This is a genomic window from Flavihumibacter solisilvae (genome assembly GCF_000814475.1).
GTDB lineage: Bacteria > Bacteroidota > Bacteroidia > Chitinophagales > Chitinophagaceae > Flavihumibacter > Flavihumibacter solisilvae.
This window is the reverse complement of record NZ_JSVC01000005.1, coordinates 1-57,671: the sequence shown is the minus strand read 5'-3', so window position 1 is coordinate 57,671 and position 57,671 is coordinate 1. Positions and strand designations below refer to the sequence as shown.

Annotated in this window: 35 protein-coding genes (1 of these 35 running past the window's edge); 13 read left to right on the top strand and 22 right to left on the bottom strand. The window is 46.6% G+C overall.

Features of this window, described 5'->3' with window-relative positions; translation table 11 throughout:
• From OI18_RS04550 to OI18_RS04540, 3 genes are all read left to right on the top strand, one after another.
• Positions 1-4,088: the 3' portion of a T9SS C-terminal target domain-containing protein gene (locus tag OI18_RS04550; RefSeq protein WP_039137585.1), read on the top strand. The gene continues 277 nt to the left of window position 1, outside the view; 4,088 of the gene's 4,365 nt are visible here — the last part of the coding sequence; the start codon falls outside the window, past its left edge; the stop codon is at positions 4,086-4,088.
• A gap of 2 nt (positions 4,089-4,090) precedes the next feature.
• A complete protein-coding gene (locus tag OI18_RS04545) occupies positions 4,091-5,128 on the top strand; it encodes a PorP/SprF family type IX secretion system membrane protein (RefSeq protein ID WP_039137582.1) in 1,038 nt (345 codons plus the stop codon).
• Between the two features lie 192 nt (positions 5,129-5,320).
• Positions 5,321-5,650 (top strand): T9SS type A sorting domain-containing protein, encoded by a 330-nt coding sequence (locus OI18_RS04540; RefSeq protein WP_160290193.1) that lies wholly within the window; start codon positions 5,321-5,323, stop codon positions 5,648-5,650.
• A 5-nt stretch (positions 5,651-5,655) separates the two neighbouring features.
• Here the strand turns inward: OI18_RS04540 and OI18_RS04535 are convergent, their stop codons facing one another.
• A complete protein-coding gene (locus OI18_RS04535; RefSeq protein ID WP_039137575.1) occupies positions 5,656-6,828 on the bottom strand; it encodes a class I SAM-dependent rRNA methyltransferase in 1,173 nt (390 codons plus the stop codon).
• A 181-nt stretch (positions 6,829-7,009) separates the two neighbouring features.
• Here OI18_RS04535 and OI18_RS04530 point away from each other — a divergent pair, with 181 nt between their 5' ends.
• The 7 genes from OI18_RS04530 to OI18_RS04500 all read left to right on the top strand — a co-directional run bounded on the left by OI18_RS04530 (position 7,010) and on the right by OI18_RS04500 (position 20,941).
• A complete protein-coding gene (locus tag OI18_RS04530) occupies positions 7,010-7,558 on the top strand; it encodes a nucleotide exchange factor GrpE (RefSeq protein ID WP_039137573.1) in 549 nt (182 codons plus the stop codon).
• Between the two features lie 24 nt (positions 7,559-7,582).
• Positions 7,583-8,746 carry a molecular chaperone DnaJ gene (dnaJ, locus tag OI18_RS04525; RefSeq protein ID WP_039137571.1) on the top strand — a complete coding sequence of 388 codons (1,164 nt, stop codon included), beginning with the start codon at positions 7,583-7,585 and terminating at the stop codon, positions 8,744-8,746.
• A 67-nt stretch (positions 8,747-8,813) separates the two neighbouring features.
• A complete protein-coding gene (locus tag OI18_RS04520; RefSeq protein WP_039137569.1) occupies positions 8,814-9,401 on the top strand; it encodes an HD domain-containing protein in 588 nt (195 codons plus the stop codon).
• Between the two features lie 24 nt (positions 9,402-9,425).
• A complete protein-coding gene (locus OI18_RS04515) occupies positions 9,426-12,176 on the top strand; it encodes an MFS transporter (protein WP_152616731.1) in 2,751 nt (916 codons plus the stop codon).
• Between the two features lie 9 nt (positions 12,177-12,185).
• Positions 12,186-12,644 carry a Crp/Fnr family transcriptional regulator gene (locus tag OI18_RS04510; RefSeq protein ID WP_152616730.1) on the top strand — a complete coding sequence of 153 codons (459 nt, stop codon included), beginning with the start codon at positions 12,186-12,188 and terminating at the stop codon, positions 12,642-12,644.
• Between the two features lie 142 nt (positions 12,645-12,786).
• Positions 12,787-18,954, top strand: a complete 6,168-nt coding sequence (locus tag OI18_RS23620; protein ID WP_082037854.1) for an MBG domain-containing protein — start codon at positions 12,787-12,789, stop codon at positions 18,952-18,954.
• 13 nt (positions 18,955-18,967) lie between these two features.
• Positions 18,968-20,941: an adenylate/guanylate cyclase domain-containing protein gene (locus OI18_RS04500; RefSeq protein WP_052272869.1), complete on the top strand. Its 1,974-nt coding sequence runs from the start codon at positions 18,968-18,970 to the stop codon at positions 20,939-20,941.
• Here OI18_RS04500 and OI18_RS04495 read toward each other — a convergent pair.
• From OI18_RS04495 to OI18_RS04470, 6 genes are all read right to left on the bottom strand, one after another.
• A complete protein-coding gene (locus tag OI18_RS04495; protein ID WP_152616729.1) occupies positions 20,918-22,696 on the bottom strand; it encodes a vWA domain-containing protein in 1,779 nt (592 codons plus the stop codon). The genes OI18_RS04500 and OI18_RS04495 overlap by 24 nt on opposite strands.
• Before the next feature lie 54 nt (positions 22,697-22,750).
• A complete protein-coding gene (gene hpt / locus OI18_RS04490) occupies positions 22,751-23,290 on the bottom strand; it encodes a hypoxanthine phosphoribosyltransferase (protein ID WP_039137565.1) in 540 nt (179 codons plus the stop codon).
• 1 nt (position 23,291) lies between these two features.
• Positions 23,292-24,458 (bottom strand): glucosaminidase domain-containing protein, encoded by a 1,167-nt coding sequence (locus OI18_RS23615; protein ID WP_152616728.1) that lies wholly within the window; start codon positions 24,456-24,458, stop codon positions 23,292-23,294.
• A 5-nt stretch (positions 24,459-24,463) separates the two neighbouring features.
• On the bottom strand, positions 24,464-25,102 hold the full coding sequence (locus OI18_RS04480; protein WP_039137563.1) for an O-methyltransferase: 639 nt from the start codon (positions 25,100-25,102) through the stop codon (positions 24,464-24,466).
• A gap of 61 nt (positions 25,103-25,163) precedes the next feature.
• The gene (locus OI18_RS04475) at positions 25,164-25,778 is read right to left on the bottom strand and encodes an LOG family protein (protein WP_205409981.1); all 615 of its coding nucleotides are present in this window, start codon (positions 25,776-25,778) and stop codon (positions 25,164-25,166) included.
• A gap of 186 nt (positions 25,779-25,964) precedes the next feature.
• Positions 25,965-27,419 carry a sodium:solute symporter gene (locus OI18_RS04470; protein WP_039137559.1) on the bottom strand — a complete coding sequence of 485 codons (1,455 nt, stop codon included), beginning with the start codon at positions 27,417-27,419 and terminating at the stop codon, positions 25,965-25,967.
• Between the two features lie 68 nt (positions 27,420-27,487).
• Between OI18_RS04470 and OI18_RS04465 the strand changes: the two genes are divergently transcribed.
• Entirely contained in the window at positions 27,488-28,027 is a 540-nt protein-coding gene (locus OI18_RS04465; RefSeq protein WP_039137557.1) for an LOG family protein, read from the top strand.
• 131 nt (positions 28,028-28,158) lie between these two features.
• Here the strand turns inward: OI18_RS04465 and OI18_RS04460 are convergent, their stop codons facing one another.
• From OI18_RS04460 to OI18_RS04420, 9 genes are all read right to left on the bottom strand, one after another.
• Positions 28,159-28,758 carry a hypothetical protein gene (locus OI18_RS04460; RefSeq protein WP_152616727.1) on the bottom strand — a complete coding sequence of 200 codons (600 nt, stop codon included), beginning with the start codon at positions 28,756-28,758 and terminating at the stop codon, positions 28,159-28,161.
• Between the two features lie 10 nt (positions 28,759-28,768).
• Entirely contained in the window at positions 28,769-30,187 is a 1,419-nt protein-coding gene (locus OI18_RS04455) for an FAD-binding oxidoreductase (protein ID WP_240312720.1), read from the bottom strand.
• Between the two features lie 1,067 nt (positions 30,188-31,254).
• Positions 31,255-32,976: a sodium:solute symporter family protein gene (locus OI18_RS04450; protein ID WP_039137556.1), complete on the bottom strand. Its 1,722-nt coding sequence runs from the start codon at positions 32,974-32,976 to the stop codon at positions 31,255-31,257.
• Between the two features lie 35 nt (positions 32,977-33,011).
• Positions 33,012-35,294, bottom strand: coding sequence for an FAD-dependent oxidoreductase (locus OI18_RS04445; RefSeq protein ID WP_039137555.1), 2,283 nt, complete (start codon positions 35,292-35,294; stop codon positions 33,012-33,014).
• Complete coding sequence (locus OI18_RS04440) at positions 35,291-36,109, bottom strand: sialate O-acetylesterase (RefSeq protein WP_152616726.1); 819 nt, start codon at positions 36,107-36,109, stop codon at positions 35,291-35,293. Before OI18_RS04440 ends, OI18_RS04445 begins: the two co-directional genes overlap by 4 nt.
• A gap of 4 nt (positions 36,110-36,113) precedes the next feature.
• Positions 36,114-38,108 (bottom strand): glycoside hydrolase family 2 protein, encoded by a 1,995-nt coding sequence (locus tag OI18_RS04435; protein ID WP_160290192.1) that lies wholly within the window; start codon positions 38,106-38,108, stop codon positions 36,114-36,116.
• 27 nt (positions 38,109-38,135) lie between these two features.
• Complete coding sequence (locus tag OI18_RS04430; protein WP_039137551.1) at positions 38,136-40,709, bottom strand: glycerophosphoryl diester phosphodiesterase; 2,574 nt, start codon at positions 40,707-40,709, stop codon at positions 38,136-38,138.
• Between the two features lie 11 nt (positions 40,710-40,720).
• Positions 40,721-42,199 carry a RagB/SusD family nutrient uptake outer membrane protein gene (locus OI18_RS04425; protein WP_039137550.1) on the bottom strand — a complete coding sequence of 493 codons (1,479 nt, stop codon included), beginning with the start codon at positions 42,197-42,199 and terminating at the stop codon, positions 40,721-40,723.
• A gap of 61 nt (positions 42,200-42,260) precedes the next feature.
• Positions 42,261-45,320, bottom strand: coding sequence for a SusC/RagA family TonB-linked outer membrane protein (locus tag OI18_RS04420; RefSeq protein ID WP_052272864.1), 3,060 nt, complete (start codon positions 45,318-45,320; stop codon positions 42,261-42,263).
• 173 nt (positions 45,321-45,493) lie between these two features.
• On the opposite strand from OI18_RS04420, the gene OI18_RS04415 reads away from it, so the two are divergent.
• Together OI18_RS04415 and OI18_RS04410 are read left to right on the top strand one after the other, a co-directional pair.
• On the top strand, positions 45,494-46,657 hold the full coding sequence (locus OI18_RS04415) for a LacI family DNA-binding transcriptional regulator (protein WP_039137549.1): 1,164 nt from the start codon (positions 45,494-45,496) through the stop codon (positions 46,655-46,657).
• 65 nt (positions 46,658-46,722) lie between these two features.
• The gene (locus tag OI18_RS04410) at positions 46,723-47,607 is read left to right on the top strand and encodes a hypothetical protein (protein ID WP_039137548.1); all 885 of its coding nucleotides are present in this window, start codon (positions 46,723-46,725) and stop codon (positions 47,605-47,607) included.
• A 266-nt stretch (positions 47,608-47,873) separates the two neighbouring features.
• Here OI18_RS04410 and OI18_RS04405 read toward each other — a convergent pair whose 3' ends face one another.
• The 6 genes from OI18_RS04405 to OI18_RS04380 form a co-directional block, all read right to left on the bottom strand.
• Positions 47,874-48,917: a PorP/SprF family type IX secretion system membrane protein gene (locus OI18_RS04405; protein WP_240312718.1), complete on the bottom strand. Its 1,044-nt coding sequence runs from the start codon at positions 48,915-48,917 to the stop codon at positions 47,874-47,876.
• An 18-nt stretch (positions 48,918-48,935) separates the two neighbouring features.
• On the bottom strand, positions 48,936-52,580 hold the full coding sequence (locus OI18_RS04400; protein ID WP_152616725.1) for a DUF7948 domain-containing protein: 3,645 nt from the start codon (positions 52,578-52,580) through the stop codon (positions 48,936-48,938).
• 48 nt (positions 52,581-52,628) lie between these two features.
• Positions 52,629-54,758, bottom strand: coding sequence for an ATP-dependent DNA helicase RecG (gene recG, locus OI18_RS04395; RefSeq protein ID WP_240312717.1), 2,130 nt, complete (start codon positions 54,756-54,758; stop codon positions 52,629-52,631).
• Positions 54,759-54,774: 16 nt separating this feature from the next.
• Positions 54,775-55,980, bottom strand: coding sequence for a glycosyltransferase family 2 protein (locus tag OI18_RS04390; protein WP_052272863.1), 1,206 nt, complete (start codon positions 55,978-55,980; stop codon positions 54,775-54,777).
• 94 nt (positions 55,981-56,074) lie between these two features.
• On the bottom strand, positions 56,075-57,232 hold the full coding sequence (locus tag OI18_RS23610; protein WP_052272862.1) for a sugar transferase: 1,158 nt from the start codon (positions 57,230-57,232) through the stop codon (positions 56,075-56,077).
• Between the two features lie 32 nt (positions 57,233-57,264).
• A partial coding sequence (locus OI18_RS04380; protein ID WP_039137544.1) for a response regulator occupies positions 57,265-57,671 on the bottom strand: 407 nt, incomplete at its 5' end.

Genomic DNA, 57,671 nt, shown 5'->3' with positions numbered 1-57,671 from the left:
GGCGGGAAATTAAAAAGGATTATATCCATGTTTACCCCAACGCGTCTGTGAATTTCACAGCCAGCACTAATCTCGCCTGCCGGCCTGCAACTATAACTTTTACAGACCGGTCAACGATCGACGGTGCATCCATTACCTCATGGAACTGGGATTTCGGTGACGGAACTACATCTACTGAGCGCAACCCGACCAGGACCTTTGACAATATCGGGTATTATAATATAACCCTCACCGTAACTACTTCCAATGGTTGTACGGCAACTGCACCAAAAACCAGATTCATCAGGGTCATCGGCGGTGTAACTCCCAATTTCGATTTTTCAAAGACCGGCAATTGCGAAGCTCCGGTAAATATAAATTTCATCAACCAGACAAGTGGTCCGGGTGATATTAACTACCAGTGGACATTCGGCAACGGCAGTAGTTCGGCGGATAAGGATCCGACCACTACTTATAGTACATTCGGCACCTACAATGTTAAACTGGTGACCATAAGCTCATATGGCTGCCGGGACAGTATAACCAAAGCCATAACGGTAAACAGTAACAACACCGGCTTTACTCTGCCAACGGATAACCTGTGTCCGGGTAAGGAATGGACATTTACAAACACCGGCACCCCCATCCCGGTATCGTCACTATGGGATTTTGGCGACGGCACCACATCCACGGATATTAACCCGGTAAAATCCTACCTGGTGCCAGGGACCTATACGGTAACTGTCACAAATCAATTTGCCGACTGTTCATCAACGTTTTCGAAGGATATAACCGTATCCAACCCCGTTCCGCCTGACTTTACGGCAACAGACACAATAGGTTGTACAGGCGGACTCACTACAACTTTCCAGGACCTGACAGGCGATGCTACAGAATGGCAGTGGGATTTTGGCGATGGCACCAGTTCCACCGAACAAAACCCTGCACATACGTACGCTGCCGAGGGAGAATATAATGTAACACTTACGGTTTCAAGAGCAAATGGCTGTCCGGCGACCATTACCAAAAACGCATTTGTGCGCATACAGGCCCCAGGCGCTATTACCGTACGCGGACTACCGGCGAGGAATTGTGCTCCATTGACTATAAATCCTTCCATTACGCTCGAAGCCATTGATACGATTGCGTCCATTGAATGGGACCTCGGCGCAGGCGGGACAGCAACCGGCAATAATCCCAGTTTCACGTTTAACTCACCCGGTACTTATGACGCGCGGATCAGGATTACCACCACCAGCGGATGTGTCAAGGACACCCTGATCAGGGATGCGGTAAAAATTGGAACCAAACCGGCCGTTGACTTCTCTTTCACTACTGCCTCCACCTGTGCATCCGATACGGTATATTTTACTTCAACTGCAACACCTGCAGATGAATGGATCTGGGAATTTGGCGATGGAACGAGAGGCAATGGTGAAAATCCCGCTCACCATTACCAGGACACAGGCTGGATGTCGGTAACCCTGATTGCCATCAACAACGGCTGTCGCGACACCCTCCGCAAACCTGACCTGCTGTATAAAACAGCCCCGGTTGCACGTTTCGAACCAACTTATGACTGCGCGAATTCACTCCGGGTACAATTCGACAACCTGTCAATTACAGATAACGGTCCCGGCCACGGTATCACCACCTACTCCTGGGATTTTGGTGACGGTTCCCCCGCTTCAACCGCGTTTGAACCGGTACACATATATTCGACCCCGGGCACTTACGATGTTGTGCTGACAGCAGCTGACGATATGTGTACCTATAAGTTTACGAAACAGGTGACCGTTTTCAGGAATAATCCCGACCTCGTCATAGACAAGCCTGCCCATTGTAAGGGAGAACGATTCCTTGTTGAGCTTAAAGGCGTTGACCTGGCCACTATCGACGAAAACAGCTTTTTCTGGACGGTGGAATCCATACCCACGTTCCAGACAACTCACCTTATGGGAGCACGCCTGTACGACAATGGCTTTTATGATGTTACACTCGACTATGTCGACATTCATGGTTGTGCACACAGAATTGTAAAGAACGACCTCGTGCACATCACCGGGTCGAACCCGGACTTCACGGTAGTAAATAACGGAGGTTGCGTAAACGCACAGGTAACAATAACCGATGCCTCACAACCCGCAGGCTCAATTGTCCAATGGATATTTAATTATGGCGATGGAACAATCGACACATTAACCGCTCCGCCATTTACCCATAGCTACGCCAATACGGGAACCTATAACATCGAGCTGACAACCACCGATAATATCGGCTGTGTATTTTCAGTATCAAAAATGGCGGTTGCCAATATTACCCGGCCACAAGTTAATTTCGACTCTCGCGATACCCTGATGTGCCCGGATGTCAATATCAGGTTCAGGAATACATCCCTTGGCCAGGAACTTACCTACCTGTGGGATTTCGGTGATGGAAACACCTCAACAGATGCCGAACCGGTTCACATTTATACAGGCAATGACTCCGTCTATACGGTGAAGCTGGTTGCCACTGACAGGAACGGCTGCCAGGATTCGCTGATCCGCCAGAATTATATCAGGATTGTTGCACCGAAACCAATTTTCAGTGTTTCCGATTCAACAACCATTTGTCCGCCGCTTGAAACCAAATTCACCTCACAGTCATTGGATTACGAAACACTGCTGTGGACCTTCGGCGATGGAAACACCTCTACGCTGGGTAATACCTCAAATTTTTACGACACATTTGGAACTTACACTGCAACTCTTACCGTTTTCGGGTATGGTGGTTGTTCCAGATCTGCTTCGACGACTGTGAACGTGTATGATCCCAAATCAGTTGTACTGGAATATGGACCGCTGGAATCCTGTAACGAACTTGAGGTAACCTTTAATGTCACCCCGCCACCCAATACCTGGTTCCACCTGGTGTTCGGTGATGGCTCCATCGATTCCAGTGGCAACAGAACGGTTACCCACCTGTACAACAGGCCCAATATTTATGCACCCTCCGTAATCCTGTTCGACAGCCTGCAATGCCGAGCAGGAGTTTCTGGCGCCAACAGGATCACCATAAATGGTATTTTGCCAATCCTCGACATTTCAGCTGACAAGTTCTGTGATACAGGCAGGGTGGATCTGCAGGATTACAGCCTGGACGGCGCCGACAGTATCATCACCCGTCCCTGGAATTTTGGCGACGGAACCCCGCCGGTAACCATACCATCACCGGTCGAAACCATTTCATATTTTTATACGCAACCCGGCACTTATATCATAACCGAAATCCTGAATACAGCCAAGGGCTGTACCAATACCATAACCGATACGGTCAGGGTATACCGTACTCCGGTACCGGTAATACTGGGCCCGGATGAAATATGTGTAAACAGCGTCATTCGACTGAATGCCAGCACGGTTGTTCCCGACACGCTGACCACCTGGCAGTGGACATACGGGAACGGACAGACATCCGCATTACCAGCCATTACCGGAACATATAATTCGCCCGGCACAACGGTAATTCAATTAACTGCGACCAATGAACTGGGTTGTACTAATGATACTTCAATGACATTAACTGTGTGGCCGCTGCCAACTATTGAGAATGTGCCGGAAGTAGTGATCCCGGTAGGGGGCGGTGTAACCCTGCCGATCACTTACAGCAATAATGTATCGACCTGGACCTGGACTCCTACCGACAACCTGAGTTGTACAAATTGTGCCACCCCGTTTGCCAATCCACGGTTCAATACCAAATACAATATTGCGGTCGTAGACTCCAATGGATGCCGTGCTACCAGCAGCATTGTTGTGAGAGTGATCTGTGAAGGAAAGAACTATTTTGTACCCAACACCTTCAGCCCGAATAATGACGGCCAGAACGATGTGTTCTACCCCAGAGGCACTGGTCTCGACAGGATCCAGTCCATGCGCATCTTCAACCGCTGGGGTGAGATCGTATTCGAGAAGAAAAATTTCGCAGCCAACTCTCCGTCAGATGGCTGGAATGGTATGATCCGTGGCAAATCCGCCGCTTCAGATGCTTATGTCTATATTATCGAAGTAGTCTGTGATAATGGCCAGGTAGTGCCGATTAAAGGAAATGTAACTTTAATCCGTTAAACATGAAAAGACCAGTACAACCATATAAGTATATCGTTTTGGTCTGCCTGTTGATCTCAGGAATTACAGGTTATGGGCAGGACATACATTTTTCACAGTTCTATGAAGCACCATTGCTTCGTAACCCTTCGCTTGCGGGAATTTTTACTGGTGACATCCGGGTGCAGATGGTATATCGTGACCAATGGAACAGTGTAACGAATGCATTCAGGAGTGGCTCACTTAATGCGGAATATAAAATGCCTGTTGGCAGGGGTGATGATTTTATTACAGCCGGCCTGCAATTCCTGTTCGACCGCGCAGGAACGGTTTCACTGACTTCAACACACGTACTTCCCGCCATCAATTACCATAAAGCGTTAAGCAGTGAGAAGAATATGTACCTGTCGGTTGGTTTTATGGGTGGACTGGTGCAAAGAAGCATTGACAGGTCGAAAATCACTTCAGATAACCAGTTTGTTGGTGGCGCCTTTAATCCGGCAGTCGACAACGGCGAAACATTTGCGAGTCCCAATTACCACTATTTTGATGCGGCAGTTGGCAGCAGTTTTAATATGGGTTTTGGTCGTGAGCTGGAGAACAGTCTCTTCTTCGGTGTTGCGTATCATCATTTGAACCGTCCGACAAATTCGTTTTACCGGAATGCCAATGAAGCCTTACATCCAAAATGGGTTGTATCCGGCGGCACCAAATTTAACGTCAGTGACCAGGCATTCTTTAACCTGCAGGCAGACTACTCGAACCAGGGAAATGCAAATGAAGTGATCGGTGGAGCTATGTACGGATATAAGATCGGTGATCCGGAAATGCCCGACTACACCCTGCATATCGGCGCCTTCATGCGTTTCCGGGATGCGCTTATCCCGGCAATTAAAGTTGACTATGACCCATTTTCAATAGGGCTCAGTTATGATGTGAATGTTTCGCAGCTGAAAACTGCAAGCCAGGGCCGCGGGGGCTTTGAATTGTCGGTCACCTATATCGGCTTCCTTGACCGCGACAATTCATCCCGGTACAAAGTAATTTGTCCGAAATTCTAAGACAATCTGACAGATGTGCCTGATTCTAAGTTCATTCACGGCACCTTGGAAAGATTAAATTAAAACATAATGTTATAAATCGGAATTCCCGGTAAGCTGGTGGGCTTTACCTGCTTATAATCACCCTGGCCATTGTAACTTTGGAAAAAATGGAATATCTTGGGCTGGCGGTCATATAAAATGAATGTGCCGATGAGGATAATCTTTACCTGTTTTCTTTTACTGTTTCTATCCATCCGCGGGCTATCGCAGTCCAGCCTTCCGACCGTTTCCATACCTGCCATAAAGTTTTATCCCAACCCGGCCATAACCCAGATCACATTTGACTTTCCAAGGGACCTTGAGGAAAACTGCACATTCGAGATCTATAACTTCCTCGGCAAGAAAGTATACGAACTGAAGAATATAACACAAAAAGCCACGGTTGAACTGTCACAATTCTACCGCGGCATTTACATCTTTCAGCTTCGGGATAAAACAGGCCGCATTATCCAGTCGGGCCGGTTTCAGGTCGCCAAATAACTTTCTTACAGCACTTGTACAATCAGGAATTTCAGGTAATGGGTGTTATCCTGGCCCCAGATGATCGGGTGATCACTAGCCTGGGTCTGGTAAACCACCTGGCGCAACGTCCTGCGGGCATCTTTTGCAGCCATTTCAATAATTTCAAGGAACATTTCCGGCTGAACAAGGTTGGTACATGATGTAGTGACCAGGAAACCACCGGGTTTGATCAGTTTTATTCCCCTGAGGTTAATCTCCTTATAGCCGGTAATTGCTTTCTGAATATTTTCCCGGCTCTTGGTAAACGCGGGCGGATCGAGCATCACCACATCGTATTGGCGCCCATCCTTACCCCATTGTTTCAGCACATCAAAAGCGTTCACAGCCTCAAAGCGGCAGATATCGCCATAACCATTTAAGTCTGCATTCCGGTTTGCCTGTTCAACGGCTGAAGCGGAAATATCAAGTCCCAGGACCGATTTTGCACCATAATGGGCAGCGTGAATCTCGAAGGTGCCGGTATAGGTGAATGCGCCAAGCACATCTGCGCCCTGTACAATATTCCTGATTGCCCGCCTGTTGTCCTGCTGGTCAAGGAAATATCCCGTCTTCTGACCATTTTCAATATCAACCTTGAATTTCAGCCCATTTTCGTTGATAATGATCGAAGTATCAAAAGGAGCAGACAAAAAGCCTTTCAATTGTGGAAGTCCTTCAAGCTCCCGGACCGGAACATCGTTTCTTTCATAAATCCCTTTTGGAGAGAATATGGTTTCCAGCGCCTTAACGATTGCCGGTTTCCACCGGTCAATTCCGAGTGCAAGGGTTTGCAAAACAAAGTAATCATTGAATTTATCGATGATCAGGGCTGGAAGAAAATCTGCTTCCCCGAAGATCAGGCGGCAGTTTTCTGTGTAGCCCAGTTTTTGACGGTATTCCCAGGCAGCCCTGATCCTTTTCATAAAGAATTCATCGTCAATCTGTTCGGATTTATTTCGCGTCAGGAGGCGAACTATTATCTGAGATTTAGGGTTGGCGTATCCCCTGCCAACGAATTTCCCATCGTGGTTTAACAGGTCAACAATATCTCCCCCATCGAGCGGGCCTTCCACCTTTCCGACTTCATTGGCAAAAACCCAGGGATGGCCGCTTTCTATCCGCCTGCTGATCTTCTTTTTAAGGTAAACTTGTGTCATGGCCGCAAAGGTATGACCTGCAGGGCCGAGGCAACAAGACAAATTGTCCCGAATTCAATAGCTGGCAAAAAAATTGTCATTTAGTTACCGATTGTCAGGAAACAGGGAAGAACCGGCAACCGGCATGTAATCAGGCCAGAAATGGTAAAATGTGCTAGGTTTGCTGCCAATTTGTACTATTATGGAAGAAAAAGATATAAAAGTTACTGGTGAAATGGACATCAATTCGGATAGTGATGTACCTGGTACTACGCACCTAAAGGATCCCGTGGAAGGGAACACTGAAATCGAGAAGCTGGAAGCTGATGTAGCGGAAACCAGGGACAAGTACCTGAGGCTGGTTGCGGAATTTGACAACTTCCGCAAACGTACCTCGAAGGAAAAGCTTGAACTTATCCAGACAGCGGGCAAGGAAGTGATCAGCGCATTGCTGGAGGTGCTTGACGATGCAGACAGGGCGCAGAAGCAGTTGGAAACGGCAACCGACATATCGAACGCAAGGGAAGGCCTGAAGCTGGTGTTCAACAAGCTCAGGACAATTCTGCAGGCCAAGGGTCTGAAGCCCATGGAAAGCATCGGGTCTGACTTCGATCCGGACAAGCATGAAGCTATCACGGAAATCCCTGCCCCTTCCGAAAACCTGAAAGGAAAGGTTTTGGATGAAGTAGAGAAAGGTTATTACCTGAATGATAAAATAATTCGTTTTGCTAAAGTTGTGGTGGGAAAATAAACCCCTCCGGAATTCATAACACCCATGTCAACAAAAAGAGACTACTACGAAATACTTGGAATCTCCAAGAGCGCTTCCGGGGATGAGATCAAAAAGGCTTACCGCAAAGTGGCCATGCAATTCCACCCGGACAGGAACCCGGGGGATAAGTCAGCCGAGGAGAAATTTAAGGAAGCAGCCGAAGCCTATGAAATCTTAAGTGACGCTGACAAGCGCACGCAGTATGACCGTTACGGTCATGCAGGTGTGGGCAACGGCAACCGCGGATATGGTGGCGGGCACATGAATATGGATGATATTTTCAGCCAGTTCGGTGACATCTTCGGTGATGATATTTTTGGTTCGTTTTTCGGGGGCAGCGGCGGCCGTCGCGGTGGAGGCCAACGTTCACGCGGTGTGCGGGGCAGTAACCTCAGGGTAAAGCTGAAACTCAATTTTGAAGAGATCGCCAAAGGTGTAGCCAAGAGCATCAAGGTTAAGAAATACGTTTCCTGTACAACCTGCTCAGGCTCCGGTGCGAAAGACAAGAGCAGTATCCAGACCTGCCAGACCTGTGGTGGAAGCGGCCAGGTAAGAAAAGTGACCAGCACTTTCCTTGGTCAGATGCAGACCGTTACTACCTGCCCGTCCTGTAACGGAGAAGGGACAACGATCACCGCAAAATGCGGAACCTGTAAAGGCGAAGGCCGTGCTTACGGCGAGGAAACAGTTACCATTGATATACCTGCAGGTGTCCAGGAAGGAATGCAGCTGAATGTTGGCGGCAGGGGCAATGCCGGTGAGCGTGGCGGAATGCCTGGTGATCTAATTGTTCTTATAGAAGAAGAACAGCACAAGGAACTGCAGCGCGATGGACTGAATGTTGCTTATGACCTGCACATCTCGTTTCCGGATGCAGTTTTCGGAATCCAGGTGGAAGTACCGACAATTGATGGCAAGGCGAAGATCAAAATTCCCGCGGGTACACAAAGTGGTAAGATCTTCCGGCTGAAAGGGAAAGGCTTTCCGGCTGTGAACAGTTATGAAAAAGGTGACCAGCTGATCCATGTGAATGTATGGACGCCTCAAATCCTGAGCAATGAAGAGAAAGGAATTATCGAAAAGCTACAGGAAAGCAACAACTTCAAACCGAATCCTGACAAGAACGAAAGAAGCTTCTTTGACAAGGTGAAGGAAATATTTTCTTAAAAAGGGTTTTTCAACCCTTTTTCTTTTTTCAGATAACGCCTATATTTATTAGGTAATTGAAAGTGCCATGACTGAAGCGGGCTTTCAAGCCTTAAAGGCAGATATAATACAACGATTGTCTGGTCTGGACACGCGACTGACCTACCATAACCTGGCACACACGCTGGATGTTATGGAGCAGGCTGTCAGGATTTCTGTTGAAGAATCTATCCTGGATCCAAGGCAGTTGTTACTTGTAAAGATCGCGGCTTTATACCATGATACGGGGTTCCTGTTTACCTATCGTGGCCATGAAGAAAAATCCTGTGAGATTGCCAGGCAGGATCTTGCCGGTACGGACCTCACTGTTGATGAGGTTAATACCATAACAGGCATGATCATGGCCACCAAAATACCCCAGAGTCCGGCCAACCTTATGGAAGAGATCATTTGCGACGCAGACCTGGACTACCTGGGAAGAGACGATTATCCTCCCATCAGTGATAATCTCAAGGTTGAATTCCTGTCTTATGGCATAATAGGGGGAGATAAAGACTGGGATCCACTGCAGATCGATTTCTTTGAAAAACACCGTTATTTCACCCGTAGCTCACGAACACTCCGCGCCCCTAGAAAGCAACAATACCTGGCTATGCTGAAAGAAAAAGCCTGGTAAGAACCGTCAACTAATAACAACAACATGAGGTCCGGCCATTTATGGTTGAAAGTGCTTAACGTGCACGTCAATGAATGGCGGGTCGTAAAGAAACTGTTCTGGCTCCAGTTCTTCCAGGGCGCCGGAATCTCATTTTTCTTCACTGCTGAATTCGCACGGTTCCTGGAACGCATGCCCGTTTATGAACTCCCATGGGTAATGGTAATGGCAGCATTCCTATTGTGGTTAACCGGGTTACTATATACCATCCTGGAACACCGGATCCCCTTCAGGAAGTTCAATGGGGGCATTATTCTGCTTATGGCTGGCAGCATGTTGCTGGTGAGAGTGGGCAGCAACTTCTTCCCTGGCATCTGGTTCTACTATTTCAGCCTTGCCTGGTTTTATGTCCTCTACCTGCTTAATAATCTTGAATTCTGGGGAATTGCTGCGAGACTGTTTGATATGCGCCAGAGCAAGCGGCTCTTCGGTGTCATCAGCGCAGGTGACATTCCCGCGAAATTTATTGGTTATACACTCGCACTTGTCTTTGTTCCTTATACCGGCACCCTGAACCTGTTGCTGATCGGCTTTGTTTGCATGTTGCTGTCCCTTCCATTCTTTAATACCATCGCCCGCGAAGAAGAAAAAGCTTTCGCTTCCGGTCACCCCGCAAAAAATATTCACCACTCCGGAACGCCGATCAACAACCTGCTCGCTGATTTCCGGAACAGCAGGATCATCCGCAGTATCGCCCTGATCTCCCTACTTGCATCAGCATGCATGATCATCGTCAACTATGGACTCTATTCAAAAGTCAAAGAAGAATACAGCACAGATGTCGAACTGGCGAGATTTATTGCCATGTTCATGGCCGGACTAAGAATTGCGGCGCTTATCACCAAAACCATTCTGACAGGCAGGCTAACAACTGTGCTTGGCGTACGCCAGTCGCTCTTCATTACTCCTGCCGTAATGATCGTACTGATCAGTACACTGCTGTTTGTCAACTGGACAAACCCGGATCAGAAGATCCTGTTTTATTTTTTTGGAGCTACTTCTATCGCCGTTGATGTTTTACGCACTTCTATCAACTCCCCGGTACTGCTGACAGTAATGCAACCGCTGCCAACGCATGAACGGCTGAGGGCCCATAATATAGTAAAGGGAATCATGGATCCCTTTGCAACCCTGCTCTGCGGAATCCTGCTGCTGGTACTTTTCCGGATACAGCATGAAATCAACCTGATCACGATCTGTTATATCCTTGTAGGCCTTGCTGTATGCTGGATTGGTGGAATTGTAATGGTAAACAGGGATTACCTGAGCATGCTGATCAAGACGATCAGCAGCCGCTTTTTCAGCCAGGAAGAATTCACGCTCAACGATCCCGACATCATAGCCCAGATACGGCGTAAAATTGAAACAGGTTCTGCCAGCGAGGTATTAAGCGTACTGAATATGGTCGGGACAAAACAGAACCCTATATCAATCGAGTTATTGTCCTGCTTCCTTGATCATTCATCGGAGCAGGTGAAGCTGGAAGCTTTAAGACTGATAGCAGCCAAGAAGATCGTCTCATTGAAAGACAAACTGAGTACACTGGTACTCGAGAGCCGTGAAGAGAGTGTCAGGAACGAAGCCATAAAAACGATCTGCCAGCTTGCAGAGAATAACCATGAGCTGCAGGCATACCTGTCAAATCCTGACCCGGCCCTTCGTTTGTCGGCAATAAAGGGAATGTTGTGCAACCGCATGGATATTGCCAAATCCATGGCCGAAGATGCCCTGCGTGATATGATCGGCGCAGGCAGCACCTACGAACGATTCAGTGCAATGCATATACTGGATGAAGTGAAGGATGAATATGATCATCCGGAGCACAGGGTACTGATCGAACACAACGATGACCATACCGCAATCCGGGCTATTAATGCTATCGGGAATGCAGCTGCCCCTACCACCCTCTCCGCTGCCATGAACAAGCTTGTTCGGCACAGGCCAATCGTCATGAAAGCATTGCACCGTGCCGGAAGCCGTTCAATACCTTTTATCGCGACGGCGCTCGAAGAAAGCCATTACACCATTGACATCCGCAACCAGCTGATCGTCCTTTGCGGAAAGATCGGGGGAACGAAGTCGCATGATGTTTTAGTCAGGATGCTTAAAAATCACCCTTCCGGCTCCGCGGCAATCATCCAGGCATTATATCGCAGCCGATACCAGGCAAACAAGGAAAACAGGCATTACTTCGAATCACTTGCGCGCGCTTATATCCGGTTTGCAGTCGAGCTGTTACATATGCAGAAAGCACTGACCGGCATCGACCAGCCTTCTGCACTACTCTACAATGCTATCCAGATCGAATTCCAGGAAATACGTGAAATACTCCTGAGCCTGTTTGCGTGTATATATGACCGCGAAAAAGTCAGGAAGGCGCGCAACGGATTTTATACGCACAACCGTGACAGCATTGCCAACGCCATGGAGATCATTGAACTTACCGTTAAAAAAGATCTCGCCAGGTACTTCAATACGCTTTTCGAAAATACCAGCATAGAACACAGGTGTGAGGCGCTCCGGTTCCTGTACACGGAAACCGAATACCGTAAAACCAACCAGGTGCTTGGTCGTATTCTTTCTGAAAAGCCTATCCTGTACCACGACTGGACCAAAGCGTGCTCGATGTATGTTTCAAAGAAATACCTGGTTACGATAGATGTTACCCTGATGGATAAATATCTGAATGCTGAGAACCCATTGCTGAAAGAAACTGCACATTATGTGTGCACGTAAAAGAACAATATGATGATAACATCCAACGAGAGGCTATTACTGGTGGAAAAAGTGATCATCCTCAAGTCACTGACAATCTTCAGCGATACCCCTGAAAACATCCTCGCTGATCTTGCTCCCCTTATGCAGGAAGAAGATTTTGAAAAAGAAACCCTGCTGTTCCGTGAAGGTGATACCGGCGACTGCATGTTCATTATCCACCGCGGCGAAGTCAGGATCCATAAGAACAATACGACACTTGCAGTCCTGAAAGAAAAAGAAGTTTTCGGAGAACTTTCCCTCCTGGATGCGGAAACAAGGTCAGCCAGTGCCAGCTGCCAAACCGACTGCACGCTGTTCCGGATAGACCAGGAACCATTCTATGAACTGATCGATGCGAGGCCCGAAGTCGCAAGGGGATTCATCAAGATCCTTTGCCAGCGGCTGCGTGCACAGAATGAAAAAAGCGTGCAGTCACGGAACTTATAAAGGAAAGTTTACTTGAAAAGAAAAGAATAAAACCTTATCTTACTGTTGCCCCATTAATTACAATCCGCTCTATCAATCCTTAAACCGGTTCACCCTTTAAAGCTTTACTGAAAATAATTTCCCGGATATAATCTTATCCAATATGGAATCGTCACGCCTAACTGCATGCCGCAGGCTGTTTTATATACTAACGCTACTTGTGTGTTTTGGACACAATGCTATCTCCCAGCAATTGAAAATAACCGAATTCAGTCTCTATGGGGCAGATGGGATCCAGTTAGGAACTTCAAATTCATTTACAGGGAACGGACTGATTGGCAGCAATAAACTAATCAGTTCCAGTGGTACAAATGCTCTCGGTGGCGGCCTTCACAGTGGTGGCAGAATTGAGCTTGCCAATAACAACAAAATCCAGGGAAGCATCTCGGCTGCTGGTACAGGGTTAAATCTGAACCAGGTCATCGCTGTGAAAACCGGTTCGGGCTTAAGTGTAGCAGGAAATATCAATGCATTCGGAAGGATTGTAGTGAATGGAGGAACGATCACAGGAAACGTTACAGCGAGTATTAGCTATACCGGGCCAACCCCACAAGCAGGACCAGCTGTCATTGGAACTCCTGCCCTGCCGCAACTTCCTGGGCTTCCTGACATACTTAACTTCACACCCGGAACAAATAATATCAGCAATACCGCCACCCTAACCCCCGTCAATGACACTGTAAGGTCGGGGGCGCTCGTCCTGGGAGGAAATAAGACAATCACATTTAACGGCCCGGGTGTTTACATTTTCCGGTCCATCACACTCAGCAAGAACAATACTTTTCATTTTGATTTTCGTGGCTTACCTGGTCAGATCAGGATCCTGGTGATGGAAAATATGATCCTCGACAAAATAGGGGTGAGTTTTGCCAACGCCGGCACAAATGCAACAAATGTTACTGTTGCCAGCCGGATCTATGCTGTTGTTAACGGAACCGGCACATCAGGCACATCAGGCCGCACATTCCAGATTTCCAACGGTTCAGGCGGTACAGCCACCAGGTGGCTTGGAACGGTTTGGGCGGCCAACGGCAACATTGAAGTTGGCTCCGGAAGTGGCAGCAATACCATTGTCGGGTCTCTGGTTACAGGTAAAACGCTTACTGTCAATACAGGCACCAACTTCACTTATAGCCCCTTTGGAGATTGTGTAAAACCAAGTGTAAGCGCTGGTCCGGACAAAGAGCTCAAATGTAACCAGCAAAGCCTGCAGCTACAAGGTTCATCTTCAACTGCGGGCGCACAATACTCCTGGACTTTCCTTACCGGTGGCAACATCTCGTCTGGAGCAAACACGGCTACTCCCACAGTTACAAGAGCCGGCACCTATGTTCTCACTGTTACCAACTCATCTACCGGATGTACAGCAACTGATACAGCGATTGTTACTTTCGACCCTTGTATCGAACCTGGCTATAGCGGAATCCCAACCAAAGTGAATGACCTGATTGGGCCTGAACTTACTGCACTGGCTGCCGGCGGAGAATTCAACGCTGGTCAGAATCTCTTTATCGTGGATAATGGCCAGGTATACATCGAAATAGTAGCCATTTCCGGTCAATACAATCAATTGCTCACCCTGTTGCAGCAACCGGCATATGGCCTTAACAGTATAATACCCAATCCGACCGGTTCACTTTTTATCACTGGCAAGTTTCCGATTGTTAACCTGCCCAGCCTGAACGCGCTGACAACAATGATCAAATATGCCAGGCCACTGATCCCACCTGTAGTTGCGAATGGTATTGCAACCACAGCGGGAGATATCGCCATGCGGTCGGATTTTGTACGCAACGGGTACGGCCTGGATGGTACAGGTGTAAAGATTGGTGTGATGTCTGACAGTTACAACACCCTTGGCAGGGCAACCATAGATATCCAGAACGGTGATCTTCCCGGTCCGGGTAATCCGAATAATCACAACACACCGGTACAGGTGCTGCTGGATTATCCATTCGGCGCCAAAATCGATGAAGGCAGGGCTATGCTTGAAATCATACATGATATTGCGCCGGCTTCCACCCTGGCCTTCCGGACAGGATTCCTGAGTGCAGGTGACTTTGCCAATGGCATCCGTGCGTTACGCCAGGCAAATTGCGATATCATAGTTGATGATATTACTTATGTAACTGAACCGTTCTACACCAAGGGCGTTGTTGCGCGGGCAGTAGATGAAGTAACAGCACAGGGAGCATCCTATTTCACATCGGCAGGAAACTTTGGCAACAAGTCATATGAGGCGACTTTTGCACCCACCACTATTCCAGCTGCTGCAGGCCTGACAGGACAGGCACACAATTTCGGTAGCGGTGCTTTGCAACCGATACAACTGCCGGCAGAAGGCATATGCACCATTGTGATGCAGTGGGAAGATGGTGTTTACTCATTGGGAGATGCGCCGCAGGGAACACTGAACGACCTGGATATTTATATCACTGATAACAACGGTAACATCCTGTACGGATTTAACCGAAATAACTTCAGTGCGGACCCCATCGAGATCCTTCCGTTCCAGGTTACCACACCGAACCAGACAAACCTGATGGTAGTTCGCGCACAGGGCAGCGGGGCAGTCCGTTTCAAACTTATCATCTTCCGTGGTAATGCACAGATCCTCAATTACCCTGGCAGTTCCACCATCTTCGGTCATGCAAACACTCCATCTGCAATGACAGTTGGTGCCGTGCTGTATTCCAATACACCCGCATTTGGAGTAAACCCTCCAACCATTGCATCCTTCAGTTCAACTGGCGGAGGAGTGATCAACAACACTATTCCACAGAAACCTGATTTTACAGCACCAAATGGTGTTAATACTACAGTATCCTTCCCTGGCTCTTCAGACCTCGAAGGTGATGGCTTGCCAAATTTCTTTGGCACCTCTGCTGCCGCCCCGCATGCTGCTGCATTGGCTGCACTGGTTTACAATGCGAGGCTGAAATTCTATAATGCGGGCACTACCCCGGAATATATACGGCAGCTTTTAAAGAGCACGGCACTCGATATGGGAACATCCGGCTTTGATTTTATTTCAGGTAGCGGGTTCCTGCAGGCTCAGCAGGCACTGAGGACTTTGCCATCCTCACCGACCCCCCACATAACTTCACTTGCACTTCCAGCGGGCACTGATGCGACTAATGGATCTACCGTACCATTACTGCTCACTGTGAATGGCGAATTCCTGACCAATGACACCAAAGTATATTTTAGGGACCAACAGCTTGGTACAACATTCGTCAATGAGAATACTGTTACCGCAACCATTCCTCCGTTTAACGGAAACCCGACAATCAGGCTGTACACAGCACCGGTTACTTCAAGCCTGCTGGACGGCGGATTTTCCAATTCAATCTCACTGCTTGACCTGCCGAAAAAGAACATTGTAATTACGGTGAATAATACAAGCAAGCGTTTTGCGGAACAACTTCCTGCATTCACCGCAAACATCACGGTAAATGGCGTTGCACTTTCACAGTCTGGACTGAACGAAGAACAGCTTGGACTTGATGAACTTGAGTTCCATACCCTTGCCACTAATTTCAGCCCGGTAAACAATTACCTTGTGCAGGCAGTACGCAATTTTGATCCGACCAATGCAGAAGATGCCGGTTTTCTTGAGATTTACAATTACCAGTTCGTAAAAGGATTCATAAGTGTGCAGCCGCTGCAGGTAACGGTAGTACCGGAAGACAAGACAGCTAACTATGGCGACAATCTTAAGCAGATAACATTCAGGTATGAATTTGATAATTCAAGGATTGCCGCGTCCGATCGCCAGTTCTTCCTCAACCTGATCCAATCACAACACCAGGCAAATTTTGTACGCAACACACTGGTATTGCTCGATGCGAGGTTTACCCAGGTTACGCCGCTCACTTCAGCTGACCTGGAGAATATGGGACTGATGATCTCTAACCGCGCAGCAAGCTTTGGCGTACCGTTTATCAACGGCGTACCATATATCAATGGCCAGCCTTACAACAATATGACACCGCCGGAAGGTACTACCCGGGATACCACTGTGTTTGTGAGCCTGAATCCGCAGAACGTATACAATTTCCAAAACAATTCTTCAGCAGGAACATTACAGAACGGAGTACCATTCATCAATGGAGTGCCGCTTATCAATGGCACATCATATATCAATAATGCCACACTGCTGAACACCGTAGCATTGATCAACGGGCAGGCAACGGTGAATGGAGTACCACTCATCAACGGCGTTCCTTTCATCAATGGCGTACCTTATATCAATGGAGTGCCTTTCATTAACAGTTCGGGATACCAGACCATCAACGGTGTACCTTACATCAACGGAGTGCCGTATATAAACAGCGGCTTTGAATTGATCAATGGAGTGCCATTTATTAATGGCGTGCCACTCATCAACACAGGCTTTGAACTGATTAACGGCGTTCCGTTTATCAATGGCGTACCACTTATAAACAGCGGAGAATTGTACTTCATCAACGGCGTTCCGTTTGTAAACAGTAATGGTCTCTACCTCATCAATGGCGTACCGTACATCAACAGTGGATTCGAGTTCATCAATGGAGTACCTTACATAAATGGTGTGCCATATATTAATAGTGCATTCTCCCTGATCAATGGTGTTCCGTTTATCAACGGGGTACCGTTTATTAACAGTGGTGTTACTGTAACCAATGGCGTACCGCTTATAAACGGAGTACCTTTCATCAACAATGTAAACGGCTTCAGGCTGATCAACGGAGTACCGTATATCAATGGCGTGCCTTTCATCAACGCCGGTATACAGGTGATCAACGGCGTTCCTTATATCAATGGCGTTCCATTTATCAACAGCGCAATAGAATTACAAAATGGAGTTCCTTTCATCAATGGCGTTCCGTTTATCAACACAGGTGAACCTTACATGATTAATGGAGTGCCTTTTATCAACAGCAGCTCTTCACTGGCCAGTATGATAGATCAGTCAGACCGCTCCCTGGGCAACCAGAGCCTGGTATTGCAATCCGTGAATGGCATAACAGGTTTCACTGCAGGCAATCATTTCATAGTGCCGGGCGGATTTACCCCGGGTGGTATACTCACCAACAACCTGGATGTACAATACAGCACCGGTAACCTGACAATCAATCCTGCACCGCTCAGGATCAAAGTGGATGCAAAGAACGCAGGTTATGGCGATCCTTTACCGACCTTCACTTCAACACTGGAAGGAGTTGAGTATGTAGATCTGCTGTCAAACATTTTGACCAGTCCGATTACCTATACGGTGAAGAACAGCTCCGGTCAAACTGTTACCAACCCGGGTGCAGGCACGTACAACATAACCGCTACTGCAACCATTGCGAATCCATCCAACTATACACTCGAAATAGTCAATGGAACACTTACTGTAACTCAGGCACCGCTAACAGTGAAAGCCAATGATGCCTTTATTAACAGCGGAAGTCCATTGCCGACTTTAAGGTCGACCATTACCGGCCTTAAATACAATGACACCACACTTATTACGCCCACAAGTATTTCATATAATGTACCGGGGTATTCCGGCAATGCAGGTACATACCCGATCATACCTTCAAACCTGGTATTCAGTAAGATTTCAAACTATACTGTCACTTATCTCAATGGTACACTTTATGTAAGTCCTGTTGGCGGGGGAACAAAAAAAATACGCACCTACCTCGATTGTGTAGTTGACCGCGGACCACAAGCGACCGGGTTGCGATATACAGCAAGGTTCTTCTACATCAATGACAATGCGTTCGCAGTATATGTTCAGATCGGAGCTGATAACAAGCTTACTTCGATAGGTCAATTCGACGGTAGCCAGCAACCATTCATTTTCAACTCAGGAAGAGGTACATTTGAAGTGCCGTTTGACGGAAAGAAACTAACCTGGACATTGACCACCAACGAATCGGATAAGAAAACCGCAGTTGGCACCGATGCAAGTTCAACTTCAGGCCGTTGTTCATCTGGTTCTACCGCAGCACCGAACACGTATAGTACAGAAAAAGATCAAGAGTTAATCACAATACCTGAAACCAGGGTATATCCCAATCCGACCTCCGGAAAACTTTGGGTAACAAGCAGCCAGAAAGAATTGAAGAACGGGGATGTTTTGCTGTATGACATGCAAGGCAGGCAGTTCAACATAACTATTAATCAGGAAGCACCGTACCGCAGTGTGTTGAATATCGCAGGGTTACCTGCAGGTACTTATATAGTAAAAGTCAGGTCAGGACAGGAAGTCAAACTATTCAGGATAATTAAAAACTAAACGAACCGGTTTAATGACAGGAAGAATTCACACTATATTACTGATACTTTTATGTTCACTGATTGCAACGGCCCAGGACAAGACCACGGACAGTCTGAAAAAGCTGGCGGCCACAATGCGCGACGACTCAGCCAAAGCAGATGTGCTGCTCCAGATCAGCAGGTCATATTTCAACGTTTCCTGGGAAGATGCCATCAACTATTCCAACGAAGCAAAAGCCCTGTCAGAAAAGATCAGTTACAATAAGGGCGTCGCCCTTGCCTGGAAAAATATCGGGATCGCGCACTACTTCAAGGGCACGCATCTCGAAGCCATCGATGCGTGGCAACAGTCGCTGGCAACGTATGAAAAAATGCAGGACAAAAGCGGCATCGCGAACATCCTCGGTAACCTTGGAGGCATTTATGAAAGAAGCGACCCGACCAAAGCGCTTGACTACTACCTGCGTTCGATGCGACTTGCAGAAGAAATCGGCGACGAATTCCGTATAGCAACCCTGTCACTCAACATTGCGGCATTATATGACAAGAAGCCTGCAACTGAAGATAAGGCCCTCGAAAGTTACCGCAGGGCAATCAGTCTTTCAGAAAAAAACAATTACCCTGATGCTCTCGGAATGGCAACAGGGAATATGGGTGATCTCTTCCTGAAGAAAGGTATGGTTGACTCAGCCCTCCATTATTTTAAACTGGCAGAAAAAAAACTTCAAGGCAACCCAAACCTACCGCTGGCTCTAAATAATATTGGCAAGGCATATTTAAAACACAAGCAATACGACAGTGCATTTGTTTACCATCGCCAGGCATACAATGAGTCAGTGCAGGCCAGCAATAAATTGTATATGGCGCAGGCTTTGCTCGGCCTTGCAGAGATCTATGCCGCACAGGGAGATAATAAACTGGCACTCGCCTATTACCGCCAGGCAGAACCGCTGGCTGCAGAGTTGAATGCAAATGACGAACTGAACAGGATCTATCATGGTCTCTCAGTCGCTTATTCCCATAGTGGTAAATACAACCAGGCCTACGACTACCAGGTGAAACTGACACAGATCAAGGAAAACATTTACAACAAAGAGGCGGATGACAAACTCAAAGGTCTCCAGTTTGAATTTGACCTGCAGAAAAAAGAAGCACAGATTGATCTCCTGTCGAGAGATAAAGAATTACAGGTAGGAGAAATAAAAAGGCAAAGGCTGGTGCGTAATGCATTGCTGGGAGGTATTGCCCTTATAATTGCGATCGCATTCATGATCTACAGAAACTACAGGGCGAAAGTAAAAACAAACCTGTTACTCGACAGGCAAAAGGATGAGATCGAACACCTGCTGCTGAATATCCTTCCCGCAGAAGTTGCGCATGAACTACAGGAACAGGGTGCAGCTACACCGAAGTATTTTGAACAGGCCTCGGTATTGTTCACTGACTTCAAAGGCTTTACCCGGATGGCGGATCACATGTCGCCCCAGGAACTGGTTGCTGAATTGAATGAATGTTTCATGGCTTTTGATGAGATCATTGAAAGAAACCACCTCGAGAAGATCAAAACAATTGGCGATTCCTATATGTGTGCAGGTGGAATACCAACACCGGACCCGGCGCACGTTTTGAATATGGTAAATGCCAGTTTCCAGATCCTGGAATACCTCGATGGCTGGAACCGGAAACGGCAGGAGAATAATCTTGTTCCCTGGCACCTGCGGATAGGTATACATGTCGGACCTCTCGTGGCAGGCGTCGTAGGAAGGAAAAAATATGCCTATGACATCTGGGGAAGCACAGTAAACATTGCCAGCAGGATGGAAAGTGCCGGTGAACCCGGGCAGGTAAATATTTCATCAAGTACTTATGAACTGATTCGTGACTACTATGAATGCAGTTACAGGGGAAAGATCTCAGCAAAGAACATTGATGAGATAGATATGTATTTCGTCGTAAGGAAGAAGCATGCAGAAAGCCATGAATCACTGGCGAAGGCCGCCTCTTGAACGCGAAGGTTTCCCTTTTGTATAGATTTTTTTTGCCTTTTCCAGCAATGCTATGAATTCGCGCTGCAGGTAATCATCCTGGCTGATTACAGGCTGAACAATGGCCTGCACATCAATGAAACCCGCGTTTTTGGTAAACCTGGATTCTTTAAGTATTGAACCGAACAGCGCTACGCCTGTTGCGAACCGGTATGAGGCAGGCAGTTCGATCAAAGGAGTTACTGAACAATCCACTTTTTTCTCATACTTCAGCGGAATGGAATCGTTCGGCTTTTTATATGTCAGTTCTATATCAGCAAAATAATTTGACGGGTTGGTTGAATCAATGATTCTTTCCACTTCGAATATGGCTATCTGGGTATGCCCCGAACCTATTTCACCGCCTTCCAGCACACTTGAGGTATCAGACATTGCCGTTACTTTATTATCGAAACCGATAAGCCGGTATGACTTTACTTTATCCTCATGAAAATTCACGTGAAGTAGTGCATCATCAGCGACTGCATACATGGTTTGGGTAAGCTCTTTCACCAGCACCTTTTCCGCTTCCCTTTCATCGTCGAGGTATGAGAAGTTTCCATTTCCTTTTTTAGCCAGCACTTCCAGCTTTGAATCTTTGTAGTTGCCCATGCCCACTCCAAGGCAGGTAAGATAAATACCTAACTGCCGGTGTTGGGTGATGAGTCTTTCAAGGTCCTCTTCACTTGTCTGGCCCACGTTAAAATCACCATCCGTCGCCAGGATAACCCTGTTGTTACCATTAGCGATGTAATGGGCCTTTGCTACCCTGTAGGCGGTACGGATTCCAGACTCTCCGGCCGTTGCCCCGCCCGGCTCAAGCTCTTCAATTGCCTGGTGAATCCTGGCCTTATCAGCGCCGGAAGTTGGATTTAACCAGACCCCGACACTTCCGCCATAAATAACAATGGAAACTGTATCTGTAGCCCGGAGGTTATTTACCATGAGCTTAAAAGCTGACTTAAGTAACGGCAGGCGATTGGGCATTTCCATTGAACCGGACACATCGATCAGGAAAACCAGGTTGCTGGGTGGCAGCTGCGCAAGATCAAGCTTTCTCGCACTGGTTTTTATAAAGAAGAGATGGTTATCCGATTTCCAGGGGCATTCAGAAAGCTTTGATTCCACGCTGAATACTTCACCGGGAGAAGGATCAGTATGGCCCAGGTCGAAATAATTGAGCATCTCTTCAATCCGCACAGCATCATGGGGCACAGTGCTGCCCATATTCAGGAACCGCCTGATATTACTGTATGCCGCCTTGTCGGTGCTGATGGCAAAGTCAGTTGCAGGATAACGCTTTGTTTCCGTAAATGTATTTTCCAGCAGGTTGCTGTATGTTTCTTCGCCAATTGAGAAAGTTGACTTTTCGCCGGGTTTTAATCCACGGGTTAATGAGATCAGCCGCTTTTGCTGCTGGCTGCCTTTGGGAGAAATTAACCTGAGTGTAAACTGGTTCTCGATCCGGCTGTCCAGCACGACTGTACAGGTACGATATCCTTCCAAAGTTAAAGTGGCCGTATCCGTCCGGTTTGCAGAAGTTATGCCGAATCCACCATAGGTGCCCGAATAGTAAAGGTACCCCGTGGAATGCAGCATCATTTTTACGTTGGACAGAGGGCGCTGGGTCTCGTCCTTTACTTCACCGCGAAAGTAATACTGAGCACTGGCGGCAATGCAGGACAACACCATTATCACTATGGCACATGCAGTTTTCAGGAGGGGTCGTTTAGACAAGAAAGTTACATTTTTATCCCTTTATATAAAAGAAAAACGGTCGGATTTGTCGCCCTACCCTTCCTTCAACTGATAGATTTCAGGGATGTTCCGGCCAAGCCCGTCGAAATCGAGGCCATATCCTAATACGAACTTATTGGGAATGGAAAATCCCAGGTATTTGATATCGACAGGGTATTCAGTTGCCTCAGGTTTATGAAGAAGGACTACTAGTTCAAGTGACGCAGGTTGCTGGTGCCTTAGCTGCGGTAAGAATTCGCTCAGTGTTTTCCCGGTATCGACGATATCTTCAATAATGATCACATGCCTGGTGTGAATATCCATATCGAGGCCAATTGCTGTTATCACCTGCCCTGTCGACTTTGTGCCTTTATAGGATGCCAGTTTAATAAAGCAGATCTCTGCCTCAATATTCACTGCTTTGAACAGGTCGGAAGCGAACATGAACGAACCGTTCAATATGGCTATGAATAACGGTTTCTTACCCGCATAATCGTGGTTTATTCCTGCAGCCAGGCGCTGGATCTGCCCATTGATTTCCTCAGCGGTGAGATAAGGCTCGAATACTTTTTCTTTTACCTTGATCTGCGACATGTCAATTGGTATAGATGATTAATTCCTGTCCTTTCCGGAGAGAATGCCCCGACAACCTGTTCCACTGTTTTATCTGCTGGGCAGTTACTCCGTATTTCTTGCTGATGCCGTAAATCGTCTCGTTGTATTTTACCACATGCCTGGTCATTGACTGCTCATTCTTTACCACGAGTAAAGCTGGCCTTGCGGGTGCTTTTTCCTTCAGGTAGATCTTTTCACCCAAAGCAGGTTCCATCCCGGGCTGAAGGTCATTAAGCAGCAGGATATTCTCATAACGGATACCCTCAGCCTGTGCGATATCATATAGTGTTTCCTCAGGTTGCACCAGGTGCACGGAATTGGCCCCGGTCCTTCTTTTGCGTTGCAGGTAAACCAGTTGGTCTTCGTTCAGGATATCACCTTCGCCGGCTGTCATATCGTTGAATTCAAGCAGCCTTGCGAGGGTAAGTTCATGCCGGTTTGCCACTGCAAGCAAAGAGGTACCCCCCTTTACAAAGATTACCCGGGTTTCATTGATCTGGAAAATACCATCAGGGTAATTGACCGGCGGTGCGGCAGCAACCTGGGTAAGCTCCCGTTGTGCAGCCGGGTCTTCGGTCTTTTCCAGTGGAACTGTGATACCGGCCAGTATTTCGGCAGAGGGTTTCAGTTTACCCAATGCAATCAGGGTGTACTGCTGGAGATCATAGGTCTCGATGATCCGGATAAGGATCTGGGAATACTTGATATTTGTTGCGTAGCCGGCTTTTTTCAATCCATAGGCCCAACCCTTATAATCTTCAGGATTAAGTTCGAAAAGGAATGCATAACGCTGGGAGTTCTTCAGGAAATTGGAATGATCGCGGTAAGAATCTACCGCAAAGTCATAGCTGCGAAAACATTCCCCACGGGCATCGTCATCGTGGTATACCTTCGGACCGGCCCAGTTGCTTTTACATTTTATGCCGAAATGGTTGTTTGACTTCAGCACGAGTTCGCTTCTCCCCGCTTCGGTTTCATGAATACCCTGGGCAAGTTTGATTGAAGCGGGTACCCCCGTCCGTTGCATTTCATCAATAGCCAGTTGCTTATAGGAGTTGATATAGTCAATCACTGCCGCATTCTGTTGTGCGGCCGCTGTTAAGGCTGAACAAAAAGAGAATATTAAAATCACCAGTGTGCGCATCATCGGCTTTATTTTTTTTGCAATAGCTGCAGGCCATCCCTGACCGTCAACATCACTTTTTCTACCCTGTCATCTTTCATTACATGCTCATTAAACGCATGTACTGCTTTGGCATTTTTGCCTTTGATTGGTGACTCCAGCACTTCGCCATGGAACAGGACATTGTCCGCCAATATCAGGCCACCTTTCCTGAGCCGCGGCAGGAGCAACTCATAATAATCGATGTAACCCGTTTTATCGGCATCGATAAAAACAAGATCCCACTCAAACGGCAGGATTGGAATTATTGCCGCAGCCTCACCGCGGTGCAAAATTATCTGGTCTGCCCTGGCTGACAAGGAAAAATTTTTCTTGGCCACATCGGCCTCTTCATCCCTCAGTTCTATGGTGTGTAATTGACCACCCGGAATCAGTCCTTCAGCAAGGCAAAGTGCACTGTAGCCGGTAAAAGTTCCCAGTTCAAGGATATACTTCGGCTGTATCAGCCTGCTGATCATAGCAAGGAACCTGCCCTGCACATGTCCGCTAAGCATATGAAACTGCGGGTGGTGAGCGGTTGTCCATGCCGCAATATGTTTCAGGTCTGCCGGTTCTTCAGAAGTAAACTTACCGGCATAATCGCTGACTGCATCACTGATCAGTTCCAATTGATAAAATTTTCAGCAAAATTAAGTCCATGTGTTCATATCTCAAATTGAACAATATAGATCAGAAATTTGGCTGAAGCGGGTTCTTACTGTAGAAATTAAGTACATGGGCAGCAACTTCCTCGGCAGTATCCGCAATTTTCAGCAATTGAAGGTCTTCTGAAGAAATATACTGCTCCGTCAGCATCGTGGTTTGCAACCATTCCATCAGGCCGGCCCAATAGGTGCTGCCAACCAGGATCAGGGGTACCTGCAGCATCTTCCCGGTCTGGATGAGCGTTGCTACTTCGAAGAATTCATCCATAGTGCCGAAACCGCCTGGCATCATGACAAATCCCTGTGAATACTTGGTAAACATCGTCTTACGCACGAAAAAATATTCGAAATGCAGGTTTGCATCGCGGTCGATATACGGATTGTCGTGCTGTTCAAAGGGAAGTTCGATATTCAGTCCAACTGATTTCCCACCACCGAGCTGCGCTCCTTTATTCGCAGCTTCCATGATACCGGGGCCACCGCCTGAAATAATCCCGAATCCTTCTTCCGCAAGTTTTTTGGTGATGTCTACTGTGAGTTCATAAGCTTCGTGACCCGGTTGGGTGCGGGCCGATCCGAAAATGGAGATGCACGGACCTATTTTGGCAAGGGCTTCAAAGCCATCTACAAATTCTGCCATTATTTTAAAGATCTGCCAACTAGAATGGGCTTTCGATTCACTCCAACGCCTCTGTTTCGTCATCCTTATCGTGTCATTCATGTGTCTGCTTTTTTAGCTTAGGAGACGACAATGCCACCCATAATTTAGCCATGGATGGCATCGTAGTTTTCTATACTATAAGAACGTATTTCTTACCTGTTTAGTTTATTTTATTACAGATTTTTTTGAAAGGATTAACAGCCCTGAATAGGTAATTAACCCATTGATAAGCAGCAGTTCAATCCCAATCTGGAATCCTCCAAACCATGCCGCAGCATTCTTTGTGATGAAGTATGAGATTACGGGAGATGCGAGACAGACTAACGTGATGGCAATACTGTCAGGTATCTGTCTTTTTGTAAGAATTCCAAAACCAAACAGGCCGAGTAAAGGACCATAGGTATAACCTGCAAGATCAAGGATGATATTGATAATTGATTTGTTGTCGATCCATTTAAAGACCAGGATACAGATCATGAAAATAACAGTGAAGGTCAGGTGAACCGTCAACCGGATACGCCGTTGTTGTTTTTCGTTAAGTTCAGGATTTCTTTTGATGCCCAACATGTCAATACAAAAACTGGATGTGAGGGCAGTCAATGCACCGTCAGCACTGGGAAAGAGTGCCGAGATCAATGCTATGATGAAAATGATGCCAATCGCAGGCGGCAGATAATTCATGGCGACTGTCGGGAACAGGTCATCTCCCGCAGCGTTTAACCCCTTTTGCGCTGCAAAGATGTAGAGTAGTCCGCCAAGCAGCAGGAAAAGAAAATTCACGAAGACTATTATCACACTGAAGGTCATGATATTCTTTTGCGAATCTTTCAACGTTCTAACGCTGATATTTTTCTGCATCATTTCCTGGTCGAGACCGGTCATGGCAATAGTGATACAGGCACCGCCGATCACCTGTTTCCAGAAATAGCCTTTGCTGTTTACATCGCTGTTCATGATCCGGGTATAGCCTTCCGAACCAAGGGCCTGCATCGCTTCGCCAAATCCGTATCCCAGGTTGTTCATGATGTAGATCACACAAACTACCAGCCCGAGCAGCATGAAACTCGTTTGAAGCGTATCTGTATACACGATGGTCTTTACACCTCCTTCGAAAGTATACAGCAGTATCATCAGCAGGATCACCAGCGCTGTTACAAAGAAGGGCACTCCCAGGTTGTCGAGAATGAACAACTGCATCACATTGATCACGAGGTATAGCCTGGCAGTTGCGCCGATTGTCCTCGAAATAATAAAGAACAAAGCGCCCGTTTTATAGGCGGTGAATCCGAATCGTTGTTGCAAATAATGATAGATTGACGTGAGATTCAACCGGTAATATAAAGGCAATAAAACATATGCGATCACTACATAACCGATCAGGTAACCGAAAACCACCTGCATATAGGTAAATGCGTTAGTCGCGACCGTACCGGGAACGGAAACAAAGGTCACACCACTGAGTGAAGTGCCGATCATGCCGAAAGCCACCAGCATCCAGTTGGAATTCTTGTTGCCGATAAAAAAACTCTCATTATTGGCGTTACGGGAAGTGATATACGCTACAACCAGTAATAAAACGAAATACGCGATAACAAAAGTGAAGAGCAGTGTGGGGGACATGCCTGTAAGTTTTTTCTAAAATTGCCACAAAATAAAGATGAATACGTTTACTTTAGTACAATTATCTTATGAACGTAAAAGCAATAGCAGTTTTTTGCGGATCGCAGACCGGATTGAACCCGTTATTCCTACAACACACTGCAGAACTGGGCAAACTGATAGCCATGCTCAACATCAAGCTGGTGTATGGCGGTGGCAAAAAGGGATTGATGGGCACTATTGCGGATGCCGTCCTTAAACATGGCGGTGAAGTAATGGGTGTTATTCCTAAGCTGCTCACAGAATGGGAGCAGCAACATGATTCGCTATCCGAACTTGCGGTTGTACCAGATATGCACAGCCGAAAAAAGATGATGTACGAAATGAGCGATGCTGCCATCATCCTGCCAGGCGGCTTCGGAACTATGGACGAATTGTTCGAAATGCTGACCTGGAACCAGTTAAAGATTCACAATAAAAAAATATACCTGCTCAATTCAGCCGGTTACTATAATGCGCTGATCCAGTTCCTGCGACATTCGGAGCGCGAGAATTTTCTCTATGAGCCGCTGGAAGAAAGAATAGTTGTATGCGGCAACCCGGTTGAGATCTTTAATAAGATCTCTTAAAGTAAACATTCAAAATGAACAACCTGAAAGGATTGTGAGAACAAAGTGAATTAAATAACCAAGGCGCAGGAAATCAAATCCTGCGCCTTTATTTTTCAATGCGATTAACCCGGCGCAATTACATATATCTGTTATAAGCCGAAGTTGAACCCAATGCTGAAGAATGCATTACTTCCATAAGGAGTTCCGGGATCATAACCATTTCCAGTTTTATGTAGTACATCGTATTGAACCATCACAAGCAATCCTCCCGCTCCCCCCATTGGCAATACTCCTCCTGCTCCAACTAATAAAGAAGGTAGAATTTTGGCATTTAAGGACGATTTGATCTCCGGGTCGTAATATTTGTAACTGCCCCATATATAGTTCAATTCAGGCTGAACTAAAATAAAAGCTTGTTGTATGGGATAAAAACGGCCGAATATGTTCAGACCTGCAACGCCATAATTTTCCCTGGCAGCCGTATTTCCATTTATATCCTCGTGCTTGATCTGCGTGTATTGTCCATTGATCCCGATACCTGCTGCCAGGTAGTTGTTGAAACGATAGCCAACTTGCGGAGACAAGTTTACAAGCGTATAATTACCAAAACTCAAACCAAAATTTCCTCCAACAAACAACCGACTCCTGTCAAATCCTTTTTTCGGTTCATCGGCTCCAGTGCTGTCCTGGGCACGGGCGCTGCTGATGAAAACGCAGACGAGCAGGATGGGTACCAATATTTTTTTCATTTCAGTGATTTTATGCATCGAATATTTTACCGGCATTGAGTATGTTGTGTGGATCAAAGACTTTTTTGATACTGCGCATAAGCCTGAACTGCGTTTCGTTAAACACAATATCCATAAACCCTTTCTGGATCAGCCCAATGCCGTGCTCGCCACTGATGGTACCCTTAAGGTCATAAACCAACGCAAATAAATCACGCAGTCCGGCCACTACTTCAGGGTCATCCTGGCTGTTTACTGTACCTTCCTTTTTTATCCGGATATGAAGGTTTCCGTCGCCCGCATGCCCGTAACAAACTGCATGGAAATTATAATTCGCACCGATTGCCTTCACCCCCCTGATCAATGCAGGGAGGTCAGCGCGCGGTACCACCGTGTCTTCTTCGATGGTATAACCTGCAATCTTAACCGCTTCAGCAACACGCCTCCTCATCTTCCATAATTCCGCCTTTTGCTGTGCGTCATCAGCAAAGTAAATTTCCCCACACTCGTATTCTGTCAGCAAACCGGCAATGGCTTCCATTTCGGCCATCAGGGTTTCCATATGATTACCATCCACTTCAATGATCAGATGGGCTTCGGTGTCAGGTGTAAGGGGCACAGCTGAACTGTCGACAAATGCACTTACAATCCGCAGGGCATCAATTTCCACCAGTTCCAGTGCGCTTGGCGTAAAGCCTGCACGGAAGATGGCGCTTACAGCCTCACCTGCTTTCTCGAGCGACTGAAAAGGTACCAGCATCAGCAGGTCAAATTTCGGATGGGGAATCAGCCTGAGTACAATTTTGGTGACAATCCCAAGCGTACCCTCGCTTCCCACCATTAGCTGTGTGAGGTTATATCCCGTCGAATTTTTCAAGACATTCGAACCGGTCCAGATTACCTCGCCGGTAGGAAGAACCACTTCAAGATTCAGGACATAGTCCCTTACGACCCCGTATTTCACGGCCTTAGGACCGCCACTGTTCTCTGCTATGTTTCCACCGATAAAACAGGATCCGCGGCTGCTGGGATCAGGCGGATAAAACAAGCCTTTTTCCCTTACGGCTGTCTGCAGTATTTCTGTGATGACACCTGGCTCAGTAGTTACCTGCAGGTTACGTTCATCTATTTCCAAAATGGAATTAAGCCTTTCGGTTGAAATCAAAACGCCCCCAAGATGCGGCAGCGCTCCCCCACTGAGTCCTGTACCGGCTCCGCGGGGTGTCACAGGGATATAATTTTCATGGCACAACCGCATGATAGCACTGATTTCCTCGGTTGTCCGCGGCTTAACCACTACCTCAGGATAAAACAACAGATTCTCTGTCTCGTCACGGCCATATTTCTGGAAAGATTCCTCATCAGTAAATACATATTCAGCCCCTACGATCGATTTCAGCTGTTCAAGGTGTTCTGCTGTCAACGTGCCTCTTTCGGCCATCACTTCCATAATCGAATTACTTGCTTGAGCTGTAAAAATCGGATAATTAAGAGGAATACGGAAAAGTAAACGGTAAAAAGTGAAGAGTGGCGGAAACCCGAAGTTCGATCCCGGGCTAAATGTTATGGGATTCACCAGGGAAGTGTCTTAGAGAGCCAGAAAGGGAAAACCAAAATATTGAGACATATGCCCGGGAGGTGAAAGCGGACCACCTAACAACTTATTAAACTACGGTTACGCATAATTGCCAGGGCCGTAAGGCTTCTTCGCCGTCGTATAGCCGAATTTCGGCACTTCCTGGCCGCGTCGATAACTCCCGGCCACAGGTACCGTTTATGCACACGCGCCCCGGTAATACTTCGAAACTTAACCACAAAAGCATTAAAATCCTGTCGTTCATGCACTCCTGTGTGTGTCGTTCGTGAACATTTCTCCGGGAGTGTCCGGGGATCCTTCGATGGTTCTTCGAAGAATGTCCGATGCGTGTCCGGGAAATGCAGGTAAAAAGCAGGTATTTGTCAGGTTGGTTTACCGATGTAGACGGCTTGTTCCCGGCTTGTAGACCCGTTCGATCGCTGGTCGACTCATTTTTAAATTTCACCTATTCACATATTGACTTATTCACTGCAAACTACCATTCGTTGTACAATCGACATAGTAACATGTCACTCATACCATCTTTCTTACCTCCAAAACTCGTCACTCATACCTCCTGTATACGTCACTCATACAGTTTTCTCTCTTCGCGCTGTACTCATACTCCCTTGTTCGTCCCTTCAATTATACGTCGGCGTAGGCTCGGCGTGGCCTTGTTGTTACCTTTTTCTATAGTCTGGACGGCTTTCACCCGGCTTTGGGACGGCTTCACGAAGAGTTGCTTATCAAAGAACGCCTGGAATTCAATTTGTGATGGTTGCGTTACCGCAGAATCAGCATGCTAGTTACTCACCAAAAAGAGAATTTCCAAAAGCTTGGAACAAACTGTACAAAATGGCAATTAATCGGTCTTATTTAGGGAATAATCGGTCCAGGTGGCCTGAATGACATGTGTTATGGTTGCCAGTGATGTCGTGGATCTACAATTCAGGGGAAGCAATCCGGCCGGATACTTCTTTTGTCCCGACTTTTAACGACGCCCTATAAGGTATCAACGCAGAAAATAGTATCACAGTGGCAATTCCAGCGACCAGCGCCGTTCCTTTGATTGTCACCAGGCACAAAATATATAAAAGCACGGCAATAAAACTGAGCGAAAAAGCGATCATTCGCAAACCAAACCGATTTTGTTCTTTAACAGCCAACGCCTCTTCTTCATCCATGCCCATGGCTGCTGTGACTGATCGTTGTGCCTTAATTTCCTTCATCTTCAGGTATTCATCGCTTACTCTATTCTTTGTGGCAGCAACGACTTCATTTATCAATAATAAAAGAAAGGGCAGTCCCACACCCAACAGCATTTCATTCGCACGGCTTAACCTGAAATCAAATGCTATCGGTGTTACCATTTTAAAGACCAGATTCACAGTAAGTGAAAAGATGGTGATCCATAATGTCGCCTTACCACTTAATCTTTTGCTGAACAAAGCCCAGATAGGCGGCGCAAGAAGCGGACCACCCGTCACAGCACCGATAGAGAGCGTAAACTCAACAAGCCCCCCAATCAATGGTACAATCAGCGCCACAGCAATCATCCCAAAACCAAAAGCCCAGGAAGAAGCCCTCGCCACCTGCATCAGTTTCTTATCCGACGCATGGGGATTTATTTTCTCTTTATAAATATCGTTCGTGAACACTGCGGAGACTACATTCAATGCCGTATTGGCCGAAGCCGAAGTAGAGAAATACATGCCGGTTAATATCAGGCCCATCAACCCTGCAGGCAGCACATGCTTACAAACCATAAGGTAGGCATTTTCAGTATCCATGCCCGTCAGCGTGGGGTTAATAGTTTTATAAACCATGGGTGGCAACATCCATAAAATGGGACTGATGAGGTACAAAGCAGCAAAAAGATAAGCTACTTTGGAAGCAGACTTTGGTTTATCTACACTGGTATAGCGTTGCACAAAAGTCCAGTTGCCACCAATATAAAAAACATGATACAATGCAAAGGCAGCAATAAAGGCCCAGGTATATTCACCATTTACAACATTGAAAAAATCACCGGGTACATTTGCCAGGAATTTATTGAAACCACCCGCCTCATTGAATACGAGTGGAATAATCAACAATACTGCAGCCGTAAGAATGGCAAACTGCAAAATATCTGTCACCATTACTGCCCATAAGCCCCCCACAGCAGTATAGGCTATCATCAAAACGCCTAACACTACAGTTACAGGCAACAATGGAAAATCTAAAGAAGTGCTCACCAATCGTGCAACTGCATACAACACCGAGCCTTTGATGAACAACGAAACGAGCATGAAAATATAGATATAGCTTTGCTGCACTTTCGGGCCCAGCCGTTCCCGAATAAACTCCGCGGCTGTAAGATTACCGGTTGCCTTCCATTTGGGCGCCACATACAACCCGGTCACCAATGCGCCAATGCACATTGTCCACTGAATAGTAACAGCCACCCACCCATACTTATAAGCGATGGATCCCCACGCCACAAATGTACCCGACGAAAAAAAACTCATAAACAGGGACAACCCGCCAATGGTCCAGGGTACTGCTTCACCGCCTGCAAAAAAAGATTTCAGGTTACGGCCAGTGCGTGAAAATGAAATCCCGACCAGCATGATGAATACGGAGAAGATAATAATAACAGAAGCGTCTATGTACTTATCCATTTCAATTCATTTTATTCTTTTAAACCTCTCGATCCTTAATCCCTGTATGCCCTCACTTCAAAAATCGCCGCGGGGATATTCCTGGAGGGGTGTTCCACTTCAACGACAATACTATTGGTTTTTATCACGTCATTGAAAATTATCTCATTGCGCGTTTGGTAATTATCCTTCTTTTCATAAATAAGATTTCCCCTGTCGTCATATACTTTATAATTCCGGATACAGAAAGGCATGGCTGTTTCGGGATGCGTCATCAAAACAGATTCCATCGGGTGATCGAAGTCAGTGTCGAAACTCAATTGCAGCCTTTTGATTTCTTTAGCCTCTTTCCACTGTAATTTCAACGCAGGTCTTTCGTCGCTGAAATCTGCTACCCAGGCATTGGGCCTTGTAGAGGGCCGTGCAATACCATTGACAACATTCGCAGCGCCAAAAGACGTGACCGGCCTTGCCAACTGAAAGGCAAGGTTATGACCTTCCGGCCTGCGTTGCGGACACCAGAACTCAAAACTATCAACACCAATACCGCCAGTGGCTTCCTGTTTGCCATAATTGGAAACATCGGGATTAACAGTATTGAATACCGACAAAATACCTGTAATGCGCAGGTCCGACCTATACACTTTGATCATTGGGTTTTTGTGAAGCAAAATGAATACGTATTGCGATTCTTTGATTGCAGCAGCAGGCTTTACAGCAATACAATTCCTGCCGGGTTGCAGTGGGAATGAAAAGCGTTGTTTCGATTCATCCGGTGTGAAGTTGCCTGCTTTCGAAGATACCCTTATTTCAACCTCTAATGTAGTAGCTTCCTCTGCTACTGCATGAAAGTTGACTGCAGGAATATCACCGGCTTCAAAAGGTATCAACTGGGCTACAGCAAGATCCAATGACTTAAGCCCGCCGTTTTCCGGCATAGCCTGCAGATGTAGTTCACTGCTTGCTGTTATAATGGCTTCCTGTAACAAGTCATTTTTTTCTATTGCTTCAACTCCCGGAATATATTGCCCGGATGCCAGTAACTTTTGTTGTACGATCCCAATTCGTTTGCCCGACACAAGCGCAGCAGGCAAGCAATTATTCTCTTTACAAACAGCTGCAGCCACAGCTACTGCCTGTGCCAGGTATGCGGCCGTGGCCATAACCCTTGAAGAACCGAACGCCACATGCGACGCACTGATGATGCGGCCTGCCAAAAACAAATTGCTGATATTTTTTGAATACAAACAGCGGTACGGAATCTGGTAGATCCCCTTACTATGCCATTGATTACAACCAGGGAGGTTCGAATAGACGCCATCGGAAGGATGCAGATCTATACTCCAGCCGCCAAAGGCGACAGCATCATCATGTTTGCGCTGTTCAACAATATCCTGCTGAACCAACATATAATCACCTTCAAACCGGCGGCTCTCACGCTTTCCGGGAATCATACCCACCCATTCCAAGGTAAGATTTTCGGCTTCCGGGAATAGACCTGAGTTTTTGATATGGTCCCATACACCATACACAATTTTCCATAGCTCCCACTTAATTTTCTCCGTGTCATGTACAGTATCCATGCGCCCACCATATTCAATCCACCACAGTTTGCAACCATACTCTTTTGCGTTAAAACTCCTGAAGCGCGGAATTTTGGTAATGTCGTCCAACGCAAACGAAGGTGGAATAAATTTTACAGGTTTGCCAACGTCCTTCGAATAGAAGTACAATGAATGTCCAAGCAGCTCTCCATAACTTTTATCCGGCGCAAACAACTCACCAAATTCCTCTTTACTTTCTGCTCCCATGCGGAATGCTGCGCCAGACAGGAATCCTACTACCCCGTCGCCGGAAGCGTCACAAAACAACTGCGCTTTCAATTCGTAGCTTGACTGGCTTTGACTACAATATGCCTTTAATAATTCAATCGTTTCAGCATCCTTTTTTTGAACATCATATACGGCGGTATTCAGTAACAACCTGATATTAGGTTCACTCACCACTTTATCAAGCAATATGGCATCGAATATAATCGGGTTGCCCTCAGGATTCCGATAAGTATTCTCGACCAGTATTTCATCCACGACACCGCCTTCGCGTGCCCAACGGTTATTGTTACCCATATGCGATGTTGCTCCCAGGATCCATAAGCGCACTTCACTGCTCGCATTGCCACCCAATACACTACGGTCCTGGACCAGCACTACCTTCAAACCCTGCCGTGCTGCTGTGATGGCGCAGCATACACCTGACATCCCTCCTCCCGTTATTATAAGGTCGGCTTCAATTCTTTCCAAAGGAAAACATTGCTTTTCACCTGTTCCACGTTTGATCATTCTTCAATTTTTCGTTTTTCGATAGTGATTATTCTGCGGGCGATGGCAGTCCCCAATTCATTTAAGGCAGGCTGTGTATAATGAATGCCATCTTTTTCCTGCAATAATTTTTTTGTCAAAAACCTATGCGTGTTCTTATATACGACGAACACATTCCTCATCTCCTTCGCCACCTCCTCCTGCACCTTGCGCACTGCATCAAATCCCTCCTTAGGATGATCTCTGTAATAGCCCGTAAGCACGATGTAAAAAGGTATATCCCCTAATTCGAGTTGGAATCTTTCAATAAGATTCTTCAACCCGGTTTTGTATTGATTGGCTGTCTGCTTTTTGTCATTGATAGCATTGGCATCACGTTCGCCCTGTAGCCATATTATCCCGGCCAATGAACCACTTGTTTTTTTAAGTGCTGCTTTTGTCTTCAGAATAGAGTTGGAAAACAGTACACCGCTTTCTGCCCAGGTGCCATAGCTGCCGAGTTCCGATGCTTTGGTACAGGAACTTCCTCCACGTGCTGCCTGTACAATCAAAATACTTCTTCCACTCTTTCCTGAATATTCAGCTGCAAAGGAAGGCCAGGCACTTCCTGAAGCCGAAGGTTTAAAGCTCAGCTCATCAAATCCGCAGGGATCTGCAAGCGGCAGTAAGGAATCTTTGGCGAATGAATACTGCCATGCGTTTGTCGGGGCTTTTGTTGAAAGCGCGGCATCGCCCATCCCTTGTGCATTACTTTGTCCCGCCACTAAATAAACGACAGGCTGCGCATGTGCATGTATGAGTATGCAGGAACAGATCATATAAGCCAATAATCTCACGCTGTTATAGTTTTTTCTCCAGGATCACAAATCCTCCGGGCTTTATCAATTGCACTTGCATGCCACCCGTGATTTCGATCGTTAACTCCTGGCTCTGCCCCGGTGTCAATGTATTCAACGGTAACAACTGGTCGCTGCACTTTAATTTGTATCCTCTTAATGTATAAGAAGGGAAATCCTTTCTCGCTGTAACTTTTATCGTCGCTCTACCAGTTGTTCTACCAATCAATTCAACAACTGCAGGCGCAAATTCCTCTTGCCAGGCCAGGTACATACCACGTTTTTCTCTCTGCGGCGATACCAGTCCCCAGGGTCGATAACCATTCGGATTCGTACCTGGGAAGCGGCTGAGGTAATCATTAAAGGTCCATACCGACGCGCCTATGAGGTAATCACACTTCCTGAAATCCTGCATAGCTTTTTTCAACCGGGCCACCCGCTCTTCCTCATTCTTAACGCCATCGGTCCGCCAGCCAAACTCACTTACGTAAATCGGTTTGCCGGGATAGAGCTTATGAATCCTTTCCAGGTGCAGCAAATGATCGCCGTAAATGTTGGCGCTTACAAAATCGACATATTGAGAAGCTTCCTCTTCCGGTGCTTTAATAAAATCCCGGAAAACGATCATACTGGCGAAAGTAACGAGTCGCGAATCATCTAATGATTTGACAAAATCTTTCATGTCACGCACCCAGGCCCGGCCTTCTTCCGTCTGCGATGGAAATTCATTTCCTACACTATAAGCGATCACACTCGGATGATTCCAGTCACGCTCTGTCATCTCACGCATTTGTTGTTGAAATTTCCTGCGCATCATGGTATCGCTCATCTGTTTCGGGGTAAGCTGCCAGTTACCTGGTTCCGTGATAATCAACAGACCGTTCTTATCCGCCCAATCCAGCATTTCTTCAGAAGCAGCGTGATGATTGATCCGTGAAAGCTCCATGCTGCCGCCTTTAATTAGCTGCATATCTGTCTGCAACACCTCATCAGTTTCCATGGAGCCTGAACCTGGATAATCCAATGGCCTGTTACAACCGCCCATTTTAAGTGGTTCACCATTCAACAATACATGCACACCATTTACTTCTACCTTGCGTATGCCGAAATTGTAATGAACAGTCTGATCACCGCAAGTGACGGACACTTTATAAAGATGTGGCTGATCCTGGTTCCAAAGCCTCACATCCGCTTTCGCCATAGTTCCTACAAACGCTGCTGTTTTTGCAGCACCTGCTTCAACGGTTATATTAACCTGCTTCCATGAAAGATTAATTTTTTTATCGCCGTCAAACACAGCGGCCGTAATAGCCCGTGATGAAGTCTCAGCAGAACTGTTTCGCACATCAGCAATGATCCGGATAACAGCCGAACCTTTTTCCAGGTCGGGATCCGCCGTAATCTTTACATTGTTGACAAACACTGCCGGTCTTTTGATGATATAAACAGGCCTTATAATACCACCATAATTGATCCATGGGTAAACCTGCTGCGAATTGATTGAAGCCGAACTGACATTTGTTTTTGCGCCAGGGATCGTGGTTGTATCCCATGAATTATCTACCTGGATCGCAAGGGTATTCCGGGACTTTAATAAATGTGTGATATCTAACTCAAAAGGCGTATAACCTCCTTCATGACTACCGGCCAGTTGACCATTGACCCAAACTTTGGCTTTATAAAAAACAGCATCAAACCTTAGAAAGCTATGCTCATTACCCGACACTGATCCTGTAAACTCTCTGAAATACCATGCCGACCCTGTATATAAATAATAACGGGGGTCCGTTGAAAAGCAATGAGGCACTTTTACTTTATCAAAAGATGACGAGTTGAAACCGGGTTCATACCATCCCTGCGTTTCGCCCACCCTTACCGGGTCTAATGCAAATGTCCAGTTACCGCCAAGGTCCACTTTAGCTTTTGGATCATGATGCTGGCTCGCTGCAGAATTCCCAAAGATTGCCACCAGGAAGAACAACACAAATATTTTTTTCACCAGTTCCATAGTATTTCTATTCTCAAATTAATTGACTGATATCTCCATTACATTCACTCCAAATGACGGAATTGTCATTTTTCCCTCCTTAATATCCTGGTTACCGGACAAAGACTTTATCCTGCGAATACCTTTTACTTTATCCAGTTTTCCAGGATTGAAACGAAGATTAAACGTTGTGCTTTGCGCACGATTATTCAGGATCACAACATAATAGCGCTCATTGTTTTCCGATTGCGCCAGGATATAATCTATAGCAGGATGATCAACATCCACAGCTCCTTCACGGATAATCAGATTGCAGTTATTGTTGTAAATTTTTCCTGGCGCAAAACCATAAGTTTGATGCGGGCCTACTTTGGGTGTAACAAAGCCACGGGGAAATATAACATTGCCTCGCGTGCGTAATTCGGCTTCTGCCATCAAATAATCGGTGATCCATCCAATCTGCCACCACGCATGATGGGGATAAGGTCCCGCACCACGATTCATCGCATTCCAGTAATAAGAAGCCACACTGGTTTTGGAATCGACAAATGCATCACGGCCAATAGCACCAGCCCTGGCCATATCGGAGAAAATGGATTCACCAGTGATCTGTGACATCCGGGTAAAAAAACCCGCGTGACTGCACAATTGTATCGGACCATGGATATTAGCAGAACCAAGAATACCGCCATGTTCAAAGCTCAGCCCAGATTGAGAGATCTCCCAGTCTTCCCTACTGATTCCACGAACTTTTTTCGTATCAGTACCCGCCACCGGATGTGTGTAAATGGAATTCACATAGGTCTTTGCTGCTATAATTGCCCCATCTCTATATGCCGGCTCTTGAGTTACTTCGAAAAGATCGAGCATTGCCTGCCCGGTCTGGGCCGTTGCAAAATCTGCAACGTATCTTGCATCACCACACACGCCAAGATAACTGCCGGTTGCAATACTATTTGCCAATATCCAATCCGCTCCTTTCCTTGCCGCTTCAAGATAACGCGGCTCCTTTAATATTTTATAAGCAACAAGCAGTCCGTAAAATGTAGGTCGTACATCCGGTATGTCTTTAAATATTTCCTGCTGCGTGGTATCGTCATACGCTACTGCCCAACTCCCATCAGCCTTCTGCTTACTCATTAAAAATTCAGCTCCCATCCGGAGTCTTGCATTTAATTGTGCATTGCCTGGTTCAAACAATAAAATGTTTCCAATATCCAGCATGGTGTAGTAAGTGACACCGATCGGCTCAACGATCTTGCCCCATTCTTCTACAAACTTTTTTGATTTGGAGAGATAGTACTGCCCGGCTACTGCTCCTTTAAAAAACCCTGTATCGTTCTGTTGCGCGAGCTTGAAATTGAGCGCATAGGGAATCACTTTTGATTTCAAAAAAGGATCGTCAGTGGCTTTTGCAAGGTACCACATCGCGCCATAGTCTGCATTTTTCATCGCATCGCGATTGGCACCCACTACTCCACCCAGATAAGCCTGCGCGCCGATCTGCATTCCATTAAAGTCCTCAACTCTCCATAAAGAAGTAGCTGAATCAATCACATAATGGCGCATATTCAAAACCCGGCTGGTAAGCGATTGTTTACTTTGACGCAATGCAAGCGATTCATTAAAGCGGTACACATCATTCACCGCATGTTTGATTGCCTTAAACCAATCGCCATCGATAATACTATACCGGAAACTGTACGAAATGGTTTCTTCTTTTTTCAAGTACGATTTTGTTTCACCAAGCACCGGGTAATAAAGCGTTGGAGCCAGTTCAGCTTTGCGGTTCATGTGTGACAATCCAATAAACCAATCCTTGTGTGTGAAAGTATCTATCGCCCATGGATCACGATCCATTCCCGGTTCCGGTATTACTGAAACAGTGAATCCCTTTTTCGTTGAAATGATCGGGCACAGTGTGCTGGCACAACGCTCCCTGTATACCACCGGCAACCCGGGAATTCCCATTCCGTACGCGTATGCTTTGATGAAATCTTTCTGGATTGCATTTCCCTGGAAATAGCCAGGCACAGTTGCCCAGGTCAATTCTTCTTCCTTCACCGAAACAAGAGTGGGCGTCGCGAGCGAGAAATAGCCGTCTCTTTTTATTCTCAGTTGCTGGTTTACCACTATATCATTGGGGTAGCGATCATCTAATTCAAATGTTGAAATAATAGTCGCCTGTTCGGCTTCATACTGAAACTGTACCCGGTTTTTACTAACCTGTTTCCCTGATTGAAAAAAATAATGGATAGCGTTTCCTGCCGTGTTTAACGCTACACCATTGGTGAGCGTGTTCCAATCCCTGTTTTGCCAGGGATAATTTTTGCCGGGAAACGCACCTCCTGTATTTTTTTCAAATGTCCGGACGGCATCAGGACCAGGAGCCTGCTCACTATAAATTAATGTTCCTTCACCTGAAACATTCTCCAGTTGTTTCCATTGCCCGTTTTGTCGCACGGACAAATCGGCAATTTGCCAGCCACTGCCATTTTTCTCCCAATGGATCCGGAGTTTCGAATTGCCTATTGAAAGACCTGATTGTGCCTGTAAGTGCCTGAAGCCTGCAAGTAATATTACTAATAAAACCAGGCGTTGAAATCTTTCCATGTTTAAAGTTTTTACTTCCAATCAGGGTTTTGCTCAAGTTTTGGATTTGCATTGATCTCTTCCTGCGGAATAGGAAAATATTTGTGTTTGGCCTGGGGCGTGCGTTGAGGATAGACATCATTGACAGCCGCCGGTATCACCGTTAAAAATTTACCAGTACGGGTCAGATCATACCAGCGATCTCCTTCTGCAAAAAATTCCCATGAACGTTCCTGCAACACTGCATCGATAAAGGCGTCCTGGCCAAGACCAGGTTCCAGGTCAGGCAGGTCGGCCCTTCTGCGTACCGCATTGATATATTCGTAAGCAATGGTAGTTCCGCCATTCATCCGGGCCTCAGCTTCCGCTGCTATCAGGTACATATCAGCGAGCCGGAATATGGGAATGTTACAAATGATCCCCGCCCTGGATGTCGGGTCCTGGTATTTTTTGATAAGCACAGCTTTGGTAGTGATTGGTGTAATACTTTTTTGCGGAACCAACTGGCCGCTTTTGTTTACATAGGTTGTATCCAGCAACAATCTTCGCTTATCGGCAGGGTCAAATGAATTATAGAATGACTGGTAAGCAAACATAGACCCGAAGGAAGTGGTGGCAAATTCAGGTCCTGCACTGGCAGGCGGACCACAAAGTCCTGTAAGCTGATGTGATCGGCCGGGCGTTATGGGGTCGACTTCAAATGCCCACATATTCTCCACACGCGCAGCATCTTCCTTGTCGTACTTGTATACATCCACTACGTTTGGCAGTAAAAAATATTTTCCGGATGTAATTACCAACTGTGCTTTTTGTAATGCCGTTGCCCAATCTTCATTGTATAAAGCGGCCTTTGCATACAAAGCATTCACCACTTCACTGGAGGGACGGCCTTTGTCAACAGAGGGAAAGGAAGGAAGTCCCGAAGCTGCAGCCTTATCCAAATCACTATAAATTTGTTTGTACACATCCGCTTTGGCACTTTTCGCAGTGTAAGCTTCCTTTAGCGAGGTGCTTGGCGTTGTCTTTACCGGCACATCGCCAAAATTTTTTGTAAGCGTCCACAAGAAAAAGGCACGTAAAAAATGAGCTTCCCCAATCACCTGGTTTTTACGTGATTCATCCATCACGGCCTCGGGAAGTTTGGCAATGATCCAGTTTGCCCTTTCTATACCACTGTAACATGAAGCCCATACTTGTTGTGGCGTTTCATTAAGACGACCACTGGTTCGGGCAGCTGTAAAAAATGGATCATAGGTAAATAAAGTCAGTGTATTCCTTCCCACTACAGCTCGTGGATAGGATTGATCACTGCTGAAATCGGATGCCATAACTGCCGCCGGCCCCGAATACATATCCGCCATCGATCCATATACTGCAATGATCGCCTTTTCAGCATCGGATGCTGTTTTATAAAAAGTTTCAGTAAAAGCCGAAGAGTAAACAGTTTCTTCTTTGACACAGGAAAACAAACAGCTGCAGCCTGCCAGGAAGAGTATGATATATTTTTTCATCCGTTCAATTTTTATACTTTTTGGGAAGAAAATTCTGAATTGCCTCGTTTGTAGTTATCGTTTAAAACGCTAATTGAACACCACCCAGGAATGTCCTTGCCTGGGGATATACGAGGTTATCAACACCAATGGCAGTATTCGATCCGGCATAGGTATTTACTTCAGGATCAAAACCGCTATAGTTCGTTACTGTAAACAGGTTGTTGGCACTTATATATACCCTTAAATTCCGGATGCCTTTCATCTTTGGCAAAGTGTAACCAAGCGTAATGTTTCTACAACGCAGGTAGGACCCGTCCTCGATTGGATTGTTGGTGATTGGCAAACGCCCTCCCTGGAAAGCGCTTACATATTCGTTGCTTGGGTTGGTAGGCGTCCACCGGTTCACAAGTCCTTTATACATGTTGCGCTGGCCAAGAGGCATCTCAAATGACAGGCTTGCTGCATTGTATATCTCGTTTCCCTGGGTGCCCGAGAAGAATGCACTAAAATCAAAGTTTTTAAAAGACAGGTCAGTAGAAAATCCATAAATGAAATCGGGATTAGGATCGCCTGTTATCATTTGGTCATTGGAATTGATCGCGCCATCCTTATTCAGATCCTCTACCTTGTAACCTCCTACTCTTCCATCATAGCCTGGCAGTATTACATCTCCGGTTTGATTAATACCATCAAAAACATACGTTTTAAAAACACCCAAAGGCGATCCGACTTTCAGGAGAGAATAAGCTGTAATGAAACGTTCATTGGTAACACCTCCATCCAGGTCCATCACTTTATTTCTATTAAATGTGATATTTCCGGCAATATTCCATTTCAGACCTCCATCGAGGATTCTGGCGTTGGCAGAAAGCTCAACCCCTTTGTTTTGCATTGAAGCAAAGTTCCCGGTGATGGTGCTGTAACCAGAACTCAGCGGAAGTGTCATCACATACAACAGGTCATTTGTTCTCTTATGATAATATTCAACCACTGCATTTACCCGGTTCCGGAACAAAGAAATGTCCACGCCAATATTGGCCTGCGATGATTTCTCCCATTTCAACTCCTCGTTTGCAATACCTGTAGGGTTAATTCCTGTATAATAAGTATGATTGATATTGTAATCGCCGCCGGTACCGGCCACAAGTGGCAACGATTGATAAGGTTCTATCCCACCTGCATTACCTGTTACACCAAAACTACCCCGTAACTTAAGATCAGAAAGCCAGTCCAGGTTTTGTAGAAATGGCTCTTCGCTAACACGCCATGCTGCAGCAACGGCGGGAAATACTCCATATTTATTGTTTGCCCCAAATTTGCTGGAACCGTCAATACGGGCTGTTACGTCGAGAAAATATTTATCACGAAACCCATAGTTGACCCTGGCCATGTATGATTCAAGCTGTTGTTTGGAACGGTAGCTTGATACGGTCCGGTTAAGTGCCAGCTGAAGCGCTTCGTTTTTCGTAACATCATTGGGGAACCCGTTCGCATTAATCGTGTTTGAGTTACCTGTTTCAACCTGTGCCGCAAACACCGCTGTAGTTTTAAAAGTGTGATCTTCACCAAAACGTGTGGCGTAAGTAAGGATGCTCTCATGTAACAACGCAGTAAAGTTGGAGTTGCCCTTCGAGGCCGAACCGGAGTTGTCATTTAAATCAGCCTTGTTAACGATTGACCGTGGTGAATAATAATCATTCAGGCTACTTTGTAAATCCGCATTAAATGAGGCACGATAGGTCAAACCTTTTGTAATGGTGGCGCTACCGTACACGTTGATCAGGTAACGTTTGATCGTTTGCTGATTGAGTACTGATGCAAAGCCAAGTGGATTTGCCACTTCCCTGTACCGGCCATCCCCCTGCTCACCAAAAGGGAAAAGGCTGCCATCAGCACGATAAGGTTGCAAAAAGGGAGGTGCCCCAATGGCTGCGCCCAATATGCTGCCGGTTACCACCGGTCCGTCGCCAATTGCGGTTGATCCCGTGGTAGCACTATTATTTACCCCATAAGTTCCCAGTACGCTTGTGCCTATTTTCAGCCAGTCGGAAACTTTGTGGTCAAGGTTCAGGCGGACAGAGTAGCGTTTGAAGTCTGAATTGATAATGATTCCTTCCTGGTCAAAATAATTCAGTGACAGTGCCAACTGGGTTTTCTCATTGCCGCCATTAATAGACAGTTGATGATTCTGAATACGCGCATCCCGGAAAATAAGATCCTGCCAGTTTATACCTTCGCCTAAAGAGTCAGGATTTGAATAATAATTATTTTTAAATACTTCGTTTTCTAACCTGGCAAACTCCGATGCATTTAATACATCGAGTTTTTTTGCAGCCCGCTGTGTCCCGAAATAGCTTTCATATAATACGCGTGTCGCCCCTGATCTGCCTCTTTTCGTAGTGATCAGCACTACGCCATTTGCAGCCCTTGCGCCATAAATGGCAGAAGCAGAAGCATCTTTCAAAACTTCAACTGATTCTATATCGTTTGGATTTATTGTGGAGAGGGGACTTAAACTATTTATGCCTCCTCCATTTGAGATCTGGATACCATCTACTACGTACAATGGTTCTGATGTTCCATTAATAGAATTGGTTCCCCTGATCCTCACACTGATGTTTCCACCTGGTGCGCCAGAGTTCTGGCTTATCTGTACACCGGAAACACGCGCCTGCAATCCCTGAGCAACATTCGCCACCGGAGTCTGCGTAAGCTCGGACGCTTTTACAGATGCAATAGACCCGGTGGTCTCAATTTTTCTTTGAGTACCATACCCCACCACTACCACATCAGTTAGCTGCACTGTGTTTTTTGCAAGTGTAACCGTAAATTCATATTGGTTATTTACCTGTCGCTCAAGTGTAGTATATCCTGTAAAGGAAATCACCAGGACAGCATCGGGAGTGATGCCTGTCAATTCGAATTGACCATTGTTGCCGGTAATAGTGGAGCGATTCGTGTTTCTTACGTTTATCGTAGCGCCGACAAGTGGTGTACCATCGGCGGAAAGGATCTTTCCTTTAATAGTTGTGCTGCCTTGTTGTGCCATGGCCACAGGCATCAATGCAGGAGCCAGCAATAAAAGTAAACTACAGAGGACAACAACAATCCATAAGCAGTCTTTTCTTTTCTCGTTCATGCAAGCAATTTTAGTCGTTAAGGTTATAAATCAGAGCAATATTAATATAACGATGAGGCATTAAAATCAGGCGGATAACCGAAAACTATTGCAAACGCTCCCGCAATCGATCCCGGTAGTTAGATTTTTTTTACGTAGGTTTGAAATAAACAAACAAGGATGATTGATCCAATATGATCCGGTGTCCAAAATGCAACCAGGTACACGCCATCAATCGATCGGGAATAGTGCGCGGCATGCAGCGATATTTTTGTAAAGATTGTGCGTCCTATTTTACCATAACTAATAATACCAAACCTGCCCCTGAGGTAACCGGTAATAAGAAGCATATCACAACTATTGGTGATATTGCCCGTGCACTTAATATTTCAAAGTCCACCGTATCACGAGCACTTCATGAACATGGCGACATCAATGCCGCTACTAAAAAGGCCGTGACGGATATGGCCCGTAAGCTGCATTATACGCCCAATCTCCTTGCGCAGAGCCTGGTTAAAAGCCGCAGCAACACGATCGGAATTATCGTTCCGGAATTTCTAACTTATTTTTTCCCTACAGTAATAATTGGCGCAACGGAAGTCGCAACAAAAGCAGGCTTTAATGTGGTGATATGTCAATCGCAGGAATCGCTCAAAACAGAGATAGCCAATGTAAATGTTTTATTGGCCAACCGGGTGGAAGGAGTTTTGATTTCGATGACTAAAGAAACTAAAACATTTGATCATTTTCGGAGTTTGGAACGACACGGTGTGCCGATGGTATTTTATAACCGGGTGTGTGAAGAGATAGACTGCCCGAAGGTTTTGGTCAACGATTATGACGGCGCTTTTAAAGCAACTACGCATTTGATCCAGGCCGGGTTTATGAATATTGCACACATTGCAGGGCCGGTATCTCTGCGTTTAAGCAATAACCGCTTAAACGGTTATATGGATGCATTGAAAAAAAATGGGCTATCTGTAAAGAAAAGCCTAATCCTTCATACCGACTTGTCAACAGAAGGCACAAAACAGTGCGCAGAAAAATTACTATCCATGAAAAACAGGCCGGATGCCATTTTTTGCGTCAACGATCCTGCGGCTATTCAGGTGATGTTAATGGCAAAACAAAAGGGAATTAAAATACCGGAAGAACTGGGCGTTGTTGGCTTTAGCAACGACCCTATGGCTTCAATCATTGAACCTTCACTTACCACCGTTTCACAACCTGTCGCTGACTTGGGACGCACCGCGATGCGACTGTTAATTGCCAGTATAAAAAATGGAACAGAATCAAAAGAACCCATATATCTCGAAACTGAACTGATCATTAGGGCATCCTCTGTAATGGCCACTTAAAACAAGTTCCCGGAACAAACTGCCCGGCGTGACTTTCCCCGCATAATTGGTCGTAACTTACAGTAGTGGAAAGGAAAAGTGACATACAGAATGAAGCGAGGGACTTCCAGGTGATCAGTCCCTCGGCAAAAGCCTTGTTGCTCCTGAAAGGGATCACTAACGTCCCCTTTGCACGCACTGCCGCCGAACTGGTTTCGCTGCCCGACACATATGAACCTGAATTTCAGAATAAGGATATCGCGTTCTGGAAGCGGGTTGTGCATTTCGAAGAAAGATACTGGTCTGTGGACCAGCTTTTATCACAGCTCGATACCAGCAATGTTCTTGAACTGTCTTCGGGTTTTTCTTTCCGTGGATTGGACCTGGTTACCAGGAAAGATGTTCATTATACCGATACCGACCTTCCGCAACTTATCAGCCAGAAGAAAGAACTGGTTGGACAGCTGACAACCAGGCTCGATCTTCAACTGAAGGGCAAACTGTCAATGCAACCCTTAAACGCACTTGACGAAGGACAATTCACGGAAATAGAAAGCTCGCTTCCTGAAGGACCGGTAACAGTGGTAAATGAAGGATTGCTGATGTACCTGGATGTCGAAGAGAAGCGGCGACTTTGCGCAAATATCCATCGCATGCTGAAAAATCGTGGTGGCTGCTGGTTAACCGGTGATATCTATACCCGGACCCAACTGGAAAGGCTGGCGGGAAACGAAGACCCGTTGAAAGACCTGACAGACCAGCAACACATCGAGGAGCGGATGTTTGGCAGTTTTGAACAGGCGGAGCAGTTTTTTGAGGAATCCGGCTTCCGGGTCGACAAAGTAGCAGATGCTAATTTCAACAGGCTGAGTTCGATTGGCTACCTGTTGAGCCTGCTTTCATCCGAACAATTAAGCCAGCTGGAAGCAACTCCCCCCTTCCGTGCGACCTGGCGATTGAAAATAAATTGATTTGACGATGCTGTTCGTGTTATGGGAATGGTCGTTCATGCCATTATTTGTTGAATAACTTGCCATTCATGCTCTCCCGCCTGGTTATTCATGCCAATTCCTTCGGTGGAGCTCTGACTTTTCTCCGTAATTCGTCCGGTATTTCTTCGGTGTGAGCAGCACTTTTTATGCAGGTTTATTGCAGTTTTCTCTGGCTCTCCCGGCTCTCTCCCGGCTCTCTCCCGGCTTTATGGACTAACTGTGACCTGAGTGCCCCCTTCACATCATCAAAACCTCGGACAGAGCGACTGCCTTATTGACCCATTGTACTCGTTATAAAAACCTTGCTTCAGCAGCGAGAACTCAATAGCGCCTTTTGCATTATTGTACGTGGAAAGGGAAGATGTGGTTATGTCGTAGGTGAAGCTCATCCGGAAATTCTTCCACTGGAAACCGATTAGCGGAATAATCGATTCGCTAACGCGGTAATACAAACCGCCAAGCACCTGGATCTCCCCGTCGCCACTCAGGTTGTAATTTGCGCCAAGTCCGCCCACCAGTTCAGAAGCCGCTGCCTGCGTGGTGTAATAGGCCATCGGGTTCAGGATTACCTGGTCATTCATCTTGATACTCGCATTCAGAAAACCAATGTATCGCGGAGACAGCCGGTTATCAAACCCGTTTTCTGCAAAGAAAGTTTCCTTCGGACGATTCAGGTGATGGACAGAAAAACCTCCATTTACATACAGGTTTTCCGTTGGAAAATACGCATAGTTCATCCCGGCCTGGATATCAACATAACTAGTACTGGTAGAATTAAAGACCACATTGGTCGGAATGCCCGCATCAAAGAACCCCGTGGCCTGGTTGAACTGGTCAGGGAATTTCAACCTGGTGGGGTCAATGCGTTTATTAGCCCAGCCCACATTAAAACCTGCAGATAACAGGCTCGCGTAACCCAGCATCTGGTGGTAGGCCAGTGAACCATAAATTTTGGTTGAGGTCAGGTTTCCGCTTCCGGCAACGTCGCGCAGTACAACACCTCCCAGTCCGACCCAGCCATTTTCGATCCTCTCACGAAAAACCTGGGCATCACCGAAAATGCTGATGGTCTTATAAGGCACCGACATTACATTGATCCACTGGTTGCGATAGTTCGCTCCAATACGATAATCTGCATCTGGGATGAATCCGGTATTGGCGGGGTTGGTAGTAAGCGGCGAATTGAACCATTGTGAAAACCTCAGGTCCTGCGCCGATACAGTTCCGGTCGCCAGGCCGCAAATAAGGCATATCATCCATAACCGCCACTTAAACTTATAGCTTCGCATCGTCTGTTCTTTAATTGGTTATCGGATCAATGTAATATCTCCTTTCCTTGTCGTACGGGTTCCATCAGTGAAATCGATTTCGAGAACGTATGCATATACATCCATCGGCTGTACGACGCCGTTATACTTTCCATCCCATCCTGCTTTTGTACTATTGGATTCAAACACTTTCTGGCCGAAGCGGTTGAAAATCATGAACCGCATTTTTCCAATCGCATACCCCCTTACAAATACCATGTTGTTAGGTGCCGGACCTAATGGTGTAAATGCATTCGGCACATCCACTTTCGGAACCACAATAGCATCTATCTGCTGGCAAACGGTATCCGGACAACCAGCCTGGTTGATAGCAACGAGGCAAGCATCGAACCTGCCAGTCTTATTATACTGGTAATCTACCGGTGACCGGCTTGTGGTTTCAAGCGACTCACCTTCACCAAAGTTCCAGATGAATGAAATGGCATCCGGCGATGAGGTATTAGTAAATGTAGTAGGCGTATTCTCGAGCGGAGTTACCGGCGCAAAGGTGAACCCTGCCGTTGGCGCCGACTGCACCAGCACGTTCCGGAATGTTGAGTCTACTATGTTACAGGTGTTAGGATCTGTTACAGTAAGTTTCACCCGGTATGTTCCCGGTGTGCTGAAAACTTTCACCGGGTCACGGTCGGTCGATGTGGTTCCATCGCCAAACTCCCACAACCAGGTCTGTCCTGCAATTGATGTATTGGTGATCACTGCTGTGTAGGGTACACAACCATTTGGTAATTCAAACTGTGCCTTTACCAGCGGGCTCAGGTTGAATTCCTTCACCAGTGAATCCCCGTCATTACAATAGAGCGTGTCCTGCACAATCAGGCGTACGCGGTATGTACCGGCTGACGCATAGGAATGTGTTACGCTGTTAGGGCCTGCAACCTGTCGCGTCCCATCACCGAAGTCCCAGATGAAACTTGTATCCGAGAAAGGTTTCCTGGGCGGTGGAACAGATAAATTATCGAAGCGGAACGACAACGATTCACATGGTGGCAGTTTGACGGCATTGAAATCAAGCAGTGCCTCATCGGACCTCACCCTGATGGTCAGGTATGCCGTATCACGCAGGTTACAACTGTTGGTATCGAGGGCGATCAGCCGTACCTGGAAATTCCCGATCGACGTGTAGGTATGTTCGATCTGGAAATCGGTAGTCGGCACATCAGGGCTCCCATCACCAAAATTCCAGATATAACTCTGCGCGTTCTGGATGGTATCACTAAGCATCACTTTCAACGGTACGCATCCCGAAGTATCGTAAACACCGTTTATTGACGCGGATACCCCGGCACCTACGCCGGCATAGTTAAATGCAATTTTCAAGGCCGCGAGGTTACATTCTGCCCCTGCCCCGGTCTCGTGTGCTCCGGAATACCCGCTGGAGCAGCACCATGCTCCGGGCGTTATCGGAAACCTTGGCCGGGCACCCAGCGACTGGCTGTAACAGTTGGCACAAAGCGCCTGGTAGATCACGCCATTCTGGTCAAAACGGCTGGTACCTCCGTCAACATGTTCGGAAAAGTTTCCATTCTGCCCGTAGAATGTCGCATAAAGAAGTTCAGCAGCATTTCGCTTGATGACTATGAAATAGAAATCGTTATTGTCTGTGGTTTTTTTAATGGCATCTGCGGTTACAGGCAAGCCCAGCGTGCCCTCCATCGAATATTGTGCAAGGTTATTTCCTCCCCAGCCACTCACATAAATATTTTCGCAACGGTCGACAAGGAAGGCAACAGGAGAAATATTGGGTAATGCACCGGTTGTCCCGAATGTTGTCGTGTATTCCCAGGCAGAAAGGTCAAGTTTGAGTTTGCCAATAAATTGTTTGGCACCATCTGTTCCGTAGGCAGCATTTATCCTTGGCCACTTGCCATAGGTTACGCCCATAACGTACGGATCGCCATCACGGTCAAACTCAAAACCCAGCACGGCATCTGTTGAGCTGGTCCCGATATATGTAGACCTTGTCAAAGTGCTTCCGTCATTTGTGAATACCGCAACAAAGCCATCTGTCCTGGGTCCGTTAAAGTTTGGCCCGAGTGTACCTGCCCTGTTACCAGGGAAATCATCGCTCATGGTAGAGCCGCAGATCCAGATGTCACCGCTGATGGGACTTACACCCAGCACAAATGCGGCATCAAGGTCCTTCCCACCGAAGTAGGTAGACATCAGGACATTGTTAAGGTTTGGAGTGGTCTTTATAAGCACGGCATCCTGTTGGCCGTTCAGGGCTCTGTCAGGTGCATTTGGCGTAGTATAGAAGTCAGTGGATTGAGTACAGGAAGCAAGGTAGATGTTCCCTGCACGGTCAAGGATCACTTCGCTCCGTGCATCATCACCATAGAAATTGAGCAGTCCGCGTGGTGCCCCGGAATGGCTGTCTCCAGTATTAATTCCATCACCACCCTGTCCGCCGATCCTGATGGAACCAATAAGTCCGGATCCACTTGCATTCAGTTTGGTAAGCACGATATCCCATCCGCCCTGCGGCCCATAACTTTGTAACGACGGGTAGTTTGGTGAAGCGGTACGGCCTGCTATAATGAGATTGCCCTGTCCGTCAACGATCAGGCTGTGTGGCTGATCCGTCGTATTTCCGCCGAGGTATGTGGCATATGCCCGTTGTGAACCGGTAGGGTCAAACTTCATGATCCCCATATTGAAAGGAGTTTGCCCATTGGTAACCTGGAAAGTAGTCTGAAAGGCACCGGGAGAAACAGGGAACCCATTTCCGAAAACAATCCCTCCACTGTACAGCGATCCGTCCGGACCATAGGTTGCAGTATACCCCCAGTTATCGGCACGGCTGCCGGTAAAAGTTGCGAAGATGAGTGTTGGATCAATCACCAGGATTGAATTCTTATCGTATTCACCGACAATGAATCGGACCGTGTTGCCTTTTACCTGGTATTTTGCATCAATTACTTTTCTTCCCTTTACATTATTCTGGTAAGTGTAGGGAGGCATTTCACGAATGTCACCTACCGTTGTGCGCACAACCAGTTCTCCTTTGTTTACAAATATTTTGGATGCGCCGTCATACCGCATCGCAATTTTTGCCGGATCACCACCGGGACGAACAACAAAATCATATTTCACTTCACCTTCATTCGTATAGTACCGGATATCAATATTGGGATAAACATCTGTGTAAGTAACGGTATTGTATATACGACATTCACCTGCCCATTTGGAGGGGTCATCACCAAGAAAGTAATTATTGTATCCTGGCAATGGTTTGCTGCCTTCGATCTTTATTGATGAAGAAGCGCCTTCCAGTTCCATATTATAAGAATGTGAACGGATCACCATTTTGTCGCTTACCTGTCCACCACCTTTCGGATTACCGGCAGATTTGTTGTCTAACCCACCCCAGCGTGGATCATGCGAATCATGTGCATGACCGTGTGAAGCAGCCGAAATAGCTGCCATGTCCTGTGGATGGTGCTGGAGAATAGTAAATCCGGTCTTGCGCAGGAAGATTGCGCCATGACCGTAATCGCCCATAAAGGTTACCTGCTTATCCCACTGACCTTTGTTTTCAACAAATTCAAGACTGTTGGTATTCTTTTGGGCGAAGGCCGGAAAAGAACATAGGGCCAGCAAAAATATGTGGAGATACTTTATCAAGGTCTATTGAATTTACATCAAAAAATCGAATAATGTTTGCACATCCGCTCACGATATCTTGCTCCACGCGTGCTTCCCTTTTTGTGAATGGAGATATGCCTTTAACCGCAAATTTTCTGCCGATTGTAATGACGGATCTGTTACCACCACCGACTCTGCAAATTGTTTTGCTGCGTCCAGCCACGACTTGTCACGTACTATATCTGCCAGTTTAAAATTGAGCATTCCACTTTGCCTTGTTCCCTCAATGTCACCCGGACCACGGAGCTCAAGATCTTTTTCTGCGATCAGGAAACCGTCATTCGTTGCACACATTGTCTTCAACCTTTCGCGCGCTTCATTGGTTATCTGGGGACCTGTTAATAAAATGCAAAAACTCTTTTCAGAACCTCTTCCAACCCTGCCCCTTAGCTGATGTAATTGTGATAAACCGAATTTCTCTGCGCTTTCTATAACCATCACACTTGCATTCGGCACATTTACACCAACTTCTATAACGGTGGTTGACACCATGATCTGAGTATCATGGCGCACAAATCGTTGCATGTTGGTTTCTTTCACATCCGGTGTCTGCTTTCCATGTACCATACTGATCCAGAATTTCGGTTCAGGAAAAAACGCCTTTACATTTTCATATCCGCGCATCAGGTTTTCCAGGTCCAGCTTCTCCGACTCTTCAATCAATGGAAAAATGATATATGCCTGCCGGCCTTTATCAATTTCACTCCGGATAAAATCCATTACACTCGCCCTCGCATATTCATAACGGTGGACAGTGGTAATTGGTTTCCTCCCGGGCGGCATTTCGTCAATAATACTGTAATCGAGATCACCGTAAGCTGTCATTGCAAGTGTGCGGGGAATCGGTGTAGCGGTCATCACCAGGATATGTGGCGGGATAGCAGCTTTTTTCCATAAGCGGGCACGCTGCTCTACTCCAAAACGATGCTGCTCGTCAATTATTGCCAGTCCGAGGTTCTGGAAGGCTACTTTCTCTTCCAGCAGGGCATGTGTGCCGATGAGCAGGTGGATTTCCCCTGCGGCAAGTCCCTTCAGGATCTTTTTCCTTTCGGCAGCTTTTGTTGAGCCAGTAAGCAATGCCACGTTCACCGGCATATCTTTCAGCAGGCCTGTTATTCCTGTATAGTGCTGGGTTGCGAGAATTTCTGTTGGCGCCATGAGCCCCGACTGGAACCCGTTATCTGCAGCCAGCAGCATGGCCAGCAGGGCAACCATTGTTTTCCCGCTGCCGACATCGCCCTGCAGCAGCCTGTTCATCTGCCTGCCGTGCGCCATATCCTGCCGGATCTCTTTCAGCACCCTTTTTTGCGCTCCTGTAAGTGCGAAAGGGAGATATTGATGGTAGAAGGTATTGAACAGCTCGCCTACCTGCGCAAACACCACTCCTTTAGAATAACGGTGACGTTCAAGCCTGATAAGCCCCATGCGCAGTTGCGCAATAAACAGCTCTTCAAACCTGAGCCTGTCCACAGCTGCCTTGTATTCTGGCTCGGATGCGGGAAAATGAATCCGGGAATATGCTTCGAACCTGGTGGGAAATCCAAAATGGCGCACAATGGATTCAGGCAGGTTTTCAGGAAGGTCGCGTTCCGTAAGGGAAGACACGAGACCCGATGTCAGTTTCCCTATCTGCCTGCCGCCAAGTGATTTTATTTTCAGTTTTTCCGTGCTCGGGTAAACAGGTTCGAGCCATGACCTGCCGCCTGCTTTTTCAGGCGTGTAGTTTTCCATTTCCGGATGCGTAATCTGGAGAGTACTATTAAAATACCCTGGCTTCCCGAACACGAGGTAAGGCCTTCCAACTTCTATTCCCTTGCCGATATATTGAATTCCCCGGAACCACACCAGTTCCATTTCACCTGTTGCATCGCGAAGGGTGGCCACAAGACGTTTGGACCTGTTCTCGCCCAGTGTAACAATTTCAGTAATGGTACCGGCTACCTGCACATAATCCATCGATTGGTTTACCGAGGCAATTGTATTCACCTTTGTCTTGTCAATATGACGGAGGGGGAAATGATCCAGCAGGTCCTTAAACGTGAAAATCTGCAGTTCTTTCTTCAGGAGATCCGCACGCAACGGACCTACGCCTTTCAGGTATTCAATGGGACTGGATAATATGGTGGCGTCGAAGCTGATCTGAGGGATTTTGTACAAAAATAAGCGAGCGCAACTATTTCTGCTGATCCTGTAAACCGGTAAATGATTTCGGGGTATGAAGAAACTCTTTCCGGCCCCGGCGAATCCTGAATAATGCCTTCAGCATGGTTACGAGCAGGAGCGGCAGGCTCAGTACCGCGCGAACCGTTTTGGCGGAATAATATTTTGATGGCATTGCAATAGCCAGGGTGAGCATGAAGAAAAGAAGCAGGCTTAACCACCAGCCCGGCAACGGGAAGAAGAATGCCCAGCCAGTGGCATATCTTACAATAACCATTAATGTGATAGCCAGGAAGACTACAAGGTAAAGTGATCGGGGCAACAGCAGGTTCTGAATTAACTTATTGAAATATTGCCTGCCTTTGTGAATGCCTTTAATGTCGGTTTCGAAAAAGCGGCGGAGATGATACCATTGCGCTTCAAGCCACCGTACCCGCTGTTTTTCGAAAACATCGTGCGTGGCTACTTTTTCATCCAGCACCCAAGCATCAGGAATATAGATCATCCGGATGTGAAATTTAAGCAGCTGCATGTCGATCTCCCTGTCTTCGCCCGGGTTCTCGAGAATAGGTGGCCAGTTAAAAATCGCTTTTATCAGGCGGATATCAAAAGCCATTCCCGAACCGGAGAGCGCAGCAGAAAGTCCCAATGCCTGCGGCCCAAGGCGGAACAGGTGATTATTGATCTCTTCGCTGACTGCGTCGAGCAATGCCACATTTGTCTGTTCGTTTTTCGCGGTACGGTGACACTGCATCGCCCTGCATCCTGCCTGGAAGTATCTGTTCACCATGTGAAGGCAACCGGCTTTCATGATGTTGTCCGCGTCCAGCAGCATCACGACATCCACTTCGTTTTCCTTAAGTGACTGAAGGCCGGCATGTACGGACCTGGATTTCATACCTGTCGCAATTTCGATTACACTGATGCCCAGGCCCCGCAGATCCTTAAGGGTTCCGGGCTGCAGTGAATCTGCAACAACAGTAACAGAAAATTTATTGGCAGGATAGTCGTGGGAAAGCGCCTCAGTTACGGTATGAACAATTACATGGTCATCGCGGTAAGTCGGGATAATAATACCGATACGGGCACATATTACAGTTTCCGGTGGCGCATCTTCCTTGTAAAATAAACCTGCAACTGCCATAATCAGCAGGTAGGTAATGCTGCAGAATAGATAAATGAACAGCACAAGACCAATGATATGAATGAATGTCAGCACAGCAGTGGAAAATAGATAAAAAACTCCGTACCGGAAACATATATGCGAAAAGCCGGCTTGGCCGGCTTTCCTTATAAGAAACTGGATGAGTCTGTCAGCCGTTAGATTTCTGGATCAGGGCTGGCGGCGTATGGGCAATGATCCAGAGATCAAATAAAAAGTTTTGCTTCTGCGAATAGGCAATGTCAAGCTTGATCCTCTCCTCAACTGACATGCAATGCCTGTCTTTCTTCCGGATCTGCCACAGGCCTGTAATGCCTGCCGGCGCCATGAACCGCTGTGACCATTCATCAGTTGTCAGCATTGACGCCTCATACAAGGGAAGCGGGCGGTTACCGACAATTGACATATCGCCAAGGATCACATTGAAAAGCTGCGGCAATTCATCGAGACTGGTATTGCGAAGGAACTTTCCAAATTTTGTGGCACGCGGATCATCGGAAACTTTAAAGAATACCCGGCCCTGTGCTTCGTCAAATTCATTCAGGTGCTTCAGTGAATCAACCTGCGTATCGGCACCGAACTGCATAGTGCGGAATTTATAGAAATTGAATACGCGGTATCCCCTGCCTGCCCTTTTGGAGATATAAAAAACCGGTCCTTTGCTTTCAGCCATAATTCCGAAGGCAATGAGGATCATCACCGGAAGAGTTATGATGATTCCCAGGCCTGCAATAACCAGGTCGAACAGTCTCCTGCCGGCGCTGACCGTACTTTCCTGGCTCAGCTTCAACATCAGGTTCATCTTTTCCTGAGTTCGCTGTTGCTTTTTGCTATTCACCCTTTCCAGGAAAGATATGCGTTGCAGAAGTTTGGTATCCGCTTTCCTGGTATCTATCACGTCATCGAATAACCGCATCAGGATCGCCGCATCACAGGTTGTTTCAGTTGTACCTGATTTATCCATGATCATCGGGATTCCCCTGAATTTTTCAGTTGACTTCAGGTAAGTGCACAGTTCAGCAACTGTGGTAAGGTCTACATTGCTGTCAATGATGAATACATTGGGACTTGTTTTTTCCTGCTGATCGATCCTCCTTAGTATATTGAGTGCTTTACTGACGTTTTCCGCTGCATAACCCCCATCAAAAAGCTTTACCAGGTAGTCGATGCTTCGGGTGTTTTTTCCAATATAAAAAAACTCCCGCGAGTGAAGCTGGGCAACAGGTGCAGTGTCAGGTTCCCGGAAGATGGAATAACGGCGATAAGTGGCAGTGGGATTGGTTTCGGTAAGTGGTAAAATCTGCTCCATTCAGGTACAATTTTTCTGGTTCAAGGTAAGAGTCACACTACTTTCAATACTTTACGATCAAATGTGGACGGAACGTTAATCAGTGCCTTGAGCGTTTTCTTAAGATCAATTGGATTGAAGGGCTTACGGAATGCAGCATCTACACCATAATGAGCGCATTGCGCATCCAGTTCGTCCTGCGGAATGGATGAAATTACCAAAAGCGGAATGTGCTGGTAAAGACCACTGGTCTTGAAATATTCAACTATTTCCCATGGTTCAGTATCCGGTAATACCGGATCAACAACGATCGCATCAGGAAGGTCTGACTGTGATATCCAATAAATGGCATCCGCGGCTTCCGAAGTCGTTACGGGAGTATATTCATCATTTAAAACAGTCTGCAATAAAAACCGGATAGCTTTGCTCTCCGTGATCACTAGTATCTTTCTTTTCATCC

Coding starts and splice junctions, on each gene's coding strand:
- OI18_RS04535 (WP_039137575.1), bottom strand. CDS start 6,828: ATGACACAAGTTTACCTTAAAAAGAAGATCAGCAGGCGGATAGAAAGC.
- OI18_RS04415 (WP_039137549.1), top strand. CDS start 45,494: ATGATCCGGTGTCCAAAATGCAACCAGGTACACGCCATCAATCGATCG.
- OI18_RS04420 (WP_052272864.1), bottom strand. CDS start 45,320: ATGAACGAGAAAAGAAAAGACTGCTTATGGATTGTTGTTGTCCTCTGT.
- OI18_RS04515 (WP_152616731.1), top strand. CDS start 9,426: ATGAGGTCCGGCCATTTATGGTTGAAAGTGCTTAACGTGCACGTCAAT.
- OI18_RS04520 (WP_039137569.1), top strand. CDS start 8,814: ATGACTGAAGCGGGCTTTCAAGCCTTAAAGGCAGATATAATACAACGA.
- OI18_RS23610 (WP_052272862.1), bottom strand. CDS start 57,232: ATGGAGCAGATTTTACCACTTACCGAAACCAATCCCACTGCCACTTAT.
- OI18_RS04475 (WP_205409981.1), bottom strand. CDS start 25,778: ATGGCAGAATTTGTAGATGGCTTTGAAGCCCTTGCCAAAATAGGTCCG.
- OI18_RS04450 (WP_039137556.1), bottom strand. CDS start 32,976: ATGGATAAGTACATAGACGCTTCTGTTATTATTATCTTCTCCGTATTC.
- OI18_RS04425 (WP_039137550.1), bottom strand. CDS start 42,199: ATGAAAAAATATATCATACTCTTCCTGGCAGGCTGCAGCTGTTTGTTT.
- OI18_RS04540 (WP_160290193.1), top strand. CDS start 5,321: ATGAGGATAATCTTTACCTGTTTTCTTTTACTGTTTCTATCCATCCGC.
- OI18_RS04530 (WP_039137573.1), top strand. CDS start 7,010: ATGGAAGAAAAAGATATAAAAGTTACTGGTGAAATGGACATCAATTCG.
- OI18_RS04430 (WP_039137551.1), bottom strand. CDS start 40,709: ATGGAAAGATTTCAACGCCTGGTTTTATTAGTAATATTACTTGCAGGC.
- OI18_RS04445 (WP_039137555.1), bottom strand. CDS start 35,294: ATGATCAAACGTGGAACAGGTGAAAAGCAATGTTTTCCTTTGGAAAGA.
- OI18_RS04405 (WP_240312718.1), bottom strand. CDS start 48,917: ATGCGAAGCTATAAGTTTAAGTGGCGGTTATGGATGATATGCCTTATT.
- dnaJ (WP_039137571.1), top strand. CDS start 7,583: ATGTCAACAAAAAGAGACTACTACGAAATACTTGGAATCTCCAAGAGC.
- OI18_RS04470 (WP_039137559.1), bottom strand. CDS start 27,419: ATGTCCCCCACACTGCTCTTCACTTTTGTTATCGCGTATTTCGTTTTA.
- OI18_RS23615 (WP_152616728.1), bottom strand. CDS start 24,458: ATGATGCGCACACTGGTGATTTTAATATTCTCTTTTTGTTCAGCCTTA.
- OI18_RS23620 (WP_082037854.1), top strand. CDS start 12,787: ATGGAATCGTCACGCCTAACTGCATGCCGCAGGCTGTTTTATATACTA.
- hpt (WP_039137565.1), bottom strand. CDS start 23,290: ATGTCGCAGATCAAGGTAAAAGAAAAAGTATTCGAGCCTTATCTCACC.
- OI18_RS04460 (WP_152616727.1), bottom strand. CDS start 28,758: ATGAAAAAAATATTGGTACCCATCCTGCTCGTCTGCGTTTTCATCAGC.
- OI18_RS04500 (WP_052272869.1), top strand. CDS start 18,968: ATGACAGGAAGAATTCACACTATATTACTGATACTTTTATGTTCACTG.
- OI18_RS04465 (WP_039137557.1), top strand. CDS start 27,488: ATGAACGTAAAAGCAATAGCAGTTTTTTGCGGATCGCAGACCGGATTG.
- OI18_RS04545 (WP_039137582.1), top strand. CDS start 4,091: ATGAAAAGACCAGTACAACCATATAAGTATATCGTTTTGGTCTGCCTG.
- OI18_RS04510 (WP_152616730.1), top strand. CDS start 12,186: ATGATGATAACATCCAACGAGAGGCTATTACTGGTGGAAAAAGTGATC.
- OI18_RS04455 (WP_240312720.1), bottom strand. CDS start 30,187: ATGGAAGTGATGGCCGAAAGAGGCACGTTGACAGCAGAACACCTTGAA.